General features: G+C 49.8%; 55 protein-coding genes (1 of these 55 running past the window's edge). 15 read left to right on the forward strand and 40 right to left on the reverse strand.

The features are described from left to right. Both pyk and KD147_RS03375 read left to right on the forward strand, forming a co-directional pair. Positions 1-317: the end of a pyruvate kinase gene (gene pyk / locus KD147_RS03370; protein ID WP_105254207.1), read on the forward strand. 1,120 nt of this gene lie to the left of the window's left edge; 317 of the gene's 1,437 nt are visible here — the last part of the coding sequence; its start codon lies off the left edge, out of view; it ends in the stop codon at positions 315-317. 38 nt (positions 318-355) lie between these two features. Then, a complete protein-coding gene (locus KD147_RS03375; RefSeq protein ID WP_212546888.1) occupies positions 356-1,345 on the forward strand; it encodes an ATP-dependent 6-phosphofructokinase in 990 nt (329 codons plus the stop codon). A gap of 37 nt (positions 1,346-1,382) precedes the next feature. Here KD147_RS03375 and KD147_RS03380 read toward each other — a convergent pair whose 3' ends face one another. The 5 genes from KD147_RS03380 to ggt form a co-directional block, all read right to left on the reverse strand. Then, the gene (locus tag KD147_RS03380; RefSeq protein ID WP_212546889.1) at positions 1,383-1,856 is read right to left on the reverse strand and encodes a helix-turn-helix domain-containing protein; all 474 of its coding nucleotides are present in this window, start codon (positions 1,854-1,856) and stop codon (positions 1,383-1,385) included. Positions 1,857-2,038: 182 nt separating this feature from the next. Continuing rightward, positions 2,039-2,866 carry a LytR/AlgR family response regulator transcription factor gene (locus tag KD147_RS03385; RefSeq protein WP_105254210.1) on the reverse strand — a complete coding sequence of 276 codons (828 nt, stop codon included), beginning with the start codon at positions 2,864-2,866 and terminating at the stop codon, positions 2,039-2,041. Then, entirely contained in the window at positions 2,863-3,936 is a 1,074-nt protein-coding gene (locus KD147_RS03390; RefSeq protein ID WP_105254211.1) for a sensor histidine kinase, read from the reverse strand. The genes KD147_RS03385 and KD147_RS03390 overlap by 4 nt, the downstream gene beginning before the upstream one ends. 171 nt (positions 3,937-4,107) lie before the next feature. Next, a complete protein-coding gene (locus tag KD147_RS03395; protein ID WP_212546890.1) occupies positions 4,108-5,826 on the reverse strand; it encodes an NAD-dependent malic enzyme in 1,719 nt (572 codons plus the stop codon). Positions 5,827-5,981: 155 nt separating this feature from the next. Further along, positions 5,982-7,745, reverse strand: a complete 1,764-nt coding sequence (gene ggt / locus KD147_RS03400) for a gamma-glutamyltransferase (RefSeq protein ID WP_212546891.1) — start codon at positions 7,743-7,745, stop codon at positions 5,982-5,984. 252 nt (positions 7,746-7,997) lie between these two features. Here ggt and rrtA point away from each other — a divergent pair, with 252 nt between their 5' ends. Next, positions 7,998-8,585 (forward strand): rhombosortase, encoded by a 588-nt coding sequence (gene rrtA / locus KD147_RS03405; RefSeq protein WP_212546892.1) that lies wholly within the window; start codon positions 7,998-8,000, stop codon positions 8,583-8,585. 69 nt (positions 8,586-8,654) lie between these two features. On the opposite strand, the gene KD147_RS03410 is transcribed toward rrtA, so the two are convergent. From KD147_RS03410 to KD147_RS03430, 5 genes are all read right to left on the reverse strand, one after another. Continuing rightward, positions 8,655-11,141, reverse strand: a complete 2,487-nt coding sequence (locus KD147_RS03410) for a S9 family peptidase (protein WP_105254214.1) — start codon at positions 11,139-11,141, stop codon at positions 8,655-8,657. 209 nt (positions 11,142-11,350) lie between these two features. After that, on the reverse strand, positions 11,351-12,571 hold the full coding sequence (locus KD147_RS03415) for an endonuclease/exonuclease/phosphatase family protein (RefSeq protein ID WP_212546893.1): 1,221 nt from the start codon (positions 12,569-12,571) through the stop codon (positions 11,351-11,353). A gap of 162 nt (positions 12,572-12,733) precedes the next feature. Continuing rightward, positions 12,734-13,873 (reverse strand): 5-(carboxyamino)imidazole ribonucleotide synthase, encoded by a 1,140-nt coding sequence (locus tag KD147_RS03420; protein ID WP_212546894.1) that lies wholly within the window; start codon positions 13,871-13,873, stop codon positions 12,734-12,736. 13 nt (positions 13,874-13,886) lie between these two features. Beyond that, a complete protein-coding gene (gene purE, locus KD147_RS03425) occupies positions 13,887-14,369 on the reverse strand; it encodes a 5-(carboxyamino)imidazole ribonucleotide mutase (RefSeq protein ID WP_105189681.1) in 483 nt (160 codons plus the stop codon). Between the two features lie 181 nt (positions 14,370-14,550). After that, entirely contained in the window at positions 14,551-14,763 is a 213-nt protein-coding gene (locus KD147_RS03430) for a hypothetical protein (RefSeq protein WP_212546895.1), read from the reverse strand. Between the two features lie 85 nt (positions 14,764-14,848). On the opposite strand from KD147_RS03430, the gene KD147_RS03435 reads away from it, so the two are divergent. Beyond that, positions 14,849-15,388 carry a TetR/AcrR family transcriptional regulator gene (locus KD147_RS03435; protein WP_349304663.1) on the forward strand — a complete coding sequence of 180 codons (540 nt, stop codon included), beginning with the start codon at positions 14,849-14,851 and terminating at the stop codon, positions 15,386-15,388. A gap of 22 nt (positions 15,389-15,410) precedes the next feature. Here the strand turns inward: KD147_RS03435 and KD147_RS03440 are convergent, their stop codons facing one another. Then, positions 15,411-15,887: a GNAT family N-acetyltransferase gene (locus tag KD147_RS03440; protein WP_212546896.1), complete on the reverse strand. Its 477-nt coding sequence runs from the start codon at positions 15,885-15,887 to the stop codon at positions 15,411-15,413. A 104-nt stretch (positions 15,888-15,991) separates the two neighbouring features. On the opposite strand from KD147_RS03440, the gene KD147_RS03445 reads away from it, so the two are divergent. Next, positions 15,992-16,198 (forward strand): hypothetical protein, encoded by a 207-nt coding sequence (locus KD147_RS03445; RefSeq protein ID WP_199883018.1) that lies wholly within the window; start codon positions 15,992-15,994, stop codon positions 16,196-16,198. A 43-nt stretch (positions 16,199-16,241) separates the two neighbouring features. Here the strand turns inward: KD147_RS03445 and htpX are convergent, their stop codons facing one another. The 5 genes from htpX to bioB all read right to left on the reverse strand — a co-directional run bounded on the left by htpX (position 16,242) and on the right by bioB (position 20,876). Next, entirely contained in the window at positions 16,242-17,102 is an 861-nt protein-coding gene (htpX, locus tag KD147_RS03450; protein ID WP_212546897.1) for a protease HtpX, read from the reverse strand. 185 nt (positions 17,103-17,287) lie between these two features. Continuing rightward, positions 17,288-17,968, reverse strand: coding sequence for a dethiobiotin synthase (gene bioD, locus KD147_RS03455; RefSeq protein ID WP_105254220.1), 681 nt, complete (start codon positions 17,966-17,968; stop codon positions 17,288-17,290). Further along, positions 17,965-18,708, reverse strand: a complete 744-nt coding sequence (locus KD147_RS03460) for a methyltransferase domain-containing protein (RefSeq protein ID WP_212546898.1) — start codon at positions 18,706-18,708, stop codon at positions 17,965-17,967. Before KD147_RS03460 ends, bioD begins: the two co-directional genes overlap by 4 nt. Next, positions 18,705-19,832: an aminotransferase class I/II-fold pyridoxal phosphate-dependent enzyme gene (locus KD147_RS03465; protein ID WP_212546899.1), complete on the reverse strand. Its 1,128-nt coding sequence runs from the start codon at positions 19,830-19,832 to the stop codon at positions 18,705-18,707. Before KD147_RS03465 ends, KD147_RS03460 begins: the two co-directional genes overlap by 4 nt. Further along, complete coding sequence (bioB, locus tag KD147_RS03470) at positions 19,833-20,876, reverse strand: biotin synthase BioB (protein WP_105254223.1); 1,044 nt, start codon at positions 20,874-20,876, stop codon at positions 19,833-19,835. It lies immediately after the preceding gene. A gap of 95 nt (positions 20,877-20,971) precedes the next feature. Between bioB and bioA the strand changes: the two genes are divergently transcribed. Both bioA and KD147_RS03480 read left to right on the forward strand, forming a co-directional pair. Continuing rightward, complete coding sequence (bioA, locus tag KD147_RS03475; RefSeq protein ID WP_212546900.1) at positions 20,972-22,273, forward strand: adenosylmethionine--8-amino-7-oxononanoate transaminase; 1,302 nt, start codon at positions 20,972-20,974, stop codon at positions 22,271-22,273. A 183-nt stretch (positions 22,274-22,456) separates the two neighbouring features. Beyond that, entirely contained in the window at positions 22,457-23,794 is a 1,338-nt protein-coding gene (locus tag KD147_RS03480; protein ID WP_212546901.1) for a KamA family radical SAM protein, read from the forward strand. Positions 23,795-23,849: 55 nt separating this feature from the next. Here the strand turns inward: KD147_RS03480 and KD147_RS03485 are convergent, their stop codons facing one another. Next, entirely contained in the window at positions 23,850-24,281 is a 432-nt protein-coding gene (locus KD147_RS03485; RefSeq protein WP_105254226.1) for an ATP-binding protein, read from the reverse strand. A gap of 537 nt (positions 24,282-24,818) precedes the next feature. Between KD147_RS03485 and asnS the strand changes: the two genes are divergently transcribed. Continuing rightward, positions 24,819-26,216, forward strand: coding sequence for an asparagine--tRNA ligase (gene asnS, locus KD147_RS03490; RefSeq protein ID WP_212546902.1), 1,398 nt, complete (start codon positions 24,819-24,821; stop codon positions 26,214-26,216). A 141-nt stretch (positions 26,217-26,357) separates the two neighbouring features. Here asnS and KD147_RS03495 read toward each other — a convergent pair whose 3' ends face one another. Next, entirely contained in the window at positions 26,358-27,284 is a 927-nt protein-coding gene (locus KD147_RS03495; RefSeq protein WP_105254229.1) for an electron transfer flavoprotein subunit alpha/FixB family protein, read from the reverse strand. Further along, positions 27,281-28,033, reverse strand: a complete 753-nt coding sequence (locus KD147_RS03500) for an electron transfer flavoprotein subunit beta/FixA family protein (protein ID WP_212546903.1) — start codon at positions 28,031-28,033, stop codon at positions 27,281-27,283. Before KD147_RS03500 ends, KD147_RS03495 begins: the two co-directional genes overlap by 4 nt. 232 nt (positions 28,034-28,265) lie before the next feature. On the opposite strand from KD147_RS03500, the gene KD147_RS03505 reads away from it, so the two are divergent. The 4 genes from KD147_RS03505 (at position 28,266) to KD147_RS03520 (ending at position 33,113) form a co-directional block, all read left to right on the forward strand. Next, the gene (locus tag KD147_RS03505; protein ID WP_105254231.1) at positions 28,266-29,912 is read left to right on the forward strand and encodes an electron transfer flavoprotein-ubiquinone oxidoreductase; all 1,647 of its coding nucleotides are present in this window, start codon (positions 28,266-28,268) and stop codon (positions 29,910-29,912) included. 109 nt (positions 29,913-30,021) lie between these two features. Beyond that, positions 30,022-30,498, forward strand: a complete 477-nt coding sequence (locus KD147_RS03510) for an acyl-CoA thioesterase (protein ID WP_212546904.1) — start codon at positions 30,022-30,024, stop codon at positions 30,496-30,498. Between the two features lie 113 nt (positions 30,499-30,611). Then, on the forward strand, positions 30,612-31,319 hold the full coding sequence (gene tsaA, locus KD147_RS03515) for a tRNA (N6-threonylcarbamoyladenosine(37)-N6)-methyltransferase TrmO (RefSeq protein ID WP_105254233.1): 708 nt from the start codon (positions 30,612-30,614) through the stop codon (positions 31,317-31,319). Positions 31,320-31,391: 72 nt separating this feature from the next. After that, on the forward strand, positions 31,392-33,113 hold the full coding sequence (locus tag KD147_RS03520) for a proline--tRNA ligase (protein ID WP_212546905.1): 1,722 nt from the start codon (positions 31,392-31,394) through the stop codon (positions 33,111-33,113). A gap of 57 nt (positions 33,114-33,170) precedes the next feature. Here the strand turns inward: KD147_RS03520 and KD147_RS03525 are convergent, their stop codons facing one another. After that, positions 33,171-33,398 (reverse strand): DUF333 domain-containing protein, encoded by a 228-nt coding sequence (locus tag KD147_RS03525; RefSeq protein WP_212546906.1) that lies wholly within the window; start codon positions 33,396-33,398, stop codon positions 33,171-33,173. A gap of 80 nt (positions 33,399-33,478) precedes the next feature. Further along, a complete protein-coding gene (locus KD147_RS03530) occupies positions 33,479-33,880 on the reverse strand; it encodes a hypothetical protein (protein ID WP_105254236.1) in 402 nt (133 codons plus the stop codon). A gap of 46 nt (positions 33,881-33,926) precedes the next feature. Between KD147_RS03530 and KD147_RS03535 the strand changes: the two genes are divergently transcribed. The 3 genes from KD147_RS03535 (at position 33,927) to KD147_RS03545 (ending at position 37,855) form a co-directional block, all read left to right on the forward strand. Further along, a complete protein-coding gene (locus tag KD147_RS03535; protein WP_105254266.1) occupies positions 33,927-34,727 on the forward strand; it encodes a UDP-2,3-diacylglucosamine diphosphatase in 801 nt (266 codons plus the stop codon). Between the two features lie 113 nt (positions 34,728-34,840). Continuing rightward, positions 34,841-36,415, forward strand: coding sequence for a peptide MFS transporter (locus KD147_RS03540; protein ID WP_212546907.1), 1,575 nt, complete (start codon positions 34,841-34,843; stop codon positions 36,413-36,415). Between the two features lie 183 nt (positions 36,416-36,598). Beyond that, on the forward strand, positions 36,599-37,855 hold the full coding sequence (locus KD147_RS03545) for an SLC5/6 family protein (RefSeq protein ID WP_212546908.1): 1,257 nt from the start codon (positions 36,599-36,601) through the stop codon (positions 37,853-37,855). 113 nt (positions 37,856-37,968) lie between these two features. On the opposite strand, the gene KD147_RS03550 is transcribed toward KD147_RS03545, so the two are convergent. The 19 genes from KD147_RS03550 to KD147_RS03640 form a co-directional block, all read right to left on the reverse strand. Continuing rightward, entirely contained in the window at positions 37,969-39,969 is a 2,001-nt protein-coding gene (locus KD147_RS03550; protein ID WP_212546909.1) for a S8 family serine peptidase, read from the reverse strand. Between the two features lie 435 nt (positions 39,970-40,404). After that, positions 40,405-41,100 (reverse strand): hypothetical protein, encoded by a 696-nt coding sequence (locus KD147_RS03555; protein ID WP_212546910.1) that lies wholly within the window; start codon positions 41,098-41,100, stop codon positions 40,405-40,407. 14 nt (positions 41,101-41,114) lie between these two features. Then, positions 41,115-41,570 (reverse strand): hypothetical protein, encoded by a 456-nt coding sequence (locus KD147_RS03560; RefSeq protein ID WP_212546911.1) that lies wholly within the window; start codon positions 41,568-41,570, stop codon positions 41,115-41,117. A gap of 49 nt (positions 41,571-41,619) precedes the next feature. Beyond that, complete coding sequence (locus KD147_RS03565) at positions 41,620-45,849, reverse strand: IPT/TIG domain-containing protein (protein ID WP_212546912.1); 4,230 nt, start codon at positions 45,847-45,849, stop codon at positions 41,620-41,622. A gap of 29 nt (positions 45,850-45,878) precedes the next feature. Next, the gene (locus tag KD147_RS03570; RefSeq protein WP_249318886.1) at positions 45,879-46,541 is read right to left on the reverse strand and encodes a pilus assembly protein; all 663 of its coding nucleotides are present in this window, start codon (positions 46,539-46,541) and stop codon (positions 45,879-45,881) included. A gap of 82 nt (positions 46,542-46,623) precedes the next feature. After that, on the reverse strand, positions 46,624-47,007 hold the full coding sequence (locus KD147_RS03575; protein ID WP_349304664.1) for a tetratricopeptide repeat protein: 384 nt from the start codon (positions 47,005-47,007) through the stop codon (positions 46,624-46,626). Between the two features lie 96 nt (positions 47,008-47,103). Beyond that, the gene (locus tag KD147_RS03580) at positions 47,104-47,442 is read right to left on the reverse strand and encodes a DUF192 domain-containing protein (protein ID WP_212546915.1); all 339 of its coding nucleotides are present in this window, start codon (positions 47,440-47,442) and stop codon (positions 47,104-47,106) included. Between the two features lie 2 nt (positions 47,443-47,444). Then, positions 47,445-48,308, reverse strand: a complete 864-nt coding sequence (locus tag KD147_RS03585; RefSeq protein WP_105189650.1) for a type II secretion system F family protein — start codon at positions 48,306-48,308, stop codon at positions 47,445-47,447. Positions 48,309-48,317: 9 nt separating this feature from the next. Then, positions 48,318-49,169: a type II secretion system F family protein gene (locus tag KD147_RS03590; RefSeq protein WP_212546916.1), complete on the reverse strand. Its 852-nt coding sequence runs from the start codon at positions 49,167-49,169 to the stop codon at positions 48,318-48,320. Continuing rightward, positions 49,162-50,898 (reverse strand): TadA family conjugal transfer-associated ATPase, encoded by a 1,737-nt coding sequence (locus tag KD147_RS03595; RefSeq protein ID WP_212546917.1) that lies wholly within the window; start codon positions 50,896-50,898, stop codon positions 49,162-49,164. Before KD147_RS03595 ends, KD147_RS03590 begins: the two co-directional genes overlap by 8 nt. 8 nt (positions 50,899-50,906) lie before the next feature. Next, positions 50,907-52,202, reverse strand: a complete 1,296-nt coding sequence (locus KD147_RS03600; RefSeq protein WP_212546918.1) for a type II and III secretion system protein family protein — start codon at positions 52,200-52,202, stop codon at positions 50,907-50,909. A gap of 25 nt (positions 52,203-52,227) precedes the next feature. Further along, positions 52,228-53,130 carry a Flp pilus assembly protein CpaB gene (cpaB, locus tag KD147_RS03605; protein WP_212546919.1) on the reverse strand — a complete coding sequence of 301 codons (903 nt, stop codon included), beginning with the start codon at positions 53,128-53,130 and terminating at the stop codon, positions 52,228-52,230. Between the two features lie 21 nt (positions 53,131-53,151). Continuing rightward, positions 53,152-53,388: a DUF4244 domain-containing protein gene (locus tag KD147_RS03610; RefSeq protein ID WP_105189645.1), complete on the reverse strand. Its 237-nt coding sequence runs from the start codon at positions 53,386-53,388 to the stop codon at positions 53,152-53,154. Continuing rightward, positions 53,375-54,049, reverse strand: coding sequence for a hypothetical protein (locus tag KD147_RS03615; protein ID WP_212546920.1), 675 nt, complete (start codon positions 54,047-54,049; stop codon positions 53,375-53,377). Before KD147_RS03615 ends, KD147_RS03610 begins: the two co-directional genes overlap by 14 nt. Continuing rightward, positions 54,039-54,941 (reverse strand): hypothetical protein, encoded by a 903-nt coding sequence (locus KD147_RS03620; RefSeq protein WP_212546921.1) that lies wholly within the window; start codon positions 54,939-54,941, stop codon positions 54,039-54,041. Before KD147_RS03620 ends, KD147_RS03615 begins: the two co-directional genes overlap by 11 nt. A gap of 2 nt (positions 54,942-54,943) precedes the next feature. Beyond that, positions 54,944-56,323, reverse strand: coding sequence for a Tad domain-containing protein (locus KD147_RS03625; protein WP_212546922.1), 1,380 nt, complete (start codon positions 56,321-56,323; stop codon positions 54,944-54,946). Positions 56,324-56,400: 77 nt separating this feature from the next. Next, positions 56,401-56,709, reverse strand: coding sequence for a Flp family type IVb pilin (locus KD147_RS03630; RefSeq protein WP_502710212.1), 309 nt, complete (start codon positions 56,707-56,709; stop codon positions 56,401-56,403). Positions 56,710-56,741: 32 nt separating this feature from the next. After that, entirely contained in the window at positions 56,742-57,017 is a 276-nt protein-coding gene (locus tag KD147_RS03635; protein WP_105189641.1) for a Flp family type IVb pilin, read from the reverse strand. A 108-nt stretch (positions 57,018-57,125) separates the two neighbouring features. After that, positions 57,126-57,641, reverse strand: a complete 516-nt coding sequence (locus tag KD147_RS03640) for a response regulator transcription factor (protein WP_212546923.1) — start codon at positions 57,639-57,641, stop codon at positions 57,126-57,128. Positions 57,642-57,671 lie beyond the last annotated feature (30 nt).

Raw genomic sequence — 57,671 nt, forward strand, 5'->3', positions numbered from 1 at the left:
GCACGGTTAAAGCCATCGTCGCCCTGACCGAGTCCGGTAACACGGCCAAGCTGATGTCGCGTATTTCGTCGGGTCTGCCCATCTATTCGCTATCACGTCACCAGCAAACCCTGGGACAGTCTGCGTTATATCGCGGTGTCTACCCGGTGCACTTTGATTCAAGCCAATATGAGAAGGAAGAGATTGCCAGTCAGGCGCTTGCTCGCTTGGTTGAACTGGGCGATCTGCAGCAAGGTGATACCGTGATCCTCACCCACGGCGACATGATGGAAACCGTTGGTGCCACAAATACCTTGAAAATTGTCACCGTTCAATAAATAGTTAACATAGGTTTTAGCAACACACGCAAAGACTTATGTCTAAACAAAAACGTATAGCAATGATCACTTCCGGGGGCGATGCCCCCGGAATGAACTCCGCCATCCGCGCCATCACTCTCAAAGCGCTCTCGTGCAATTACCAGGTAATTGGTTACCACGGAGGTTATAACGGCCTCATTGACGAAAATTACACCGAGCTCGGTGCCCATCAAGTCAACGATATAATTCATCGCGGTGGAACCATTATTAAGTCCGCCCGTTGTCCGGCGATGCACACGGAGTCAGGTATTCTCCAGGCGGCCAACAGTTTACGAAAATGCCATGTTGATGCCCTGATCGTGATCGGCGGAGACGGCAGCTTCAAGGGGGCCGAGGCACTTAGCGCACACTGGTCGGGACAAATTATTGGCATTCCCGGCACCATAGATAACGATATCAATGGCACCGACGCGACCATAGGCTTTTACACGGCCATAGACACCGCGCTCGGCTGCATCGATAAAATTCGCGATACGGCGCAAGCGTTCGAACGTACATTTGTGGTCGAAGTGATGGGACGCGATTGCGGCATTATTGCCATGGAAGCGGGTTTGGCCAGCGGTGCTGAACAGATCATCTGCAAAGAGCTCATTGACGATGAGCAGCAATTTATTGCCCAGTTGAAGCAAGATGTCGCGTTATCGCTAGCCCAGGATGCGGCGCACAGCTATGTGCTGGTGATGGCAGAGCATTCGTTAAGTATCAGCGCCCAAGAGCTGGCCGAGCAACTCAGTGACTTCACTGGAGTCGATAGTCGCAGCGCCATTTTAGGGTATGTTCAGCGTGGCGGTGCCCCCGTGGCCGGCGATAGAATACTGGCCACCCAATTGGGAGTCGAGGCGGTTAAGCAAATAGAGCTTGGAAATACCGGCATCATGGTCGGCATTGAAAACGCCCAAGTGACGACCACTGCACTTAGCGACACCTCGGATACCCAGGCCCGCAATGTGAACTTCGTAGCGCGACTCAAAGAATATCGCCTTTGAACTTAGCACAATAAAGGCCGTGTAAACGGCCCCTTTGTTATCCTTCGGCGTATGCCTTGTCGCTTCGCTCATACCAGATTTGGTATTTATCACCTTGGTATTTTAACAAGGTAAATAAATAGCCCGACGTCAGCATGATCAAACCACCAATCAACGCGGCTTCATTCATAACACCCAAGAAGCAAAAAAGGTAGCCACACACATGACTGAGTCGCTCAACATTATGAGCCGAGCGCCGTGTTGGCCTCAATTGCAAAAAATTAAAGACGAACCAAACCCTTAAAAACAAAGGCAGGTTTTTCCAGTTCTCTGAGCTTCTATCTATCATCACTTTCTCCTGATTCAATGTAGCTAAATCGACATTGAGTGCAGCAGCCAGGCACTTTTGAGACTCTAAACTCGCATTGGCACCACTTTCTATCCTTTGCACCGTTCTCACGTTGAGCCCGGACATCTGTGCCAATTGCTCTTGCGATAATTGTCGACTCAAACGTAATTGTTTCAAATTCATTGCCTGCCTCTTACTGCTTATCCATGTCAAAGTGAAGATTGGACGAATATTAACACTGTCAGGTACGAAAGCTTCCCGACATTTACCCGACAGCGACCATTTCACAGCCTTAGCACAACAAAAAAGCGAGCACTCAGGTCTCGCTTTTAATAAGGTCTAAAATTTTGACAAGGCGCTTGCTATTAATTAGCTAACGCCGCCTTCACCTTATCGCGGTAGCTACGACTCACCTTCAGCTCTTGGCCATTGCTCAACACCAAAAGGTATTCGCCACTGACCTGAGTCACCAGTTTGCTGATCTGTTTGGAGTTGACGATGGCACTGCGATGAACGCGCACAAATAAGCTGGGGTCGAGCTCGCGCTCCAACTCTTTCATGGTTTTACGCAGGATATGGGTTTGTCCATCACCACAATGAAGACACATATAATCGCCTGCGGCGTCTACCCATTGAATGCTGTTGGTGGGCACGCGGATGATCTCACCCTGCTCTTTCACCGCCAAAGATTCCGGATAACGCTTGGTTTCCAAGCTATCACCACTGGCGAGTTTCTTAAGAATTTCTTCGCAGTTATTACCGGTGATCCCGGCAACGAAACTGGCAAGCTTTTTCTTATGAAGGTTATCTTGTTGTGTTTTTAGATGTGATTGCACTTTTTCCACCGCCTGTTTTAGTCTTTCGTCATCCACAGGTTTGAGCACATAATCGAGCGCATGTACTTCAAAGGCCTGCACGGCATAGCGATCGAAGGCGGTAACGAACACCACTAGGGGTTGCTTCTCGGCGGGCAAGTGCGCAAGCGCATCCGCGACCTCGAAGCCGTTCATTCCTGGCATCTGAATATCCAAAAAGACCAAATCAATCGTTTGCGCCTGGCACAGGGCCACTGCATCGCTGCCTTGGGCACATTGTTCAACCACTTCGATGTTATCGAGTTGGGCCAAACGCACAGCCAGGCCCTTGCGAGCTAACGACTCATCGTCGACGATCAGGGTTTTAATGGTACTCACTCTGTTACTGCCTTCTCATAAGGGATACGAATGTTGACGGTTAAACCGGTCGGCGTATTCCCTGATAATACAAATGAATAATTGTTCTCGTAAAGTGTCTTTAATCTATCCTTGGTGTTGGCGATACCAACACCACCGGCATTAAGCAGCTGCCCGTCTTTAAGCTCGGTACCCGGTCCATTATCGCTGACCTCAAGCAACAACTCCTTGGCAAACACCTGAGCCTTAACGCTGATCACACCCCCTTGGGTCATATGAGCGATGGCATACTTCAACGAGTTTTCAATTAACGGCTGTAGGATAAGGCTTGGCACCAAGGCTTCTCTGGCCTCGTCGCTGATATCCATCTGTACAGCCAAGCGGTCGTCAAATCGCACCCGCTCAATATCTAAATATAGACTCAGGGCGTGCAGCTCTTGCTCTAACGCCACTTTTTTTATGGGGTCGGTGTTGAGTGTGTAGCGCAAAAAGTCACTCAAACGGGACACCATTTTGTTTGCATCCTTGTTTTCCTCAACCAAGATCAGGGTCGATATGGCATTAAGAGTATTAAACAAAAAATGCGGATTTAACTGGTAACGCAGCATTTTTAATTGCGCTTCATGGGCCATGGTATTGGCTTTGAGCGCCTTTTGCCGCTCTCCCTGAAGCAACTGATAGTATTTGATCCCGAAATACAAACCACTCCAACATAAAATGATATAAACCGAATCCAGGCCTTGCTGGAAGTAGTAAAACCATTCGTCGGGTCTATACCCGTGGCGATAAATTTCCCATAGGTTAAACTTTTGTACCACGGACCACAGGGTTCCGGTGATATAGGACACCCCAAACACCACCAGCACCAAAATCCAGGGTTTGGCATTCCACACCCGGCGGTACAAATAGCGCAGCGGCACCGTCATCAGGCACCCGGCATAGGCATTAAGCAAGATCACGAACACGTAAATATCACGCATTTCGAAGACCTTGGAGCCGATGTAATTAACCAGGGCGTAGCCTATCCATCCTGCGATTTGCAAAACCCAGAAAAAACGCTGGCGATTATCGACTAATTGCTGCCAATTCAAAATTCACTAAACTCCCTGCTAACGCCATCAATATCCATGCGCGCTGCATACTTATCTAACATCATTATTAATAAAGCCAACCCAAAAGGCACTGTATTTGGTCTTATCTAACCCTTCCTTCAACGCAAAAACGCCGCACAAGGGGTGCGGCGTTTGCTGGAAAGGCGTCGATTAAATACTCACACGCTTATAGTTGCGATACTCGGGATGCCAGTAGTTTTTGTCTATGGCCTTAATGATATCTTCATCACTGACCTCCAGCGCCTCACCCTGCTCGATGGCGACTTTGGCAACGGCAAAAGCGATACGTTTAGATAAGGCTTCAATTTGAGTCAAAGGCGGCAACAGGCTGCCCATCCCTGAGTTGGCTAACGGCGAACTCGACGCCAAGGTCTCGCTGGCGGCCATCAGCATTTCATCGCTAATGCGCTTGGCTTTAATGGCAATCACGCCAAGGCCGATGCCCGGGAAGATATAGCTGTTGTTACACTGGGGAATGGTGTAATCCTTACCCTCATGGTTAATAGTACCGAACGGGCTGCCGGTGGCAATAATGGCCTCGCCATTGGTCCAGTTAAGCACATCCTGTGGGTGCGCCTCTACCTGTTTCGATGGGTTAGACAGCGGGAAAATAATCGGCTGAGGATTATTCTCGGCCATGGTACTCACAACCTGCTCGGTAAAGAGGCCAGGCTGACCTGACACCCCGATTAAAATACCCGGCTCGGCGCAGTGCATCACATCCAATAAGGACGGATAATCGCCGCTGTATTTCCACTGTGCTAGATTATCCTGAGACTGCATTAGTGCCTGCTGGAAATCACGCAAGCCTTCCATGCCTTCACTGAGCAGACCAAAACGGTCAACCATAAAGATTTGACTACGCGCCTGGGCATCGCTAATGCCTTCTGACACCATTTGGCTGATCACCTGCTCGGCAATACCACAGCCTGCAGAGCCAGCGCCAACGAACACTACCTTTTGCTCGCTTAATTTCGTGCCCTTGACGCGACAAGCGGCCAATAAGGTACCTACGGTCACCGCGGCGGTACCCTGTATATCGTCATTAAAGCTACAGATCTCATCGCGATAGCGTTTTAACAATGGCATGGCATTAGGTTGCGCGAAGTCTTCAAACTGCAACATCACATTCGGCCAGCGGCGTTTAACCGCTTTGATGAAGAGATCAAGAAACTCGTCGTATTCCGCCTGGCTGATACGTGGATGGCGGGCACCCATGTACATGGGGTCGTTCAATAATTTCTCATTATTGGTGCCCACATCCAGCATCACTGGCAATGTATAGGCCGGGCTAATGCCACCACAGGCGGTATACAGGGAAAGTTTACCGATAGGAATACCCATACCCCCAATCCCCTGGTCGCCCAGACCCAAGATACGCTCACCGTCGGTCACTACTATGACCTTGACCTTGCCCTTGGTGGCATTACGGAGAATATCGTCGATATTGTGCCTGTCTTCATAGGCAATAAAAAGACCACGAGAACTGCGGTAAATATCGGAGAACTGCTCACAGGCATCACCCACGGTTGGCGTGTAGATGATGGGCATCATCTCTTCGATATGATCACGCACCAAACGGTAATACAGGGTCTCATTATTATCTTGAATGGCACGCAGATAGATATGCTTGTTTAGGTTGTCACGAAAGCTCGAATACTGCTGATAACAACGCTCGACTTGCTCTTCGATGGTTTCAAAGCGTGGCGGTAGTAAGCCAGCCAGGTTAAAGCTTTCACGCTCACGCTGGGTAAATGCACTGCCTTTGTTTAATAAAGGCGTTTCTAACAGAGTGGGGCCGGAATAAGGAATATAAAGATAATTTGGATCGCTGGATTGTGTTTGAGATGCGGATGATTTATCAGTCATGATGCCTACTTAGCGCAGAATACAATTGCCTGATATTATTGCCCCTTGGGCTCAAATTGCAAACCCAAATCGGTTAGATTACGTATTCATTCCCAGTTTTTGAGCTTGTTAGCAATTAACCAACAAGCCCATGAATTTATATTAACATTGACGCCCTACTGACCCAGAGCAATGCCTTCACGTCGAGGATCGGCGCTGCCGTAGAGTTTGCCGTCAATCACCTCCACCGCATGTAGGCCTGAGTTTAAGTCGCCGATGCGCACCTCATGGCCACGCAACTCAAATTGCGCCTTAAGCTTTGCCAATTCGGTGCCCTGCTCCAAGGTAGTCAGATCGTTGCGATTAGTCAGACGCGGCATATTAATGGCATGTTGTGCCGTTAGTCCCCAATCGAGCACGCCGATGATGCTGTGCGCCACATAATTTATAATACGGCTGCCGCCGGGAGAGCCTATCACCAGGCGCAGTGAGCCGTCGTCATTAAACACCATCACCGGTGCCATCGAGCTTCGGGGGCGCTTCTTGCCCTCAACACGGTTTTGCACGTAGTTACCATCACGTTTAGGCGAGAGCGCAAAATCGGTGAGTTGGTTGTTTAACAAGTACCCATTAACCATCACGGTCGAGCCGAAGGCCATTTCAATTGAGGTGGTCATGGACACGGCATTGCCCTTGGCATCAACAATGGAAATATGGCTGGTATTTGGGAGCTCAAAAGCGTCATCCTCGGCATAGCTTAGACCCACAACCGGGTTACCATGACGCTGCTTTTGGTCGCGCTCACCGATAAGCGTCGCACGCTTGTCCAAATAAGCGGTGTCCATCAGGGCCTGAGTGGGGACAGGCTGAAAATCCGGGTCCGCCATATAGACATTACGGTCTGCAAAGGCCAACCGCGAGGCCTGAGTGAAATAATGCAGCGCCTCAGGGTCGTTAGCCGGGTACTGACTTAGGTTTTTGTGCTCCAGCAATTTTAGAATTTGCAGTACCGCCATACCGCCACTGCTCGGCGGCGCCATGGAGCACACGCGGTAACCATGGTAGCCAACGCAAATAGGAGCCCGTTCTTTGGCTTGATAAGCTTGAATATCCGCGGTGGTTAACAGCCCTGGTGCCACTTCACTATGCTGCACGGCATTGGCGATGGCGGCGGCGTTATCACCCTGATAAAACGCCGCAACGCCCTGCTCGGCCATCTGTCTATATAAGGCCGCCAGTTGCGGGTTTTTGCGAATGGTGCCCGCTGCAAGGGGCTCACCGCCGGGGAAAAAGTACTCGCTCGCCGCAGGTAATTTCTCAACGCCCGGGTTTATGCGTCGGGACAGCAGGTTATGCAGTCGCGGAGACACTTCGAACCCCTGCTCGGCTAAGGCAATGGCATCACCGAACAGCTCTTCCCAGGCCAGGGTGCCATATCTTGCATGCGCGTCGGCCAGGGCTTTCATCACCCCAGGTACGCCCACAGAGCGACCACCGACAACCGCATCTATCCAGCGTACCGCCTTGCCCTCGGCGTCAAGGAATAACTCAGGGGTAGCCGCCTGTGGTGCGGTTTCTCGACCATCAAAGGTGGTTAACTGACGCCCTTGACCGTCATAGTGCATAATAAAGGCACCGCCGCCTATACCCGATGATTGTGGCTCAACCAAGGTCAAGACCAATTGCACGGCAATGGCCGCATCGATGGCACTACCGCCTTTGGCCAAGACCGCTTCGCCGGCCCTTACCGCATAGGGATTCGCGGCGGCGACCATGTACTTATCACCGACAACCTGGTGCTTAGTGACGATACTGGTGGTAGCTTCGGGTTCTCTATCAGCGAGTACCTGTTTGGTGGCACCGGGTTGTTCTGTGGTAACGCAGCCGATAGTAAGAAAAAGAGAGGCTGCAAGGATCAGCAGGGATTTAGAAAAAGTCATAAAAATGCCAGGGTCCATTGTCTTGTTTAAGATTGGCATCTTAAGGGAAATACCAATTCACTTAAATAGCTAATCATTCTAGCGGGCTAAATATCATGCTCACTGTGTTGGGATTTTTCTATGTAGAATAACTACATAAGAAAAAACTCCGCCTTGTGAGCATATCATTTATCCAGCGCTATATCTGATCACATACTTAACAGAATTGGTATAAACGGGCACAATACGCAAAAAATAATAGATTATCGCCCTATGTTTCAATCCTTGTTTAAAAAGTCGACCCTGTTTGCGCCTTTAGCCCTGATCATATTCTGCACCCTGATCATGGTATTCGACCTTAACCCCCTGTTACAGTTTGATCGCGCTGCCATTAATGAAGGGCAAATATACCGACTGCTCAGTGGCAATTTTAGTCACAGTAATGGTGCCCATTTATTAATGAATATGGCCGGGGTCGGTGCACTGTGGCTACTCCATGGTCACTTTTTTACGGTTCGCGGCTATTGGCTGGCGGTCGTGAGCATATCAGTGGGGTGCACCGGGCTTATTTATTTGTTTGCCGACAACATCGATATTTATGTGGGCCTAAGCGGCACCTTACACGGTTTATTAGTTTATGGCGCACTGAGGGATATTCGCAGCGGCGAGAAAACCGGTTACCTCTTGTTGTTAGGCGTATTGGTCAAGGTGGGCTATGAGCAGTTTATCGGCGCCAGTGCCGACTTAGAAACCCTCATCGCCTCCCGGGTGGCCATTGAAGCGCATTTATTTGGCGTTATAGGCGGTGTGGCGCTGGCCGCATTGCACTGGTTAAAGGCATCGCGCTCGCCAGTAAATTAGCTTATCTAGAGAAGCAAATAAAAAAGCCCGGGGAGACCCGGGCTTTTTTATGCTGTTAACACTCAACCACTATAGGTTTTCTTTAAACAGCTTATGGATACGACGGTATTCGTCTAACCAGCTTGAAGGTTGGATAAAGCCGTGCGGCTCCACAGGGAAGATGGCCGTCTCAAAGTTTTCTTTTTCCAGCTCGATAAAGCGCTGTACCAGACGCACTACGTCCTGGAAGAACACATTATCATCCACCATGGGCGCGTTGATCAGTAATGGCTTTTGTAGGCCCTCGGCGAAATAAATCGGCGAGCTACGCTCATAGGCGATGGGATCCACATCCGGATGGTTAAGGATGTTCGAGGTGTATGGCGCATTATAATGAGCCCAGTCGCTGACCGGACGCAGTGCAGCACCGGCTTGGAATGCATCTGGCGCGGTGAATAGAGCCATAAAGGTCATAAAGCCACCGTATGAGCCACCATAGGTGCCCACGGCGCCGGTATCAACGTTGGCATGCTCAGCCATCCATTGAATACCGTCAAGCAAATCCTGGGTCTCCGGTGTACCCATCTGACGATAAATGGCAGTACGCCAGTCACGGCCATAGCCTTTTGATGCCCGGTAATCCATATCCATGACCACATAGCCTTCACTGGCCAGTAATGAATGGAACATAAATTCACGGAAATAACCGGACCAACCAAAGTGTGAGTTTTGTAGATAACCGGCACCATGGTTGAAGATCACTGCCTTACGGGTCTTACCGCTTTCACCTTCTTGGTAGTCGCTTGGGTAATACACCTTGGCATACACAGGCTGCTCGCCGTGGCTTGATGGTACGGCAACAATTTGCGGCGCTACTAGTTTGGTGGCCTTAAACTGCTCGGATACCGTGTGAGTCAGTTGCGTTACCTCGGCCTTAGGGGCCGCGTCCATCACAAATAGCTCAGGTGGATTCATAATGGTCGAGTGCGTCAGCAACAGTTTGCTCTGATCCGGGCTAAGTACATAGTCCGTCATGCCGTTAAGGTCGGTCAGCGCTTCAACCTCACCGCCTTGTAACGCCAGGCGATAGATTTCATAGATACCCGGGTGCTTTTTGTTACCCTTAAAGTACAGGTAGGCATCATCGTCGCTGAGCGTCAGGTTAGACACCTCAAATGCACCGCTGGTGCGCTGAGTCGCCTTACCATCGAGCGCCTTGGTATAGATATGACTGTAACCCGATTGCTCGGATAGGTAGTACAAGGTGTCACTGTTGTTGAACCAACCAAAATCATTAAAGGTGTAGTTGACCCAGGCATCATCATGTAAACGGTGCTGATTAACCAGCTTTTTACCATTGAAATCAACGGTGGCAATCCAGCGGTCTTTGTTATCCCAGGCTTCCAGCATCACCGCGACCTGAGTACCGGCGTTGTTCCATTGGATAGCACTTTGATCCCAGCCCCAGTCCATCATCAAATTGATTTCACGGCGCTTCTTTTCAGATGTGTACTTTTTGCCTTCGCGGGCATAGTTTTCAGCCTTAACCTCGGCCAAAACATCTTCATCCCAACCTGGCAGGGTGTTATAGGTCAAGGTCGACTTTTGCTTGTTGTCCAGGTCGATATACACCAGTTCGGTTTCCTGCGGCTTGGCATCGGCCACTCGACGACGAGCCGGAACCGCATCGATACCGGCATCATCGGTGATGTAGTTAGGCATGATATCGCCTTCACCACGCCAGCTGCGGGTGTCGGTTAGGGCCACAATAAGCTTGGTGCCATCCGGTGATAGCTGGGCATCCACTAAGCGCTTGTTCTCGCCCAGGTAGATACTGGCATCGATGACCGAGTCATTTTCATCCATCAGCGCTTGTTGGCGTGCAGCGGCATCTTTTTTATTCTTTAACTGCAAGGCCACATAGTCGATCAGCTTATGCTGCTCTTTGGCAATGTAGCTGGTCGGCTCGCTCACCTTCACCGGCGTGTCTTCAAGCTTAAGGTTCACCAGCTCGCTGCGCTGACCTGTGCTTAAATCAACCTGCATAAACAGGTTGCCGACTCTGTATACCAAAGAGTTATCATTTAAAAACTGTGGCTTAGATTCAAAGGCAGAGGTCTTGGTAATTTGGATCAGGGTATTGTTAACCATGTCCTTAACAAAGATATCCCCTTCAAAAACATAAGCCTGAAGACGCTTATCTTTGCTCATGACCGCACCGTCAGCGCCCAGAGTATGAAGCTCTTTTAAAGGCACCACGACTGCATCGTCGCCAAGCACTTGAACATAATGATCTCTTAGTTCATTGCCCTGCTGTTTCTGCTTATAGATCACCGCACCTGAGTCGGCGCGCCAAAATGCACCTTCGGGCTGATTACCCAACCAATCGGGATGGGCCATCGCCTGCTCTAAGGTGATGGCAATAGAGCCTGGTTTAGCAGGAGTCGATACTTGTTGTTTTTCAATCGTGCTGGACTCAAGGCTAGTCGGAGCATCACTTTGTGACGCCGTACTTTGACAGCCCGCGAGGATAAAGCTAGAAGCAACGGTGGCCGCTAGCACAGTTTTATGAAACATAATTATTAGTATTGAAATTGCAGGTGCCAAGATTTAAGCAAAAACTCGACAATAAAGACAGGTGTTTTAGATTAAATACGCGCTTAACGAGGCGAATAACGGCACAAAAAAAGGTCAGCAAGTGTTGCTGACCAAAACTCTGCGCTAGCAATAAAACAAGCTATGAACCTGTTCCCTATAAATATAGACCATAATTTGAACAATTACGTTTATTCATTTGTAAGTATCTGCACATCCAGCCAAACCAGACGATGGTCCGAAGAGAGCCTCCTATCGCGCACCAATTCATAACCTGCTTCGCCTTTTGCCGGCCAGTAAACGCCGCCTTCGAGCGCACGTAATCCCTGCTTAGAAGGCAGCACATAGTCGGCGCGAGCCTGCCAACTGGCGGTATAATACTTGGCGTATGACTCGGTTGCCGACTCGGCACCGCCTTTGCTCTGAGGCGTTACACCGCTGTCTACCTTAGGATGCTCTAAGACCTGATTAATGGCCGCGGGACGCGCCTTTGGCCCTTGCGGCGCTGCATTTAAATCACCGAGGATCACAAAGCGCCCCGCTCCTTGTAAACCGCCGCGGCGACCCTTGTCATCAATAAGGTAATCGGGGACATCCGTAGCGATATAGTCCGCCAATAGCTTAATCTCAGCAAAATTACGCAGACCATTTCTGTCTTCAGGGCCGTCAAACACAGGCGGCGTTGGATGCGAAGCGAGAATATGCAAACGCTGGCCGTTAATCGTCAATGGAATATCCCAAAACGACTTGGAACTTAGGCGTGCGGCCTGCCAGGTTTGTTGATCATAGAAGGCTTGGCCGTTCAGTGTAGGGCCCACAGCCCCCGTTTGCGTATGCCAGGGCAGATGTTGGAAGGTTCGCACCGCTTCGTTATCGATGGGAAAGCGGCTCAACAACAGCATGCCGTATTGGCCGGGATAAAAGCCAAAACCATAGGCATCACCGGCTATGCCGCTTTTTTTGCCATCCCCATCGAAATCAAACTCACTGGCAACCCCGGTATTCACTGGTGCCGCATAGCTGTACTGGTAACTAATTCCCTGATACTCATCATGTGCCTGGCCGAGGAAATGTTGCTGAAATAACGCTGCATTTTTTTGCCAGTCAGCGGTGAAATCAAATTCATTGAGTAAAATCACATCCGGGCGCACGGCCTGAATAATGGTCGCAATATTATGGATTTGTGGGTGAGTGCCCTCGGCCAGTAACTGAGGCAATGGAGACTCGGTGAGTGAGGTAAAGTGTTTACTGTAATTAGAGCCGTCCATACTCACATTAAAGGTTGCGATGCGTATGCTCGGCGCTGACTGTGAGGCCAGAGATTGAAGCGCCGAAGAGGTGTTGGCGCTCACAGCGCCAACGCTGATCAATAACGTGCTGACAAGAGAAAAAGCCCGACATTGTACTTTCATACTGGGTTCCATATAAGCTGACGAAAGAAGGCTTGTACCCATGAAACTAATAAAATTGGTACAAGGCCATTATGGTAGCAGCTAAGGCTTTGACTTTGTAATTAAAAGAGGTAAAAAAACCGAGCTGTTGCTCGGTTTTTATGGATTCACCTAAATTATCGCTTAATTTAGAATAAGTCGCTGAGCCATGGCCGCGACGCCCGGGTATTGCTCCTCGGGAAGGTGCGCTGCTAACTCTGCCAGGCGCTGACCCAGAGCATGCAAGGTATCTGCACTGACATTAATATGACCCATCTTACGACCCGGCTTCACACCCTTGCCATACCAATGGCTACGGGTTTGTGCAACGCTTAGCACCTCGGCCGGAATAGCCGCCTGACCCAGCACATTGATCATCGCACTTGGGCGCGATAACTCGGTATCGCCTAAAGGAAGACCGGCTACGGCACGCACATGGTTTTCAAACTGACAGCTGTAGGCACCCTGTTGCGTCCAGTGCCCTGAGTTGTGCACGCGAGGGGCTATTTCGTTAACGAGAAGCTGGCCGTCGACGTCGAAGAACTCAATGGCCAATACCCCAACATAGTCAAGCTCATTAGCCAATTTGCGATAGGCATCAATGGCTTGCTGCTGCACACTGTCATTTACCAAACCGGCCACCGACAGAGTCAGTACACCATTGGTATGTTCGTTTTCGGTTACCGGATAGATGGCCAGGTTGCCTTGGTGATCACGGGCACCGATCACAGATACTTCGCGCTCAAACGGGATCATCTTTTCGCAAATAATGCTGTGCTGCGCATCCTTTTGTAAAAACTCGACCATTTCAGCCCAGATAGTGTCCGCATCCGCGGCGTCTTTTAGGCGCCATTGACCCTTACCATCGTATCCCGCTTGACAGGTTTTAATCACCAAAGGTAACGACAACTCGGTGATGGCTTTATCGAAGTGGCTGCGCTCGGTTACCAACACATAAGGTGCGCTCGGAACACCGGCACGCTCCAACAAGGCTTTCTCTTTTGCGCGGTCACCACCACAGGCAATGGCCTCTTTCCCTGGGAAGAACTTACCACTTTGCTCACACAGGGCTAATACATCAGCAGGAATGTGTTCGAATTCGGCGGTAATGCGTTCGCTCTCGGCAATCGCCTGCTCCAGTGTTAAGCCATAATTTTCACCTGTAACAGGGTGAACGACCTGCTTTGATCCTACATCATAGGCATAGATATGAATATCCAAGGGGGCACCAACCAGCGCCATCATTCGCGCTAACTGTCCGGCCCCAAGCACTAACATTTTCATTGAAGCCTACCCCTTATTCAGCTGGGTTAGGGTTGGCTAATACGGTATCGGTTTGCTCTTTGCGGAAAGCATCGATTTTTGCTAGTAGCTCTGGCTGCTGACAACCTAAGATTTGTGCCGCTAACAAACCGGCATTGGCGGCACCCGGATCACCAATGGCTAAGGTGCCCACGGCCACGCCTTTAGGCATTTGGCAAATAGATAGCAAGGAATCAACACCGTTTAAGGCTTTCGATTTTACTGGTACACCTAGTACGGGCAAAGACGTAAAGGCCGCGGCCATACCTGGAAGGTGAGCAGCACCGCCGGCACCGGCGATAATGACCTTGATGCCACGCTCGGCGGCTGATGAGGCATAGTCTGCCAATAATTGAGGAGTACGGTGTGCCGATACCACCTTGGTTTCATAGTCAATGCCAAATTTATCCAACATATCCGCTGCATGTTGCATAGTGGGCCAATCAGACTTGGAACCCATAATAATACCTACTTTCATTGTTACTCCTCGGGTCAATAACGATACTAGTTTAACTGCAGTTTACCCGTGCCGGCGCCAAGCACAATTGACTTGAGGGGTACGCCAGCACACCGCGGTTGGCCATTTGCCAACATAAGTTGCGGCGCATTATACAAAAAAGCCAGCTAAAAAGCATGCCAAGTTGGCGGATAAAATGGTGTTATCCGGACTTGCTATTTTGACCCGATGCGTTAGCGTCTCGCCATGCCCTTATCGTCTCTTTGGGGCCTAAAATAAGCGTCAAGAGGGTTAAGCCGCCAGGCAGTAAAATTGCTTTGAGTATAGGACCTAGGATATAACTATAAAAAATGATAAATGGCATAAATAAGATATAGCCAAAAGCCCAGGTGGCAAGGTTAGTAATTGATTTCATGCTGTTTTCCTTAACGATTTTAAAATTGAGCGCGCTCATTGTAATTATTGAGCGCGCTCATTTCCAGTTTTAAAACAGGTGTTTTGTGAGCGATAAAGAAGTAACAAGCAAAAAACAATTAACTCGCGAACGTATCATGAGTGCGGCCTGGCGATTATTTCAGGAGCGCGGTTTTGCAGCTACTTCTACACGCGATATTGCCAAAACTGCCCAGGTTGCCAACGGCACCCTATTCACCCACTTTGAAAATAAAGATGATTTGCTGCGCCAGCTGATGCTGATGCACATCGATGAGGTAATTGCCAAGGCCAAGCATGAGGATACGTTTGAACAGCCAAAGTTGAAAATGCGCCACTACGCACAACATCTCTATCGGTTTTATCTGCAGCACATCGAATTCAGTAAGTCTTTGTTGCAAGGCTTGGTATGGCAAGGCGCGTTTTTTAGTGCGCAAATGGAAGAGTTTAAAAAGCTGTTATTCGATGGTACTCGGCAATATGACGAGGTGCGGGCCGCTGCCATGATGGATTGCTACTTTATGACCTTGCTTGAAGGGCTTAACAGCGAGCGGCCGGATGTCTCCACCCTGGTTCGCCGTTTGAGTGCCAAAATAGCCTTGTTATAAAATGCGGCTCTGCGCTTTGGCGCTAACCCTTGGTCGTTCTGAGTTCCGCGCCGTGCCAAATTAGCTGGTAGCGGCTTTCTGTTACGAAGGAAAAACCAAGGCGTTGTAATAGCCTTATGCTGCGCAGGTTGTCCCTGTGAACCTGGGCTTCCACAGCCGTCACCCTCCCTCCCATATATTGCTCCCCATGCGATAGCAGCAAAGACAAGGCGTGATACATCAACCCTTTACCCCAAAACAAGGGGTGAAGTTCATAGCCTAGTTTTGCCACCTGGGTATGGGCGTCATAAATCCCACAACTGCCTATCAGTTGCCCTTGATGCATGATGGCCATACGCACGCCCTCGCCCGTTAGAAAGAGCTCAATATCCCCTTGAATAATGTCTCGCACCTGCTGTTTTGAGGGCATGGCATAATCGTTGTAACGCACTACCTCGGGGTGTGTGAGTAACGCATAGAGATCTGGCGCATCTTTGTGACATATAGGACGCAGTGTCACCGAGCCTTCTGGGCAATCAATCATTAAACTTGAGGAGCGGAGGTTGAGTTGTGGAATTATTGCCTTAAACTAGCGCTATCGGCAAGTTTAAAAATGACAACAGCATGAGCCAAGAACAATTTATCATGGTCCCTCCCACCACCACAGTGTACTGCCCACAGCGTGGCGAGGGATGGACGCTAACGGGGATCACAGGTATCGATGAATATACCTCGGTGATGTTCGATGGGGTGCGTTATACCCTGTCGGCCAGGGAAATCGTCGAGCAACTGCTGCCTAATCAGCAAGCGCGCGAACAAGCGGGCAGCTAAGATCAATAAAAAAGGGCCTGTCGGCCCTTTTTTATTATTACTTTTAATTTAATGCGTTGATACGCGCATCCAACGGCGGGTGCGACGCAAACAGTTCGCCGATTGAGCGCCCCGAGGCAATGCCAAAGGCCATCATTGATCCCTCCAATTGCGACTCGCGATTGCCTTTTAGGCGCTCCAGTGCAGCGCGCATCTTATTGGCGCCCACTAGCTCGGCAGCACCGCGGTCGGCGGCATATTCACGTTTACGACTAAAATAGGCAACAACCACGGATGCCAGTACGCCAAAGAGAATTTGAAACAGCATATCGAATAAGAAATACGTCCAGCTTGGGCCGCTCTCTTCTTCGTTGCCGCTTAGGAAGTTATCCACCACACCGGCTAGCACCTTGGCTAGGAAGATCACAAAGGTATTTACTACGCCTTGGATCAGTGTCAGGGTCACCATATCGCCATTAGCAACATGCGAAACCTCATGGGCCAGCACCGCCTGGGCTTCATCCTTGGTCATGTTATGGAGCAGACCGCTGCTCACCGCAACCAGGGCATTGTTTTTTGAAGGGCCGGTAGCAAAAGCGTTAATTTCCGGGCTATCGTAAATCGCCACCTCGGGCATTTTAATGCCACGTTGCTGGGCCTGCTCGGCCACGGTAGCCATCAACCATTGCTCTGTATCGGTGCGGGCATGTTCAATCACATAGGCGCCGGTTGAACGCTTGGCTATCCATTTAGACATGGCTAAAGATATAAACGCGCCACCAAAACCAAAGACCGCGGCAATCGTGAGGATCCCGCCCATGCTGCGTGAGGAAATACCAAATACGGCAAATATAATCGATAACACCACCCCGAGCACCAGCATTACCGCCAGGTTGGTCAATAAAAACAGCACAACACGTTTCATACTTCATTCTCCAATCGAGTAAGATTATTCATTAGGGGTCCTCCCTTAGGGTTGACCTTGACCCATAATGGATAGCATCACTCTGGCCATGAGTTCTATATATAGGCTAACTACGGCGGCATCAAGAGATAGTTTTATGAACATTTGTAAAGAGTTGTTACAGGGCGCGGGGTTGCATTGAGGCGCTAGCGCAGCGCCAACACATCCAACAAAGCACCATGAATGCGCAGTTTTGGCGTCCCTTCGCTGTATGGGCTCTCGGCCAACATGGGTACCGGCAAACGTGCCTTTAAAGTCGCCAGATTAGCATCGTACTGTGCCATTTCTGGGTCTACCTGATTGGCAATCCAACCCGCTACCTCAACGCCACTCTGTTGTAAAGAAGCCATGGTTAACAAGGCATGATTTAAACAGCCGAGTTTCATGCCCACCACCAGGATCACGGGCAGATTTACCGCTGCCACCCAGTCACTGAGTAATTCCTGGTCGTTAATCGGTAACAGCCAACCACCGGCCCCCTCGGTGAGCAAAAGATCTGTGTCCAAGGCACGGATCTCATCATAGGCCCGGTTTAGCTTAGCCATGGTGATCTGCTCTCCCTGCTGGGCCGCGGCAATATGGGGAGCTATGGGCGGCTCATAAATAAAGGGGTTCACCTGCTCATACAAAGCCTGAGTATTGCCGCTTTCGATTAACGTTAGGGCATCGGTGTTTACCAGACGACCAAAGGCCTGCTCGGCACCGGCGGCGATAGGTTTAAAGCCTAAGGCCTTGCGTTTATGTTGTACCGCCAGTTTAAGCAACAGGCTGGTCACATGGGTTTTCCCGGCATCCGTGTCCGTGGCGGTAATAAAAAATTGCTTCATTTGATAAGTTCCAAAAAGACCACGTTATAACTGAGGGCAACCTCTGAGTTATCGCCCCCTAAGCACTGCAATATTTGCGCATACTCGCCTTTACTCAGTGCCCTGTGACCCTGCTCTGCACTGTTTGCACCTATGGCAGACAGGCTTTTTAGGGCTTCCTTGGCACTTGCATAGGTGTCAAACAAGGACAACTCCTGCTGCCAATTGACCTGGAAGCCGGCATTGTGCGCTGAACCTAGTATGTCTTCAAAGCTAGCGAAGTGATTAATCGCCGCTCTCCCTATACTGGCAAACGCCGTTTTTACCTCACCCAAAGAGCCGGCGGCAACAATGGCCAAGTAGGCACGCCCCTTGGGTTTAAGCACGCGATAAAGCTCGCCCAGAGCGATGTTTAAATCACTGGACCACTGCATGGCAAAATTGCTGAACACAGTGTCCAAGCTGTTCCCATGCAGAGGAAGCGCATCCATATCGGCGCAGAGCTTAACGCTAGGTGTGTGTATTTGCGCGAGCATCGAGGGTGATAAATCAAGGGCTAGCAAAGTATCGCTTTGTGCCGCAAGGGCCGCACTGTTAACGCCGGGCCCCGCCCCTAAATCCAAACACAGCCCTAATGGCCGTAGTGCTAGATGTGCCAACAGCACCTCGCTGGCACTGGCCTGTACGCGGGCGTGATGCTGATAACGACACGCCGCCTTAGAAAAGTGCGATTGGGTTTGTTGCTTTAACGCCACGCTCATCGACAGGACTCCAGGGCCTTGACCAGGGTGTCTATGTCCCTCTCTTGATGGGCCGCGGTCAAGGTGATACGTAAACGCGCGGTATTATGAGCAACCGTAGGCGGGCGAATGGCACTGAGCCAGATCCCCTGCTCACGTAAATCGGTTTGCATCTGCAAAGCGCTTTCGCTGTCACCCACTATCAGCGGCTGTATCGGCGTTTGCGACTCCATTAGTGCCAAAGACGACTGCGCGCACCGCTCTCTAAAATACGTGATATTTCGTTGCAATTGCTGACGCTGCACATTCGCATCAAGCAATTGCGTCAAACGCTGCTCGGTAATGGCACACTGCATGGGCGAGATAGAGGTGGAATAAATGTAGTCTCTATTGCCCTGCAGCAGTAGCTCTATCACGGACGTAGATGCCAACACCACGGCGCCATTGCTGGCCAGAGCCTTACCGAAGGTGATCACCAGAATATCCGGACGGGTTTTGCGCTCGAGTGCCGAGCCTAAGCCGTCACCGAGTACACCAAAACCATGGGCGTCATCAAGCATAAACCAGGCATCATGGGCACGACATAGGGCATCAATCTCACCGACCGGCGCACAATCCCCGTCCATCGAAAATACCCCTTCACTGACCACCAGCTTATTTCGAGCTTTAGACTTAGTGAGACGAGCCTGTAAGTGGCTCATATTGTTGTGATTAAAACGCTGCATGGCGGCGTTGGCCTGCAGGCCGCCGTCGATCAAGCTGGCATGATTAAGCTTATCCTGCACTATCAGGCCATCATTACTCTCGGCAAACAGGGCTTTTAACACACTGATATTGGCGCTAAAGCCACTGGGAAAAAGCATGGCGCTTTGGTAGCCAAGCAGATCGCAAAACCGCTTTTCCAACGCTTGATGACAGCGCTGATAGCCGGTCACCAAGGGCGAACTGTGAGAACCGGAACGGGCCTCTAGCTCATTCAGGGGCAGATCCCCTAGGGCAAGGTAGTCGTTCGAAGCAAAGTTAAGGTAGTCGCTCCCCTGCACCCGAATGCTGCGGGCACTGACTTCTTCTACCAGTACACGACGGCGCAACAAATGTTGCTGCCGCCTTGCATTTAATGCGTCTTGTATGTAGTCAAACGCCATTTATTTTGCTTCGTAGAACAACTCGGACTCGGCCTTATCGGCAATCGCCGAGCTCAGTGATGCCTCATAGGCTTCATCTGAATAGTCTTCGCCCTGAGCCGGACGCATGCCTAACTTGCGAATTAGGTTCATATCCGTATCCGCTTCCGGGTTGTCCGTGGTCAGTAACTTGTCACCATAGAAAATCGAGTTCGCACCGGCGAAGAAACACATGCTTTGCATCTGCTCGTTCATGGCCGTACGACCGGCAGATAAACGAACATAACTCTTCGGCATCATGATACGCGCCACGGCAATGGTACGAACAAATTCAAAGTGATCCAGGTCGTCAACATTTTCCAGTGGCGTTCCTTTCACCTTTACCAACATATTGATCGGCACACTTTCCGGCTGTTTTGGCAGGTTAGCAAGCTGGATCAGTAGGCCGTATCTGTCCTTAGCCTGCTCGCCCATGCCAACGATACCGCCCGAACACACCTTCATGCCGGCATCGCGAACATGGTCTAAGGTGTCTAAACGGTCTTGGTAGGTACGTGTAGTGATGATCTGCTGGTAATACTCCGGTGAGGTATCCAGGTTGTGGTTGTAGTAATCCAAACCCGCGTCACGCAATTGGTGAGCTTTGTCGTTATCCAGCATGCCCAGAGTCATGCAAGTTTCAAGGCCAAGCTCCTTAACCTCACGAACCATTTTCTCGATGTAAGGCATATCGCGGTCTTTAGGATCGGACCAGGCGGCACCCATACAAAAACGGGTCGCGCCCTTTTGTTTTGCTAAACGGGCCTGCTCAACCACCTTTTCCACTTCCATCAAGCGTTCACGCTCTAAGTCGGTTTTATAATGGCCGGATTGAGGACAATATTTGCAGTCTTCTGGACACGCACCGGTTTTAATCGATAGCAGGGTCGAGATCTGAACCTCATTGGGGTTAAAGTGCTGCCTATGAATACTCGCCGCTTTAAACAGTAGATCGTTAAACGGCATTTCAAAAAGGGCTTTTACTTGTTCATGAGTCCAGTTATGGCGAATTTCGGCCTGTTGCATGGGGTTCTCTTTATTATCGACGGTAAACTTATTTTGTATCAGTCTACGAGTTGCCTTAGTATTGTCAACGCCAGTGCAATGTTTAAAGTTTACCTATGAACAATAATTATACAGAAACAAATCCCATTGATGTCGAATTTGACCGTGACCATATTTGGCACCCCTATACCTCCATGCTCAAACCCCTGCCCAACTATCCGGTCAGCCATGCCCGCGGTACTCGCTTACACTTAGCCAGCGGCGAGAGTTTGGTCGATGGCATGGCCTCATGGTGGAGCGCATTGCATGGCTACAATCACCCAAGCTTAAATCGCGCACTGCAAGAGCAAAGCGAAAAAATGAGCCATGTGATGTTTGGTGGTATTACCCATGCGCCGGCCGTGGATCTGTGTAAAAAGCTGATCGCTATGACCCCAGCGCCTCTGGATAAGGTGTTTCTGGCAGACGGTGGCTCGGTCAGTGTTGAAGTGGCGATCAAAATGGCGCTGCAGTATTGGTTCAGTCAGGGTCATAAACAAAAGCATAAAATTATGACTCCCCGAAAGGGCTATCATGGCGATACCTTTGCGGCAATGAGCGTCTGCGATCCGGTTAATTCCATGCACAGCATGTATCGCGGCTTCCTACCCGAGCAAATCTTTGTTCCGCAGCCGGTCAGTGCCTTTAATGGCGACTTTGACGAGCAAGAAGCCGAGCAATTGGCGCATTACTTTGCCGAGCATCATCAAGACGTTGCCGCCTTTATCATCGAGCCCATAGTGCAAAATGCCGGCGGCATGAACTTTTACCACCCGCACTATCTAAAAACCGTACGCGCCCTGTGCGACCAATACGATGTACTGTTGATCTGTGACGAAATCGCCACAGGATTTGGCCGTACCGGCAAGCTTTTCGCCGTAGAACATGCGGATATCTGCCCGGATATCATGTGTGTGGGCAAGGCCTTGACCGGTGGCTATATGACCTTAGCCGCCACCCTAACCAGCCATAAAGTCGCGCGCGGTATTTGTAGTGGTGAAGCCGGTGTCTTAATGCATGGCCCCACCTTTATGGGCAACCCCCTCGCCTGCGCAGTGGCGAACGCCAGCCTAAGCTTATTGCTAGAGAACGATTGGCAGCAACAAGTCGGCAATATCAATCTCTGGTTACAACAACTCACGCGCTGCACGGAGCTAGACGCCGTGGCTTCGGTGCGCACTTTGGGCGCTATTGGTGTGGTAGAGCTGGATACCAACGTCGATGTGGCTAAAATTCAGCGCTTTTTCGTAGCGCAAGGGGTGTGGATCCGACCCTTCGGTAAACTCATCTATCTTATGCCGCCGTTTGTCAGTTCGAAGCAGGATATCGACACCCTGTGCCAGGCCATCTACCAGGCTATTGCCGAAAAACATTACTAGTTCAAAGGGCTAATAACCTAGCGGCCACTTTATTAGTTTGCGCACAAAGCAATCAAATCACCGTAAAAGTGAATAAAAGACGCTTTTACGGTGAAATTTGCCGCATACTTCCCGGATTACACTAGGAATCCCCCCTTGCTTTTTGTTAGAGTACCAAACTTTTCAATAAGCAAGTGACTTTCTATGCAGCAACACGTTCAGATCCAGCCAGCGGAGGCCTTTGTACCACCGAGGTTTACCGTGTATCAACATCGCCAAATCGATAAAATTGAGGCTTTGCACCAACTGCCGGAGCATATGCGCTTTGAAATGAAGGTGGTCGCAAGCGTATTCCCTTTCCGCGTCAATAATTTTGTCATTGAAGAATTAATTGATTGGGATAAGGTCCCCAATGATCCCGTCTTTCAATTGACCTTCCCTCAACGCGGTATGCTTGATGACGAGTCATACGAAAAAATGGCGGCGCTGCATAGAACCAACCCCAGTGCCGAAGAAGTGATGACTCTGGCCCAGGAAATTCGCTTAAAGCTGAACCCGCATCCCGCCGGCCAAATGGAAAAAAACGTGCCCGAACTGGATGGCGAGCGCGTCGAGGGTATCCAGCATAAATACAAAGAAACCGTCCTGTTCTTTCCATCTCAGGGCCAGTATTGCCACTCTTACTGCACCTTTTGCTTCCGCTGGGCACAGTTTGTAGGTAAAGCGACACGCTTTAACAACAACGATACCGAACTGCTGCACGGTTATTTGCGCGAGCATACCGAAGTAACCGATCTACTGATGACCGGCGGCGACCCCATGGTTATGCGTACGGTCAAACTGCGTGGTTATCTTGAAAAGTTAAAAGAGCCCGAGTTTGATCATATTCGTACTATTCGTATCGGCACCAAGTCATTGACCTTTTGGCCATACCGATATCTGACCGACCCAGACGCGCAGGACTTACTTGCCCTAATAAAAGAATTGGTCAATGCCGGAAAACATGTGTCCATTATGGCTCATATAAATCATAAGCAAGAGCTGCGCAGTCCGGCCACCCGCGAAGCCATCGCCTTAATCCGTAAAACCGGGGCACAAATTCGTACCCAGGCGCCACTGCTCAATAACATCAACACCGATCCCAATATGTGGGCCGAGATGTGGAAAGAGCAAACCCAGCTTGGCATGATCCCCTACTATATGTTTATTGAGCGCGACACGGGTGCAAAACGCTACTTTGAGTTGCCCCTGTATAGGACCTGGGAAACCTTCCGCGAAGCCTATAAGCAGATCTCCGGAGTAAGTCGCACCGTTCGTGGCCCGTCTATGAGTGCTGGCCCAGGTAAGGTCGAAGTATCGGGTGTGAGCGAAATAGCCGGGGAAAAGGTGTTCGTGCTGCGCTTCATCCAGGCTCGTAATCCGGACTGGGTACAACGTCCTTTCTTTGCCAAATACGATGAAACGGCGACCTGGCTTGATGATCTTAAACCGGCCTTCGGCGAAGAGAAGTTCTTCTGGGAAGACGAATACAACGCCATGTAAGGCCATTAAAAAAAATCCCGCATTAAGCGGGATTTTTTATTTGCCGAAGCAATAACTACCATTCAAACTGATAGGCCATTTTTGCTATGGTGCGCAGCGCCACATTATGGGTATTACGCTGGGCATATAAATGTTGCATGGCCTTGTCTTTGACCTCACCAACAATCACCTCTTTGACCTGATAACCCAAGGCATGAGCGGCTTCCATATAGGCTACGAATTCCCATTTCTTAATATTGGTGTTATCGGCGATCACCAGGGGGATCCCCTCGCTCAGGGCTTTGATAAAACGTGCCAAGTTTAGGTTGTGATATTCGGGCAGTTTATGTTTATCAAACTGATACCCTTCGGCGCCGACAAAGTAGTCGTCGGTACTACAAATTACATATTGACTGGTATCGCCGGCAACCAGGTCGTCGGCGAGATTGAGCGCGTAATGGGTTTTACCACTGCCGGGCAAACCGCGCAAAATAAACACTTGTTTCATTAACTACTCACTAAGGCTAGCGTGAAGCTGATGCATAAAAACGCCAAGGCGATTAAAGATAGAGGCGCTAGATGCATCATTTTATTTATCTTTCTGGCTCTTATAATGCCACAAACTGCGCACAGACTGCACAGCCCAAGTAGTAATAAAGCGGAATTTTTTGCATTTATAAGCCAAAAATCCCGAGTTTGCACTCCCAGGTAACGCCACAAGCCAAAATCCTGCTCGGGACGACCGTAATGGATCAGTATCAAAACCAGCACAAATACGCTCCATCCCAGCGTCGCACACCAGCCGACCAACACAAATGGACCCACCCTATCGCCTCGTAACATATGCGTTTGCCTTTTATAATCAACGTCAATTTGAGTTTAGGTTAATTTTCACCCAATTTTCAGCAATTAACCGGCTAAGAGCGTAATTGAGAGTTTTTTTCTCACCCGAACACGGTTAAGATAGGCCTCTTAACTTACATCATAATAAAGCTGCTTAGTAAGAGGCTAAGCACTTTGGGCAATAGTAATCATTGGAGTGAAAATGAGCCATACAGCAATCGCCGAGCTATTAAAAGGCGCCGTTGCCGTGGACAGCCAGGTCACCATTAAAGGCTGGGTGCGTACACGTCGCGATTCAAAAGCAGGTATTTCGTTTTTAGCCGTTCATGACGGTTCGAGTTTTGATCCTATTCAAGCGGTCGTGCCCAATTCGCTTAATAATTATGATGAAATCACTCGCTTAACCGCTGGTTGCTCTGTCTCTGTCACAGGTAAGCTGGTTGCCTCAGCTGGCCAGGGCCAGGCTTATGAAATCCAAGCAGAAACCGTAGAGGTAATTGGCTGGGTTGAAAACCCGGACACCTACCCAATGGCGGCCAAGCGTCACAGCATCGAATATTTGCGCGAGCATGCTCACCTGCGTCCGCGTACCAATGTGATTGGCGCCGTAACGCGCGTGCGTAACTGTTTATCGCAAGCGATTCACCGCTTCTTCCATGAGCGTGGTTATATGTGGATCAGTACGCCTATCATCACCGCCAGCGACTGTGAAGGCGCCGGTGAAATGTTCCGCGTGTCGACCCTTGATATGCAGAACTTACCGCTAACCGATAAAGGCGATATTGATTACAGCCAGGATTTCTTCGGTAAAGAAGCCTTTCTAACCGTATCGGGCCAGTTGAATGGCGAAACTTACGCCAGCGCGCTATCTAAAATCTACACCTTTGGTCCTACCTTCCGTGCCGAAAACTCGAACACCTCGCGCCACCTGGCGGAGTTCTGGATGGTTGAGCCGGAAGTGGCGTTTGCCGACCTTAACGATATCGCCAAGCTGGCCGAAGACATGCTGAAGTATGTATTTGCCGCCGTGCTTGAAGAGCGTCGTGATGATATGGAATTCTTTGCCCAGCGCATTGAGAAAACCGCCATTACACGTTTAGAAGAATTCGTGAGCAAGGATTTCGCCCAGGTGGACTACACAGACGCCATCGAAATCCTTAAACAATGCGGCAAGAAGTTCGAATTCCCTGTTGAGTGGGGTGTTGATCTACAATCAGAGCACGAGCGTTACCTGGCCGAAGAGCACTTTAAAGCACCGGTAGTTATCAAAAACTACCCTCGCGATATCAAGGCCTTCTATATGCGTCAAAACGAAGACGGCAAAACCGTGGCGGCCATGGACGTGGTAGCTCCAGGTATCGGTGAGATCATCGGTGGTTCACAGCGTGAAGAGCGTTTGGATGTACTTGATGCCCGTCTTGAAGAAATGGGTCTAAATAAAGAAGACTACAGCTGGTATCGTGACCTGCGCCGTTATGGCACAGTGCCGCACTCAGGTTTCGGTCTGGGCTTTGAGCGTCTGGTTGCCTATGTAACCGGTATGGGCAACGTCCGTGACGTTATCGCCTTCCCGCGCACTAAGGGCAGCGCCGCTTACTAAGTTTAAGTGCCTAGCCAGATAGCAAACACAGAAAAACCGCTCATTGAGCGGTTTTTTTATTGCCGTTCTATTGAACGCGCATGAATTAACGAGCCAAAAAAAGCCGCTATTAAAGCGGCTTTTCTTCACTAAGCTAGTCTATTACAGAGCGGCTTCCAGCTCAGGCAGCACATCGAATAGATCCGCAACCAAACCATAATCGGCTACCTGGAAGATTGGTGCTTCGGGGTCCTTATTGATGGCAACGATCACTTTCGAGTCTTTCATGCCTGCAAGGTGCTGAATGGCACCGCTAATACCCACGGCAATGTAGAGGTTAGGGGCAACGATTTTACCCGTTTGACCTACCTGCATATCGTTAGGCACAAAACCGGCGTCTACCGCGGCACGTGACGCACCGATGGCGGCACCGAGTTTATCGGCAATGCCTTCAAGCAGCTTAAAGTTTTCACCATTTTGCATACCACGACCACCTGAGATGATCACATCGGCAGCGGTAAGCTCTGGACGCTCAGATTCGGTCTGCTCTTTAGAGACGAACTCACTGTTGCTAGAAGCAATCACATCGGCAATGGCTTCAATCGGTGCAGCACCGCCCTGCTCGGCAATATCAAACGCACTGGCACGTACGGTAATGATGTGTTGGGATTCCAGAGATTTTACTGTGGCAATGGCGTTACCAGCATAAATCGGACGCTTAAAAGTTTCGGCGTCGATTACATCAATAATGTCCGATACCTGTGCTTTATCCAGTAGCGCAGCAACACGTGGCATCATGTTTTTGCCCGTGGTGGTGGCGCTGGCGAAGATATGGCTGTAATCGGCGCTTAGCTTAACTACTAGGTCGGCACAGTTTTCTGCTAGCTGATGTGCATATTCGGCGCTATCGGCTACCAAAACGCGGCTTACGCCACTGATGGTGCTCGCTTCCTGCGCCGCGCCCTCTAGGCCTTCACCGATAAGCAGCAGATCGATATCGGCGCCCACTTTGGCAGCCGCATGCACTGTTTTCGCCGTTTCAGGCTTAAGATGACCGTATTCGTGTTCAGCAATTACTAATGATTTCATGACACCACCTTCGCTTCATTCTTCAATTTACTGACTAAGGTTGCTACGTCTTCAACGATCACACCACCTTGACGTTGGCTTGGCTCTTCTACGCTCACCAACTGCACGCGAGGAGTAAGGTCAACGCCCATGTCTGCGGCATTTTTAACGTCCAACGGCTTACGTTTTGCCTTCATGATGTTCGGCAATGAAGCATAACGAGGCTCATTCAAACGTAGATCGGTTGTCACGATTGCCGGCAGTGTGAGTGCCACTGTTTGCAAACCACCATCGACTTCACGGGTCACATTAACCTTGCCATCATTCAATTCTACTTTTGAGGCGAAGGTGCCTTGCGGCCAACCGCGTAACGCGGCCAGCATTTGACCTGTTTGGTTATTATCGGCATCAATACTTTGCTTACCTAAAATCACCAAATCTGGCTGCTGTTCATCAATCACCTTATCAAGCAACTTGGCCACATGCAGTGAGTCCAGCTTATCTTCACTTTCGATATGAATAGCGCTATCGGCACCCAGTGCTAATGCCGTACGCAGCTGCTCCTGCGCCGATTTGTCACCTATGGTTACCGCAACGACTTCCGTCGCCTTGCCCGCTTCTTTTAAACGTATCGCTTCTTCAATGGCAATTTCACAAAATGGGTTCATCGCCATTTTCACATTGGCCAAATCCACATCACTGTTATCGGCCTTAACGCGTACTTTTACGTTGTAATCGATTACACGTTTAATGGGCACTAATACTTTCATATATGCTCCTAGTAGAGACGCAGGAAAGTGGGTTTAGGAGGCTAAAGCCTGCATGTTCACTATTTTGACACCACAACCTGACGTTAACGTAAACTTATTTATTTTGATGAAATCAGCGTACTTCCTGTTGACGTAAACGTCAACCTAAAATAACCTTGGAGCACTATCTTTTGTGTAACGATTAATTTGCATTTCGTAACACTTTGACCGTCATCAATAGCAGGGGATTATTATGGTAGAACGTGAGACCATGGAATTTGACGTGGTGATCGTAGGCGCAGGGCCTAGCGGCCTTGCCAGCGCCATTAAACTTGCGCAGCTTGCACAAGAACAACAACAAGAACTAATGATATGCGTGGTGGAGAAAGGCTCGGAAGTCGGTGCTCATATCCTCTCCGGCGCGGTATTTGAAACCAAGGCCCTCGATGAACTACTTCCGAATTGGAAAGAACTCGGCGCCCCAGTCAACACAGCAGTGACCGAGGATGAGATCTTGTGGTTTAGCGACGAGAAAAGCGCCAAAACCCTACCCCACTTTATGGTTCCTAAAACCTTCCATAATAACGGCAACTATATTGTCTCAATGGGTAATGTCTGTCGCTTCTTGGCCGAACAGGCAGAGCAGCTTGGGGTGGAAATCTTCCCAGGCTTCAGCGCCCATGAGCTGATCATCGAAGACGATACGGTCAAAGGCATTATTACCGGCGATATGGGTCTGGACAAAGACGGTAATGAAAAGCCGGGCTATATGCCGGGCATGGAACTGCGCGCCAAGTACACCGTATTTGCCGAAGGCTGTCGTGGTCACTTGGGTAAGCAACTAATCAATCAATTTGCCCTGGATGCAAACAGCTCGGTGCAACATTACGGTATCGGCTTTAAGGAAATTTGGCAGATCGATGCGGAGAAACACCAGCAAGGTAAAGTCGTCCATGGTACAGGTTGGCCTTTATCCGGTGATACCAGCGGCGGTGCCTTTATGTATCACAGTGAGGACAATCAGGTGGTGGTCGGTTTAATCGTGGATTTGAACTACTCAAACCCACACCTAAGCCCGTTCGATGAATTCCAACGCATGAAGCACCATCCAGTGTTTGCCGATGTGCTTAGCGGCGGAAAGCGCCTCGCTTACGGTGCCCGCGCCATTGCCAAAGGCGGCCTGCACTCTTTACCTAAGATGCACTTCCCGGGTGGTTTGTTGGTAGGCTGTGACGCCGGCACCTTGAACTTCGCCAAGATCAAGGGTAACCACACGGCGATGAAATCAGGTATGTTAGCCGCAGAAAGTATTTTTGCTGCGCTTAAAGCAGACCAACAACATACGGATCTGGCTGACTTTGCAGAGCGCTTTGAAGCGTCTTGGCTGTATGATGAACTGTACCGCTCACGTAACTTTGGCCCGGCCATGCACAAGCTAGGTAAGTTCTTCGGTGGCGCCTATAACACCCTAGATCAAAATCTGTTTGCTGGTAAATTGCCCTTCACCTTTAAGGACAATACGCCGGATTATGCCACCTTGCTACCGGCTTCTCAGGCACCAAAAATCGACTATCCAAAACCGGATGGTCAGCTCAGCTTCGATAAATTGTCGTCGGTATTTTTGTCTAATACCAACCATGAAGAGTCGCAGCCTTGTCACCTTAAACTCAAAGATGCCAGCATTCCCATTAAGGTGAACCTAGCGCGCTTTGATGAGCCGGCCCAGCGTTATTGCCCGGCGGGTGTTTATGAGGTGGATAACACCGAAGGCGAGCCTAAGTTTGTGATCAATGCGCAAAACTGCGTGCACTGTAAAACCTGTGATATTAAAGACCCCAGCCAGAACATCACCTGGGTGACACCGGAAGGTGCCGGCGGTCCAAACTATCCAAATATGTAATATTATCTCTATATCCTAAGTTGCAACTGGGGCGTCAGCCCCTTTTTTGTGCGTAAATTCAGACGATTACTATACTAGTAGTAACTATGCACGCAGCCGGGGAAGACCAATGCCACAACAATCAGTGACCTTTCGCTTTTTAGCCGAACCTACCGACGTCAACTTCGGTGGTAAGGTGCATGGCGGTGTAGTAATGAAATGGATAGATCAGGCCGGGTACGCCTGTGCCGCCGGTTGGAGCGGCCATTATTGCGTCACCGTGTCTGTGGCTGGCGTAAAGTTCCGCCGCCCCGTGCTGGTCGGCCAACTGGTCGAGGTTCAGGCCAGCATAGCCCACACCGGTAAAACCAGTATGCAAATCTTTATCCAGGTGCGCTGCGGCGACCCGAAAACCCAGCATATGGTGGAAACCAATCATTGCGTGATCAGCTTCGTGGCCATGGATCAAGCCGGCTACCCGGTAGAAGTGCCAGAGTTTGTGGCCAAAACCGATGAACAAAAGCGACTCGAAGCCTATGCCATACGTATGAAAGAAATCGCCATAGAAACGGAAAACCTGTTGCACCAAACCACGGATAAGGGATAAAGATTAGCCGTAACCCGTTCGCAAGGGGCGGGATTAGTCTTTGCTAGCCCTTGAATTTAGCCGGCACCGCCGATACACTGGCGCGCTAATCTTATACCTAAGCCAGTACCGCTGTGACCACATCCTTTGCCATTGACGCCATCGGCCATATCCGCTCACCCTATAAACAAAAGTTTGCCATTCCCAGGCAACCACGCTTGGTGGATAGCGCCCGGGCGCAGCTGGTGCTGGCGGGCGAGTTTAATCACGAAGAGTTTGTCCGTGGCATCGAAGAGTTTAGCCACATCTGGGTGCTGTTTCGCTTTCATGAAACCGCCGATAAAGGCTATTCCGCCTTGGTGCGTCCTCCGCGTCTAGGCGGCAACGCACGTAAAGGGGTATTTGCCACCCGCGCCACGTTTCGCCCCAATGCCATCGGCATGAGTGCGGTGGAATTGCTTGGGGTGGAGTATGCAAACGGCCAAGTCTCGTTACAACTCGGTGGCGTCGACCTGCTCGATGGCACCCCGGTGCTCGATATCAAGCCCTATCTGCCCTATTCCGATGCCTTGCCCGATGCCAGCGCCGGTTTTGCCGACACCCGACCGCAAACTCAGATGACGGTGAGCTTTTCCGAGCAGGCCCTGACCTTTATCGCCTCGGTTGATCCGGCGTTGCAACTGCAAACCTTTATTACCCAGGTGCTGCAACAAGACCCGCGCCCGGCCTATAAGAAAAACAAAGAAGGGACGCAGAGTTACGGCATGACCCTGTATGATTTTAATATTCGTTGGCAGGTTGACGGCGAGCATAATCATGTCGAGCAAATATCGCCACTTTAGCGCTTTGCCCACGGGCGCAGCACTGCTAAACTAGCGCCCATACCTATTTACTAATAACAAAACGGAACCTTCATGCGTACCAGTCAGTATTTACTTGCGACCTTGAAAGAGACGCCTTCAGATGCCGAGGTGGTAAGCCACCAGCTTATGCTTCGCGCCGGGATGATCCGCAAATTGGCCTCGGGCCTGTACACTTGGCTTCCGAGCGGTGTAAAAGTACTTAAGAAAGTAGAAAACATTGTTCGTGAAGAAATGAACAAGGCCGGCGCCATCGAAATGTTGATGCCCATTATCCAACCCGCCGAGCTATGGCAGGAGTCTGGACGTTGGGAGCAGTATGGCCCCGAACTACTGCGCATTGAAGACCGTCATAATCGTCCGTTTGCCTTGGGTCCTACGCACGAAGAAGTGATCACCGATTGCATTCGCCGTGAGATAAGCAGCTATAAGCAGTTGCCTATTACCCTGTACCAGATCCAAACCAAGGTGCGCGATGAAATTCGCCCGCGCTTCGGTATCATGCGCTCACGCGAGTTTATGATGAAGGACGCCTATTCATTCCACTTAAGCGATGAATGTTTAGCGCAAACCTATGAAAAACTGCACCAGGCCTACTGTAATATCTTTGATCGTTTAGGCCTGGATTATCGTCCTGTATTGGCCGATACCGGCTCTATTGGCGGCAGCTTCTCGCATGAGTTCCACGTTCTAGCCGAATCCGGTGAAGACGCCATCGCCTTCAGCGACGGCAGCGATTATGCTGCCAATATCGAAAAGGCTGAGGCTCTAGCACCTCTCGATGCACGCCCTGAGCCAAGCAAAGAGCTGCAAAAATTCGATACGCCGAAAGCCAAAACCATCGCCGAACTAAAAGAGCACTATGGTGTGAAACCTCACCGTGGCGTCAAAACCCTGTTCGTATATGGCGAAGAAAACGAGCAAGGCGAGCGCGGCCTAGTTGCCCTGGTATTGCGTGGCGACCACGAGCTAAACGAACTAAAGGCAGAAAAGCTAGCCGGTGTGTTCTCACCGCTTGAAATGGCCAAAGAAGAAGATATTGTTAACCTAATTGGCGCCCGCCCTGGCTCACTAGGCCCGGTTGGCCTGACTGTGCCAATCATTGTTGACCGCAGCGCGGCGGTAATGGCCGATTTTGTTGCCGGTGCCAACAGCGATGACATGCACTACAGCGGTATCAACTGGGATCGAGATGTGAGTGACTATGAAGTTGCCGACATTCGTAACGTGGTTGAAGGCGATCCTAGCCCCTGTGGTCAGGGTACACTGAGCATTAAGCGCGGTATCGAAGTGGGTCATATCTTCCAGCTTGGAACCAAATACTCAGAAGCCATGAACGCCGGTGTATTGGGTGAAGACGGTAAAAACCAAACCATGACCATGGGTTGTTACGGTATTGGTGTTAGCCGAGTGGTTGCCGCTGCCATCGAGCAGAACAACGATCAATACGGCATTATTTGGCCCAAGAATATCGCCCCGTTCGAGGTCGCGATTGTGCCTATGAATATGCACAAATCACACCGTATCCCGGATATTGCCGAGCGTTTTTACAGCGAACTGCAAGCAGCGGGTGTCGATGTACTATTTGACGACCGTAAAGAGCGTCCGGGCGTGATGTTTAACGACATGGAGCTGCTAGGTGTGCCTTATACCCTAGTCATTGGTGAGCGTAACCTGGATAACGACGAAGTTGAGCTGAAAAACCGCCGTACCGGTGAGAAAACCATGCTTAAAATCGACGAGGCCGTGGCCGCCATTGTGGCGCAACTGCAATAAGGCTGGTTTAGCCCGAGCCAATATAAAAAAGCCAGTCTCAGACTGGCTTTTTTAATGTCATTGATAGTCGCGATAAAACTCCCACATATCAACCTTAGTGCCATCATCCAAGACACAATATTGTTGCCGGTTCGCCGCTCTGCCCTCACTTAGGTAATGACCGCCTTGTTCAAGGCAAAAGCGTATCGCCGGATTGCGCATATCACCGGGCTGCAACTCGGTGGCTTGTTGTTGTTCACAAGCACAAACAACACAAAGTGACACGAGAATTATTACTGCACGCATCTGTGCCTCCTTAATCCTTGGTTTTACCACATCAAATTTTGCAGCTAACGCAAGTAGAGTAACACCTGTTATTTATTGGCTTATTGTTTTATCACCGAGACATCGGGTGTCGTTGCCGTGACACGAATTTGTACCCGGTAAAGCTGGGCTCCCTCTTCGGGCACCTTGATATTAAAAACATGGCTTTTAAAGTCCTTACCCTGATAATAGCTCAATCGTAACTGTTCGGCATTATAGCTGTGCGCCGGGAATCCGGTACCACACTGGCCGCTGCTGTCGATATGAGTGCAACTCACGTGGGCCATGTCCTCAATAACGGCTAATTTAACATCCCTCAACACCATCCCGGTGCGGTTGATAAAATCGACCCCGACAAACGCATCACCTGAGCTCGTGGTACTTTTACATCCCCCTAGTAATAACAACAATGACAGCAACAACATTGTCATGGATTGTTCTTTTTTTAGACTTCTTATTGTCATTCGTGCCTCCTAGGCTGGATTCTATTACTCTGGGATGAACCTGATTATGGATAAGAATAAGCGCACATACTACCGAGCAGTTTTTATATCAGATGTACACTTGGGCTATAAAGACTGTAAAGCTCAATATCTATTGGACTTCTTAAACAGCATAAAGTGCGACCGACTTTATCTGGTCGGCGATATTGTCGATCTGTGGTCGATGAAACGCCGATTTTTCTGGCATCCCAGCCATTATCATGTCCTCGAATCCCTTAAGGCCAAGGTGGATGAAGGAACCCGCGTTATCTATGTGCCGGGCAACCACGATGAAACCTTCCGCCGTTACGATCAGGATACCCTGATGGGGGTGGAAGTACATCGCCAGTTTGTCCACACCACGGAAAATGATAAGCGCTTTTTGATCCTTCATGGCGATGATTTCGACTCGGCCACCCGCTACAACAGGCTGATCCGGGTGGCAGGCGATGCCGCCTATGATTTTTTACTGTTTTTGAATCGCTGGCATAACCGTATTCGCCGTCTTTATGGCGGTCGTTACTGGTCTCTTGCGTCTTGGATTAAGGCCCGTGTGCATAAGGCGCAAGCGGCGATCACCGCATTTGAAAATGCCGCTATCCATGAAGCCAAGCGCCAGGGGTACGACGGTATCGTGTGTGGTCATATCCATCAGCCGCAACTGCGTATCAGCGATGGCATCATTTATTGTAACGATGGCGATTGGATAGAAAACTGCACTGCCCTAGTCGAAAACGAGCACGGTCGCATGGAGCTGCTACACTGGTCTGATACACAACATGTGGTGGCAACCAACACCCTTGCCGAAGTGAACAGTAAGGCGGCTTAAATTAACCTTACCTTGGCCTCATTTGCTCCGTCAAAAACGGCCAAGGTTGCATCTCACGGCTAATTAACGTACTAATAATTGTTCACTATAACGACAATAATGGAAGTGAATCTATGTCTGACGAGCAATTATCCACGCAAAACAGCGTGGCCGGAGACGCCAAGCTGGACACCGCGTTTTTCGGTCACCCCAAAGGTCTGCAAACTCTGTTCTTTACCGAGATGTGGGAGCGCATGAGTTATTACGGCATGCGCGCCATGCTGGTACTCTTTATGACCGCCTCCTTGCAACAAGAAGGCCTGGCCTTTACCGTCGCCTCCGCCGCTGCCATTTATGGCTTATACACGGGCGCGGTGTACTTTTTAGGCCTGCCCGGCGGCTGGATCTCCGACCGCCTCCTCGGCGGACAAAAAACCGTCTGGTATGGCGGCATTATTATTATGTGCGGCCATATTATTCTCGCCATTCCCCACCCCAGCTCCTTCTTTATCGGCTTGATTTTTGTGGCCACAGGTACGGGGCTCTTAAAACCGAATATCAGCGCCATGGTCGGCCAGCTTTATCAAACCGAAGATGAGCGCCGCGATAGCGGCTACGCCATTTACTACATGGGCATCAATATCGGTTCCATGATAGGGTACGGCGTATGCGGTTACTTTATGGAAAATGTCGGCTGGCACTGGGCCTTTGGTGCGGCGGCCGTGGGCATGGCCTTAGGTCTGGTACAATACCGAATGAGCCAGGGTTATATTGCCGGTATTAACGACAAGCCCGCCAATCCACTGTCGGCCAAAGGCGCGTCCTTGGCCTGGACCGTCATCGGCGCCTTTATCACTATTGTCGCACTCACGGTTGTCGCAGGTTATCAGGGCTGGCTGGTGATCAATCCGGTTGCCTTAGCCGGCTCCGTGGCCATCGTCTTTACCATCACCTTCTTTATTTATTTTGGCCACATCTATTTTATGGGCGAGCTCAGCAACAGTGAAAAGCAGCGGATGTGGGCGCTGTTTTTGGTCTGTGTGGCCTCCGCCTGTTTCTGGTCTGGCTTTGAGCAAGCAGGCTCATCGCTTAACTTATTCGCCCGTGACTACACAGACAGAATGTTAGGCACGTTTGAAATCCCTACCGCCTGGTTCCAATCCGCCAACTCGATTTTCATTATTATTTTGTCGCCATTTTTCGCCGCCCTGTGGATTAATATGGCCAAGCGCATGATCACCCCTTCCTACAGTGTTAAATGCGCCGTAGGCTTGATTATCATGGCGTCGGGTTTCTTAGTGATGTTTTTTGCCGCTCAGTACGCCGCAGATGGCTTAAAGGTGGCCCCTTACTGGCTGATCACTACCTATTTCCTGCATACCGTGGGGGAGCTCTGTTTAAGCCCGGTGGCATTGAGTGCCGTGAGTCGTCTCTCTCCCGCTCGTTATGTCGGGCAGATGATGGGGGTCTTTGTTCTGACCTACTCCATCGGAAATATTATCTCGGGTTTGTTGGCCGGTTCTTTCGACCCGGAAAATGTCCAGCAAATCCCGGGCTTATACATGCAGATCGCCCTATTTAGCATAGGCGTGGGTATCGTCCTGGTGCTGCTTAACTTTAAAGCCAAGTTTTGGGAGCGCGCCAACGGCAGCAACGAGCCCATGCTTGATGCCAACCCCAGTGAGCAACCCGCAGAGCAAAAAGTGTAATTAATAACCAATCTAAATAGGCCTCTGAATTCAGAGGCCTTTTTTATTGAAAAGGCCAGTAACGCGCGGCTTAGAGGCCCAACCAGTCACATAAAAATACACTCTGTTACGCATAAGTATGAATTGTTTTGGCATATTAGGTATCATTGCCCCGAATTTTTATGCAGTATCAGGTAGTAGTATATGAACTCCTCTCACCAAGTCCTTGGCGCCAGCGCCTCGGCAACAGCAAGTTCATGGAATCGTCATGACACCCATTGGCTGCTCAGCCTTTTTGGCACCGCCGTTGGCGCCGGTATTTTATTTTTACCCATCAATGTAGGTTTAGGAGGGTTTTGGCCCTTAGTAATTATGGCCTTGGCCGCCTTCCCCATGACCTATTTAGCTCACCGCGGCTTGGCCCGCTTCGTGCTCTCATCAAAAAAGGATGACAGTGATTTTACCGATGTGGTGCAGGAACACTTTGGTGCCACCGCAGGGCGTCTGATCTCCCTGCTCTATTTTCTATCCATCTTCCCGATTCTGTTGATCTATGGCGTTGGCCTGACCAACACGGTGGATGACTTTATCGTCAACCAGCTGTCAATGAGCTCACCGCCACGGGCTGTGCTCTCTGGCGTACTGGTGGCGGCCATGGTGGCAGTCATGCTAGGCGGCGAAAAACTGATGTTGCGCGCTTTCGCATTTTTGGTCTACCCCTTGGTGGCGGTGTTGTTTGGCCTATCTCTGTATCTTATTCCACACTGGCAAATCCCCTCCATGGACATTAGCAGTGCGCCAGAGCTGGCGACCAATCTCTGGCTAGCGGTGCCGGTAATCGTTTTTTCATTTAGCCACGCCGCTGCAATTTCCAGCTTTGCCAATGCCCAGCGCCGCCACTATGGTCAGCAAGCCCGCGCCAAATCTGACAACATCCTAAAGTACACCGCCATTATGCTGATTAGCTTTGTACTGCTGTTTGTGTTCTCTTGCGTGTTTGCCTTATCAAGCGAGCAGCTGTTAGCGGCGAAGGACGCCAATATCTCGGTGCTTTCTTATTTGGCCAACACCTATAACAACCCACTGCTTGCCTATGTTGGCCCCTTGGTTGCCTTTGTTGCCATTACCTCTTCTTTCTTCGGCCACTTTTTAGGGGCTCGTGAAAGCTTTAACGGCCTGGTGGTAAAGCATTCGTCATTAAGCTATCGCGGCGCCGATAAACTCGGTGTGGCCTTGATGTTTGTGGCGATCTGGATTTGTGCCATTTATAACCCCAGTATCCTGGGTATGATGGAAGCGATTTCCGGTCCAATTATCGCCATGATCCTCTTTATTATGCCCATGATTGCCGTTTACAAGGTACCTGCGCTGGAGCAATACCGAGGTAAACTCAGTACCCTGTTTGTACTGCTGGTTGGTGCCTTAGCGGTGTCGGCGCTGGTATACAGCCTACTGAGCTAACTTAGCTCTGCGCTTGGTTCTATAAGCCAAAGCAAGCTTGAGCCCACCAGCCTGGGCAAAAAAAATCCACCTGATGTACAGGTGGATTTTTACGTTTTGACTGCTGGGTTTAATTAGAAATTAACCGTAACTTCTGGCGAACAAATTGACGTGCCAGACTCACACACTTTATAAACGAAGGAGCCGCCGCCACCGAATGAGTCGGTATGGGCACCATCGTTAGCCGTGGAAAAGGTCACGGTGTCACGGTTTTTGGTGCGATATACATCGACATTACTGCCGTTTGCATTGCTCCAGGTTAAATCCACGTAGCGGGTGCCTCTGGAGGCATAACCGGATGCCTGCAGGGTAATATCGCTGCTTGCGCCGCCTGTAACGGTGACAACCTGGCTGCTACTATCCGATGCGCCGTCGTTGTCGGTGACGGTCAAGGTGACGTTGTAGCTGCCATCGGCACTGTAGCTGTGCGAGGCAACCTGGCCACTGGCCGACGTGCCATCGCCAAAGCTCCAGCTATAGCTGCTGATGCTGCCGTCACTGTCAGCGCTGAGGCTAGCGTCAAAATCACAGCTTAGATCCGTGCAGGTGTAGCTGAAATCACTGGTTGGCGGCGTATTGGGCGTGCCCCCGCCATCATAGTTACCGACCAGAGAGACGCCGGAGAAGCTACTATAACCGAGCACCGTGACGTAATAGGTGCCGGTCTGTGGCGAGGCGAAGCTACAGCTTTCGTCGTTACCCCCTGAATACGGACGACAATCGTAACTGCTGGCCGTTGGTTTTGAACCGAACTTAACATAGAGGTCAGCATCGCCGCTGCCACCGGACATATCAAACACTAGGTTAGATGCGCCTGAGGGCACAGCCATCTTATAGTCAAAGGCATCGCCGCTGGCCCCGGCCAGGTTCTCGACCGGCACACTGTTAACTAAATCTTCCGGCTCTGGAGGCGGTGGCAATTCACCGACATCACAGCCATCGGCAAATAGATCAAACATGGCCTTGGCTTTGACTATACCCCAGCCATAGCTGTTATCTCTTCCAGCACTGCCACGGTCTTCTGCTGACAGCGCCATTGCTGTGCGGACCTGGTCATTGCTACAACTTGGATAATGGCTCCATACCAGAGCTGCAACGCCCGCTACATGTGGAGTCGCCATGGAAGTACCACTCCAGGCGGCATAGCTGTTATTGGGCAAGGTTGAATTAACCGCCACGCCCGGAGCTGCAATTTCAACCTGGCTATTGTACTGAGAGAAGCTGGCTTTAGTGCCATTAGAGTCAACCGCCGCAACCGACATCACGGAATCGTAGGACGCCGGATAAGACATGCTGCTGTTACCGTCGTTTCCCGCCGCGGCGATAGAAAGCAGACCATTAGCATGGGCATTATCGAACGCCGCTTGCTCGGCGCTACTTGAACCACCGCCGCCCAGGCTCATGCTGATCACCTTGGCGCCGGCGGCCATACACTGATCAACCGCGGCAATTAAATCTGAACCGTATGCCCAGTTGCCGCTGCTATTGAATACCTTGACCATATGCAGGCTTAAGTTACCACTGGGGTTCACACCCACCACACCCGTGCCATTACCGCCTAGTGCGGCAATAGTGCCGGAGACATGAGTGCCGTGGCCATGACCATCTTCATACCAGTTGCCGGAGTTGTAGTTATCGTATCCATCATCGCCGGTCACACCGGTAGTGGGCAGGTCCTCATGACCGAGATCATAACCGGTATCCATGATACATACCTTCATATTACCGGTTAGGGCATCGCTCACTTGATCCGCTTGTACCATAGAGATGCCATAAGGCGTACTTTCAGCCATTAGGTAGCGCTTTTGATCCACTTCGACAAATTCAATGTCTTTTCTATTTTTGAATTGTTTGGCCGCTTGCGCTGAGAGTGTAACGGCAACGAGGCGATGTTTGTCGAGCTCCCGCTCAACCTTGCCCCGGCTATTGCTCACCGCCGTCATCACCGAGGCTTTGTGACCTGGTTTGAATTTGACTATATAGCGTTGATCTTCGTTGGCCGCCTGTGCGGTGCCTGCAAGTGCTAACGCAGACAGTACTGCAGACACAACCAGGGGTCGTTTTATTTTCAGCATAGATAGATTCCTAAGATAGATTTATAAATTTTCCTTCATCGGGGCGGGTTTGCTGGAACCTCTTGCGCTCACTCGTCCCTGCTATTCGCCACTTTTGTTTACGGCTTTTTGTTAATAGAAAGTGAACAAATATCGAACAGAGTATAGCAGGCGATTTTAGAGTCGAAAGAAATCGGCGAAGAAATGGGCATTTTTTAGGAACTACGAAGGAAATATAAAAGATTAGCGCTGTAACTACCCTTATTAAATAAGAAATATCTGACCAGCTCCGAGGCGAAAAGTACTACCCTGGTAAGGGAAAATGCCTGCCAAGCAGTAAACAACTCAGCAAGCAAAAAGCGCGAGAAATTAAATCATAGATACAAGGTTGAAGCGGGGTTTCTAAGGGGTCTTAGTGGCATATTCACATCCTTGTAAATATATAATGATGCCTAGCTAAAATACGCTTTTTAACGCAAATAGCGTCTGCCCCAGTGCCGGGACGTTGGCACAGATGGGGATTAGCCGTAAAACGAGAGGCCACAGGTGCCCTGGTACATGGGCTATTGACTGCTTAATAAACTCCAAAGGATAGTCAAAATAAACCAATAAATAGAGTACATTAGCCAGACCGATGCGGTAGCCGTCTAAGACATACTCACTTTGATCCTCAAGCACTAAGGCTAGCTGATTCACCGAGGACCTCGCCCCAGAGCTGCCCACATCATGGTCGTGAGTCAAGGTGTAGTAAACCTTTACCTTGGCAATCTGCTGACGAGATAGCACGGCTTTTTCACTTAACTGCGCACATGCCAATGGGCTTATCTCAATTTGCTCGGCACTCAAAGTCATCAGCTTTTTCTTATCGGCGCCAAAGGTGCGCCAAAAGACAATGTGCTTAAGTATCAAGACGCCAACTAAGGCCGGAAAATAGATAAATACAAATGCCCTAGGGCCAAAATAGGGCTCAAGGATAAAAGGCAGCGGCGCTAACGCCAGTACCATAAGGGCAAACAGCCATTCCTTTTTTGGCGACAGCGTTGCCAGCAGCCTAAGTAATGGCAGCTTAATAACACTGTGCGGGGAAAGCCCCTTTTGCCCTTTAAAATGGACGTAGGAAAACCACACAGGATCGGTGAGTTCAAGCTTCATAATTGAATTAACAGTTAATTTAAAACATTCATCATGACCCAGCGGCCACCGATTTGCGCAAACTTACACTGCCCGCTTTTTACAGCATCCTTCTTATCGACGCGGCTGGTATCGAACGAATAATTGACCCAAATCTCTTTGTCGTAATTATATTTTTCTGCATTTTCGCGCGTATCTTGATAGATGCTGGTTTTCGCATTTTCGATCACTTGTACGTCTTTGGTACGAAAATTTCTAATACCCTGATAGCTACCCTTGGTGTAATAGGTGTGGATTTTTGCCAGATACGGCGTCATGGCCTTTTCTTCTTCTGGATTCAAATCTCTCACCAGTGGTTTTAACAAGGCTGAATCATTATTCTTAACAGCCTCGGCTGCTTTTACGCAGTTTTCGATTGGCACACTGTAGTCTGCTGCGCTGGCATTATATGAGAGGACGGCTGTGGCGATTAGCAAAGGTGATAGCTTCATATTTTATCCTTAAAAAGGCCCTGTAGTCAGGGCCATCTAGTGTTTGTAGTTATTGCCCAGCACACTCACTGGGTGCGGAACTACTTTCATCCTGTAAAATAGACAGGGGATCAATAACATAGCTACGCTGACTTGGCACTGAATTAGCGACAGTTGGGCCGACTGTGATAGTAAATGTTTTGACCACTTCTGGGCAAAGATCCCTACCCGATTGCGCATCACCGCTGACATTTACAACATCCCCGGCAAACTCAATATAATATGTGCCTATACCATCGTCGGCACGAATACCGGTCAACTCCACCGTGTGCTCACCCTCATCCAAGGCAATGGCCAAGGGGCCCACCTTTCGTTTTGGCGTACCATTTTCATAAATAACCTTGCCATTTACGGCCAATTTATAAACGTCATCATTAAAGTTACCGTTATCACCAAAGGTAATGCTCACTTGCCCAGGGCCAAAGAATGGCAGCTGGTTACTCACCTCTCCCCCGACTTCCACGGTGACATAGCCGGCACCGGGCGAGTCCGGCACGGTGACAGTAAGAGACTCTGTGGTCGCTGCGGTGACACTCGCCCGCTTCACTTCACCGGACTCACTGACAAAGCGCACGATATTGCCCACTAGCGGTTCACTAAAGCCTATTCCACTGATTGTTACCTGTTCACCGGCTTTTGCCCTATTTGGAGTAATAGCTGAAATCATCAAGTCGGTTCCGACCAGTATTTGATAGGGTAACTTCGCCTTATCATCACGGTGCTCTACATAGACATCCAGTGGCCCTTTAGCCGCATCTATTTGGCTAATGTTAGCGAGCATAAATTCCAGCTCAGTACCTTGCTTGTTAACGCCTAGGAAGGTGACATCGAGCTCCACCTTGGTTTGCGAATCAATCACTATGACTTTAGGTTTATCATCACTGAAGACACCTTTTTGAATGGCCATGCCACTGCCAACCAGAGTAAAGGTTTTGGTTTGGCCATTTTGCTGGATACTTCTTGGGGTGATATCGGCCAGTTGTAATCCCCAGGAAACGACATAATCCAGTTTGCTCGGTACCGTGGCTAGATCTTTAATGGTTTTACCCATATCCACCATGGCCGTGGCCAATTGACTTGCTTCATAGGCCGTCTCTACGGCACCAAAGCCTGGAATTAACTTTTTCGCGAGTTTTTGACCCAGTGCTTGGATAAAGTCTGCCTGGTCATACGCGAAGACCTTTAGTAATGCGGTTGTTGCAGGACCGAGTTTGATGTTCGGGAAATTACTCAGATCCGTCATAATGGGTTTAATTTCTTTGTTATAGATTTCCAGACCTATCGCCTGGCTTAGGTCGATCCATTCTTGTTCGGTGACCTTTTCTTTACTCGCCAGTTTCTCCACTTCCGAGGTGAGCGCCGGCATGTACTCATACACCGCCTTAATCACAGCACGCGCTTGCTCCGGCTTTTTTAGCGCACCCTTATCTATATTTAGGCCTGCGGCATCAAATAAGATTGAATAAAATCGAATGATGATATTATCGATAATGGTGCGAATGGTCAGCATGCGTCTTGCTTTTTGCGCAATTTGGTTATGGCTTTCAGCACCAGTTAGATTAAACGGCGTCGGACCAAAAATACCGTCCACACCGGGGGTTAGGATCTGATAGGCACAGTCTTTGTAGACGCATGTGTCGATCAATTTATCGCTAGACCAAAACTCAAACACCAGGAAAGTACCCGACGTGGGTGATGCCATGGCGGTGTGATATGGCGTATCTATGTGTTCCGCTAAGGGTGAGCTGATGGCGTCAGCGGGGATCTCGCCCGTTGCTGGATCCACCTCATAAACTCTATAACTGAGGTATAATTGACTGCGGTTCTCTAAGCGAACGCAACCATCATAGCCCAGTACCTCATACCATTTTGGGTCAACACCTTCGCCACATTTATTGCCAAGCTCAACAGAGTTATCTAAAAATGTGGACGCTTCCATACTCATGTCGAACAGGTTCCAGGTCCCATTGGTCTCAGGATAAGACACAATACTTGGCTCTATATCGGTATCTACTGCTTCTGTGGTTGACGCGTTTAACGTTGCACCACGTAACACATGCGCCCGTGAATAATTGGCAGCGTTAAATTGGTCTGCACTGAGGCTACTTTGACTCTTGGCATTGACGAGATAGTTTTTGAAATGTTCGCTGTATTTATTCAATAACTCAGCGCTACCTGGACGCGCATTTGCGAATGAGAAAAAACCCTTATCGGCCTCAAGTGCCTCTGTCACCTCTTGCAAGTAATTGGTAAACTCGGGGCTTTGGGCAATAATCTCTGAGGCCTCATCAAGGCTCATACCCTTGCTTTCAATGAAAAAAATCAGGTGTGAAGCCATGTTCGCCAGAGCGGTAGAACGATAGCTAAACTCTACCTCCTGCACGCCGGCCTCCAAGATAGCGCTGAGATACATTTCAGGCTGGCCATTAACATTTAGCGCGAATGAGTAGAGAACCTCGGCGCTGTTGCCTAGCTTTTTAAACTGCACTGTATTTCCTGAAACTTCAGTCGCATGACTAGGCACTATGCCGCCAATCGAGTAAATGGGGCTTGCTCCGGCAACAGCGACACTATAGGCAATGTTTTGCTCTAGGAAGTAGCTCATTTCATTACTGCTACCTTGAGCATTGGACACCCAATACCGCCCTGCGGCTATGCCCTCAGGAACTTCTACCACTATCTCACTGCCATTATTTACCGAGGGCATCACGGGTGTGCCTTGGAAAACGACGGCGGTATCGTCTAGGTCAAAATTATCTCCCTTGAGGGTGATGGTGTCACCGACTTGGAAGCTCGATGGACCGCTATGGATTAAGGGTCTTTCTGGTGCCACTATCTCGAAAGGCAACTCGTCTGAGATTTTTTCACCAAAAGCCAGCTTAATCGACCCTGTGCCAACCAGATTTGGTAATGCCAATGACAGACGCGTTTCATTGTCGACTACCTCTGTTATCGCAGGGAGACTGTTGAACACCTGACCATTAATGGTGTAAACAACAACCAGGTTTTGCTCTTGTGGTAGATTGCGTACCACTAGCTCGGCGGGGTCGCCGGCGCGCACAAAGGAACGAACGGTAAACGCGGCATTATGCAGGTTGTATAACCACTCAATAGAGAAATCATCAGGGCTACTTGGAACAACGCGTTGTGCCTGCTTTAGGCGATTCATATCATTGATATCAAAGATACCATCGCCATCATCATCTAAGTCCAGGTGATCGATAATATTGTCATTATCAAAATCGTTTGGAGCCAAAGGGTCACCACTTTCTATCTTGTCATCTATGGTATTGCCATCGGCGTCGCGGTCGAGATAATTGGCAAAGCCATCACCATTTAGGTCTTCAATCCCTTCGATCTTATCCGAAAAAGAGTCGCCGTCGGAGTCCGTATCTTGCCAGTTAGCCAAGCCGTCTTCGTCAAAGTCAATGTGCTCTGTGGTGTAGAGTAAGGTGAACTCCAGACCATCCAAGATACCGTCTTCATCTTGGTCGTTTTTTATCACGTCACTGGCAAAGGCACGCTCTTTAGCATCATCAAAGGCATCCACATCTTGATCATGAAAAACCACGACCTCATAAGTGAGATCCGTTCCACCGGCATAGTTATTATCCATCACGCTCAGTTGATAGCGACCAGGCTCAAACAGTTGGAAATTAACAATATGTTTGCCACCCTTGGTAAATTCGTTGAGCACAAAACTGTCTATTACCTGCCCTTCGGAGTTCGACATATAGACCTGAGGACTAAAGCGCTCAGCCGGACTCTCAAATACCGCCGTTATCAGAGTGACCTCATCAACATCAAAGCCGAACAAATCCCCTTTATCCGTGCGCGAAGAGATTGTGCCCTTTACCCTAAAACCCTGCTCAAGTTCTACTGGCGTCGCCACCGAGGGATTATCGTTTGGCTCTTCTTCCTCATAGACGGGATACGCACTTTTGCTTGGATCAAAAGGATAATCATCATCGGCATCTAACACACCATCGTTATCCTCATCTTGGTTCTCCCAAGTGCCCACCGGTGGTTCGTCGTCTCCGGAGCCATCGCCCGAGCCATCGCCCGAGCCATCACCCGAGCCATCACCCGAGCCATCACCCGAGCCATCACCCGAGCCATCGCCCGAGCCGGAATCTGGTTGTTCTGTAGGAGTCGATTCATCGAGTGATTCATTACACCCTGCGAGCGTTATGCTCAGTGTTCCTGCCAAGAGCATGGCGAGAAGTTGTTTTGCGTTCATTGTCCTTACCCTTTTAAAATTGAATTCCATTACATTCGAAACGGCGATTGCATTCGAATTAACGCATAGGATTTAAGAGTTATGTAATAATCTGTTTGGCCGTTTTGTGTATTCCCGGCGGCGGCTGCCAATGCATTGCACTTTAATTGCTCCTGCCCAGGAATATAATTGACGTAATTATCCGACAGCGGATTTGGGTCGACGTTTTTCAATGTCAGTATTTCGCCAATAACCCAGTTGGCAATGGGCACTTCCAAGCGCTTACACCAGTTAACCTCTATCTGTAATAAATTCGCATCCTGAATATTAATTTTCACATCATCGTATACCCTAACCGCAGCGCTGCTGCGATACATCAGGTTGTCGTTAGGTATCTCATAGAGTGTGCCAACCCCCTTGTATTTACGCTGTTGCTTGAATTTATTAAAAACAGCGGGCGTGGGGTTTAAAATAATAATGTCCGAGCCAACTGCCACGTACGCCCTCGCTTTTGCATAGGCCGTCGCGACATCGGCTACGTCCGGCGCATCGGTGTCAGCTTCCATAAACAAAGGCATCATGCCCTGGGCGAGCGCATCTTTCATTGCCTCAGGGCTACCATGGTTTAGGGCACCCGCTCGCACGGCTTCAAACACCGCGCCATTTAAGGTCACTTTTTCTTTGTAGATGAAAAGCCACTGCACCAACAACATAATGAGCACCAAGATAAAAGGCGCTAAGAAAGGCAAAGATATCGAAAACTCCGCCATGGCCTGCCCCTTGACGGCCCCGATACTAGGTATCCGCGTGCGCCTTTGCATTGTTAGCCTTCCCTGTCTGCAATTTCATTAGTTGTATAAAAAGCTCATCCATTTGCGCTTTTATCTGGGTATCGCTGCTTACATGTTCTTGCGCTTGGATAATCACATTGGTGGATTGACGCATTCGCGTAACGGCCAAATTGAACCAGGCCTTTTCATGCTCATTATCAATTTGAATACAGCGCTGATAAGCACTTACGGCGGCATTTAGGCGGTTTGTTCGGGCATAGATATTACCGAGGCGAAACCATGCCGGTGCATACCCTTCTTTGGCAGAAAGTAGTTGTCTGTACATGCCCTCGGCCATATCCAAATGACCAGCAACGTACGCCGCCTCGGCTTGATTCTCCAACTGCACTAGGTTTAGCTTCTCGGTGTCACCCTTGCTCTGAGAACTTGCGCAACCAGTCAGAAGCAAACAGGCACATAGTAAAACCAAATAGATCCTCATTATTTACCCCGATATCTCAATTGTATTTCCTTCCTTAAAGCCCCAGAATTCTGCCTGCCCTGCCAATAACTCAATAAGGTTATAAGCCTCGGAACAGGCACTCAATTTCCAGGGTTTTAAATCTCTTTTTATTGCTACGATTCTATTTTCTTTATCTAAATAGACGACATCTATGCTGTAGCTCATCCACATGGTGTGCACCGAACGACAGGGGGTAATGAGCATCCCCTGACTTGGGCTGATAACGCGCCCAAGTAAACCCCTTAAGCGCGACCACCAGCTATTGGCCATCAGCAGCTCTAATTCACCTTTTCCTTCAATGGATATAAACACTGACTTCATCGCTATAACTCGTAGATAAACTTCATCACGATCGGGAAGAACAAGATGATAAAGGTCACGGGAAATATAAAAGCCACTAACGGAAAGATAAGCTTGATGGGCGCTTCCAACGCTTTTTTCTCTGCACGCTGAAAACGCTCTACTCGTCTTTGGTCGGCCTGGATCCTCAATGCGCCGCCTAGGCTGGCACCGGTGCGCTCTGCTTGCGCTAAGGCACTGACCAGGTTGTTGATATCCGATGTTTGCACCCGTTCGGCCATGGCCCTAAAGGCATCGATTTTTGTTACCCCGGCGCGCAGGTCGCGGATCACCTTTTCAAACTCTACCTTAAGCGGCCCCTCGGGGCCTTTATCAACCGCCTGCGCCAATCCCCCGGTCAGGTTCAAACCGGCTTCCACCGCCATGGTGATAAAATCCAGATACACGGGAAGTGCTTTGGAGATCTGCATATGCCGTTTCTTTTTTAGGTCATTGAGGGTAATAAGCGGCAGAAAAGAGCCAAATACGGCTGCAAGCAACAGGTTTAACGGGTCAATGGGTCCAAGCAGCGCCATCCCCGCATAGGCAAGTAAGGTAAAGAACAGCGCTGAAACCACTCGTACACCCACGTATTCTTCCGGCGTTAAAATATAGGATACGCCGGACACCTGCAGTTTTTTGGCGACCTTTTCCAGATAATCTATCGGCAGGCGCTCACCAATATAATAGGCGGCGATACGCACCAAGGGCCAGATGGTGCGAAGTGATGAGGGCAGCGGATCCATAAAGTCCCGATTTTCGTCGGGAATGGATTTCTTAATTGCATAAACGCTATAACAGCCCATCATAATAGCGAGGCCAAATAAGGCGATTATCCCTATAAACATGTACTGTCCTTATACATCTATTGTGACTATTTTCTTGATGAACTTGTAACCGATGAACAACATCACCGCGACCACAAAACACACCAGCCAGCCTATGGGCTCACTAAATAATCGCGCCATATGGGTGGGCTCCATTTGATAGAGCACAAAGCCCACAAACAAAGGCAAGCCGGTCATCACCACCCCTTGCATTTTCCCCTGCGCCGTTAAGGAGTCGATTTTCCCTTCCATTTCCAATTTCTTGCGCAAGGTATCCGCTAAACGCTCCAGAGTTTCGGAAAGGTTACCGCCTATCTCTTTAGAAATTTGCATGCCCGCCACCACCAGCTTAAAGTCCTGCTCGGGCATACGCGCCAGCATATTATTGAGGCCATCGTTAAAGTCGACGCCCAGGCGCTGCTCACGTAAAAACAACGAGAATTCTTGGCTTATCGGGGCATCTTGCTCCTTAACCATGGCTTCAATTGAGTTGATCAGGCTTGAGCCAGAGCGCATTGACGCACAGATCATATTCAGCGCATCCGGCAGTTGAGAGATAAACTTTTTACGTCGGCGTCGTTGTAAAAACTTATACAAATACGGTGGCACAAACGACAGCAACACCACCATCAAGAAAGCGACAAAAATCGTGCCCGTGTACGCCCAGATAAATAAAAACAGCACCGCCATGCCCACCAAGTTCATGGCGAACAACTTCTGCGGTTCGATAAACAAGAACATATCCGACAGATTGTGCCGTGCCGAGTGAGTAAAGGTTTCTCGGTATTTAACCGCAAGGTCGCGGGAGATGTAGTTGCCGCCATAAACCAAGAGCGCCACCGACACCCCGACCAAGGTCATCAATATCAGTGAACTAGTCATTGCCGCTAACCTTGAATATGCCCAGATCCACATCCATTCCCTGCTCCCGCAGCTTTTCGTAAAACTCAGGGATCATTCCAGTCGCCACATAGTCGCCCAGCACCTTGCCCGATTCACTGTACCCCGTTTGTTTAAACTTAAAGATTTCAGACAACTGAATAGTATTGGACTCAACGCCGGTAATTTCGCAAATGGAAGTGACCCGGCGCGAACCATCGCTAAAGCGAGACTGCTGCACTATCATGTTCACCGCCGAGCCGATTTGCTCGCGAATGGCCTGAATGGGTAAGTCCATCCCCGCCATCATCACCATGACTTCCAAACGAGAAATACAATCGCGCGGCGTATTGGCATGCGCGGTTGTTAACGAGCCATCGTGACCCGTGTTCATGGCTTGAAGCATATCCAGGGCTTCACCACCACGACACTCACCCACCACGATGCGGTCGGGGCGCATACGCAGACAGTTTTTAACCAGATCACGTATTTCGATGGCGCCTTTACCCTCCTGGTTTGGGGGCCTGGCTTCAAGGGATACCAGGTTAGGTTGATAGAGCTTAAGCTCGGCCGCATCCTCGACCGTGATGATACGCTCATCATCGGGTATAAAATTGGACAAAACGTTAAGCAAAGTCGTCTTACCCGAGCCGGTACCGCCGGAGATCACCACATTGCGCTTATTCACCACGGCCATTTCTAAAAAGCGCACCATATCCGGCGACAGTGAACCAAAGCGCACCAGATCTTCCGCCTCAAGCTTATTAGACATAAACTTACGAATGGTGATGCAGGGTCCTTTTAGGGCCAACGGAGGAATAATGGCATTCACCCGGGAGCCGTCCTTGAGACGCGCATCGACCATGGGCTGGCCTTCGTCGATACGCCGTCCAAGGGGCGTAACAATACGCTCAATGGCGCCAAGTACAGCCTGATCGTCGGTAAAGGCGATGTCTGATAGGTAGAGTTTACCCGCCTTTTCAAAGAAGATTTCATCATGGGAGTTGACCATGATCTCCGACACATCCGGATCGGCCACCAGACGCTCTAAAGGCCCAAGGCCAATGGTCTCATCAAGCACCTCTTTGCTGAGTGATTCTTTGGAAATGGTCGCTGGCAAGTCAAACTTATCTATGATGGCGTCAATTAACCCCTTACTTTGCGTGCGCAGCTCATCATCGGACATTTCCGACACATTCACGCGGCGCAAGTCGATTTGCTTGATCAACTCCTTATGAACCTGCTTACGCCAGGTGTTGCGCAGCTTTATTTCTTCGCGCTTTTGCTCGGTATCATTGGCGGCCAGCGCCGCTTTAGGCGCCTGGGTAGTGGCACCGTCAGATACACTTGGCACCTCAAAGGCAGGTGCCTGGGCGGGCACGCCCCCTCGGTTTGTCTCGGCACTTTGTCGCTGCTCTTGCTGCGTCTTCTTCATGCTTTCCGAGGCGACCACGCTCAGGTGATAACCCCCAATTTCAATCACATCATCGCCATTAAGTGGCCCCGCAGATTCAACGCTTTTGCCATTGACCAGGGTGCCGGTTCGACTCGCTCTGTCTTCTAAATAAATGCCATCGTCGCGCAAATACAATTTTGCGTGTTCGCGGGACACCTTAAAGCCATGCAACACCACGGGGTGGCGCTTGTCTTTACCGATAACACAGGTGGTTTCATTGCATTTTATAGTGCCGACTTTAGTGCCTTTGGCCGTGTTTACTTTCACTTCAAACATAGCGGCTCCTAGTCAAGAATATAAAAAGCTTCGAGATTGTCAGCTTCGGAAATCATTTCCTGAGCACGCTTAAGGCGGTTTTGGTGGTCCTGACTTTCGATAGGCACGATTTTGGGCGTCACCAGAATGACCAACTCGGTTTTGTTGTCGGTAAAGTCGCGAGATTTAAACAGCTCGCCAAGAATTGGGATAGAACCAAGGAAGGGCACCTTGTTCACGGCCTTCGCCATTTCACTGGATACCAGACCGGAAATCACTATGGTATCGCCGCTGCTGACATTGACCACAGATTCCGTTTCTCGGGTTTTAAACCCAGGGACACCGTCGACCTGCACCGATTGGTCTACTGAGCTCACCTCGGCGCTGACAAATGACACAATATTGCCTTTTTCATCGGCGACCGGTTCAATTTCTAACTTAATACCATATTCTTTGAATTCGACATTCGCTGCGCCATTGGCCGCAAGCAAGGGAATGGGCACCTCACCACCGGCCAAGAAGCGTGCCTTTTCACCACTTCGGGTGCTCAAAGTAGGCTGGGCCAACATGCGCGCATCGCCCTGCTCAGAGAGCAGCTGGATTTGCGAGGTTAAGCCGGAAACAATGCCAAAATGGGCAAAGCTGGTTGAACCGACCAAAGTGTCACCCAGTTGGTCAACGATGGAGTTACTGACCACGGAGGGCGATGAAACAGAAAACAGATCGTTGCTGGTCCAGTTGCTAATGGCGCCAAAGGCCGGCCCTGCAGCACTGCTGTCCCAACGCACGCCAAGATTTTTTAAGTTACGTTTTCTCAATTCAACAATATCCACATCCATGCGGATCATCTGTTGCATCGACAACACCTTGGTAGAGACCAATGAAGTCACATTAGGAATGCTCGACGCTATGGTATTGATTTTACCGAGTTGTTGCTCGTCTACCTCGCCATTAAGCACTATCAGAGAGCCAACCTGGCGCACTTGGATCCCCTCAATGCCTTTAAGCAAGGCGCGCACCTTGGTCTCAAGCTCGTCGCCATTGAACTCAGACACCCTGATTTGAATCTTGATAATGTTGCCTTCGCCATCCCAGGCCTGGAGCTCGGTGTTACCCTGCCCCTCGGCAATCACTAACACGTGCTCGTCATCAATCACTTTGGCGCTAATAACGCCCGGATTAGCAATGGCCAAACGGTTTACTTTTTCGATTGGCAGCAAGTCCATGGTGCCAACTTGCATGTCAATGGTTTGCACGGTAGCGAAAACTACACCTTGATATAAGCACAATATCAAGACCGCAAGTGTCTTCAGTGACGCCTTCATAAATATTCCCTTATCTGTACTTCAATTATAAGTTCTTGTTCTTAGATGCATAATCTTTGTTCAAAGGCGGATCTGCCGGATCTTTGACAAAGGTTTGTACGCCACTTGCAAGCCCGCCTTGACCACCGAGAATCATTTCAACCTCACGTTCTGACTCACCGTGTTTAAACAGCGCGCCGGAGTCGATCGATTGGTGTTGGACTTGCAACGCATCACGGCGGTTTCTCAATAACGCCACAAACTCACCATGCTCTTTGGCCAGCGTTACGCGCGCCGCATCGAAGGCACTTAAATCCAGCGTTACCGTACTGTAATTGGATGGATCGGAGTAGATCTCATCAACCAACTCACGGTGTTTATCTACCGTCACCTTGCCGGTCGCGAGCACGGTCACGCGCTCGATTAACAGATCAAAGCGGCTGGCCTCACGGCTAGCCTCATCCTTTTTTTCTCGCATTAAAAACAGGTCTACCTTGTCGCCAGCAACGAGCATACCGGCATTGGAGTTACGCTCATCGATACTGATGGTCACCGCCCGGCGGCCATCGGCTATGATGTCGGAAAACTGCTCCACCCCTTTCCCGGGTAAAAACGAACGTAGGATGGGCTGGCCCTTTGCCACGTGATCGAGCAACATTTGCCCATCGGCTTCGGCAAATGCGCTCGGGTGCATGGCGCCCGGCGCCAGATAATCTTGCGGCACTTCACGCACGGCGACGGCAGACTGGTCAATGATATCGCCCTTATTCAGCTCCCTGGTTGCCACTATCACCGGCACTTTTACTATGTTGTTACGGCTATAGCGCTCCTGCATTTCCGTCTCTTTTGCTTTCATATAGTTGCCCACGGACCAGGCGGCTACGCCGCCTAGGAGAATGGAAATGAGCAGGATCACCCAGTTTTTATCTAGAAACTTAAGCTTCTTCATCGATTACTTCCTTGTTATTTTCTACCGACTTGTTTTTGGCAATGGTGGCAAAGACTTCGCATAGCTGTAGGCGTTGTATGCGCGCTTGAGCCTGTCATTGAGAATGGTCATCACGTTTTTGCCCTGATAATCTTTGAGCCAGGTGTTCTCTATCAGCTCCGAACGCGGAACCGGGGTCAATAACGCGCCGGCTAGCGCCGCTGTGACTATGGCATATTCGACCGTTGACTGGCCTTTGACCCGTTTAAAGTTGTACATCGACTCGTACCGCGGTAATGATTGAATATTGGCGCTCTCTATCAAAGGTGATGTTAATATTCTCCGGCCCTTTACGGGCCATAAACACGCCACTTTGTTGGTCTTGGGTGTAGGCCGACGTGTCTATATCCCAACCGTACTTTTTAAAATAGCTGTCATAAAAGTTCAGGTTTTCGGCAATAGACAAGCTATTGCGCATCAACAGGGTATTGGACAGCTTGACTCCGTCCTTGGCTTTAACATCGGTCACCACATAGGTGCCCAAGGGCTTGGGAAAATTCTCCAGGGCTCTGTCCAACTTGATGAGTTCAGAGTCCGGCTCTTCCATCGAACTGATATAAGTCAGATTGTCCTCGGCATTCAACTCGGGGATCTTGGCGCTATAGTGAATATCGTCTATGAGGGCGTTAATGATCCGCCAGCCACTAAGCGTCTGGTCATCGAATTTATCGCTGCGCCCTTGCCATAACTGGGTGTAATAGGCGGCAATCTCAGTGCTCGATAACTGCGCCGAGAACGTCCAGGCTTTGACCTTCTTACCATTGACCAGCATGCCATCGGAGACGGTCGTGACCGTCGCCTGCTCGGGAAAGTCTATCTTTGCAACGGCGCTGGCACTGCAAAATAACAGCGCTGATATAAGTAGCAATTTATTCATCATTAGCATCCGTGTTACTTCCTGTTCTGTGCGCTGGCAGTTTTTCAACGTCCGTGTGCCCGAGTTTCAAGCTGCTTGGGCGAATAGGCCGAGCAATGGGAATATTCGACAAGAGTCTTCGTAAGTTATTTAACAGGGACATGTTCAACAGGTTTGCAGGCACCAGGGATTTCACCCGTCTTCTGTTGTGCCTTTGGCTACCGGCATTCCAGCCATCGGCAACTATGTAGTTTTTGGACTCCATTTCTAATTCAAACTGGCCCAGGCGTTTATTCTCTTGCGCGTTGCTGGCGAGCAGATCGCCGTTGACATTTTCCAACAACTTATGACTGTTTACCTTAATTTTGCTGGTGCCCGAATACATACCACGTGTCTCTAACGACAGCCCGCCTATTTTCAATACCGACATAGCCGAATTCAGTAACGAGGTGACTCTGCCTGGCACGCGCTCGTTATTAAGCGTATGCAGCATGTATTGCTTGTTGTTTTGGTCTTTGCCGTCGTTGTAGTCGGCTAACAGAAACTGGCTGTCATCCTGGCCGGCTTGATTAAAGCGGTAATGCTGCGCCGCCTTGTCTTCATGCCATTTCTTTGTTTGCGCACTGGCGTCAGAAAAGATCAAGGATTCATGGCCATTGATAATGCGATGCGGTACCTGAGCAACCACCTCTGGAGTGCTTTTAATGGCCAGATGACCGCTGCTGCGCGACCAATTGCCTGGTGCGCGTTCAAACCACACGGTACGCTCCCAGGCAACATAACGGGCGGCCATATCATTATAATGACGGGCCTCGATTAACTTGGAGAAATACGGAACCAGTAACATTAAAGGGGCGACAATAAAGGCCACAAAGATACCCATTTCTACTAAGGATTGACCGGCTTGCTTGTTCATGACTATTTCTCCTGCGCCGCAAAGGCGAGCGCGGCCACCATGCCCCGCTCACCATTGGTGGTGTCGTCCAGGGTGACCTGCCAGTATGGGTTGTAGAGGTTGCCATACTCCCATTTAGAGTCGGAGCGTCCCCACAGAGCACGGTCACGGAAGTAGTATATTTTCGCCTTACTGAGCACTAACAACTCACCGTCCGGGGTGGCGGTGTGCTCTTCTAAGTTGACGTTGGTCTGCGCCGGACCGCCGGTGCCGATATTAAGCTGCTCCGAGGTGCGAATATTTTTACGCTTTTGCGACACGGCAATGGTGAATTTCGGCGCCACGTTTCTGTTTTGACTCTGTTTGATGTCATAAAAAGGCTGCAAACCGGAGTAAGCATTATTCATCTCACTCTCATTGGTATAGGCGTAACGCGATGCCTTGCGGTTAATCGCCCGAGAGCGGCCATAATAATGGCGCGCGGTATAATTCGTTGTATCCTGGTCATCGCCCGCATGCCCAGCGCCCCAGCCTACCGGTATTTCACCGCCACGCCACTTACAGCGAAATCGTTTACAACTGAATCTATAAAAGTGAAAGCCGAAGGTATCCATACCACTCCAGGTTTCCGCATCACGCTCACCATTGTTAAATAGCTCGGTCCCTCCCGCCTGCTTTGATTTATATTTCACCGGGAATAAATGAGCGGAAAACGGAAAAGACCAATTAAACGAACGTTTTTTACTGAAGGGATCGCGAGAGTCGACAATCAAATTAAAATGGTCATCGTAACGGCCGGTGTTATCGCGTCTGTCAAAACGCCCCTGGAAATTCACCCAGTCCCTTGCCACGTAATTGGCGACACCGAGCGCTGAGATAGTATCGATATCGGCGTTTTGATTGTTTTCTTTTAGCACCTTATTGGTGGTATCGACCGCCGCAACCATGGTCGCCGAGCTCATCAGCTGTTGCGATCTTGAAAGCAGGCGATTGACGCCATCGGTAAACATCACCGCATATTCAAGCACCGGCTGCATATATTGATTGATTTGGGTCACGGCGGATTCAATCGCCGAAGCGATGGCCGCCGCCGGCGGGATAAAATACATGATACGGGAAATATTGCGCGTTGTTTCTTCGGTCATATTGCCCCAGGACGCTAGACCGACGTACTGGGCTACCGACACATGATTGGCCACCATGGCGCGGTTGGTGTAGGCCTTGTAGTTCAAATCACGGGCCAATAGCTGAGCCCCGCTTAAGGCCGCGGCATCGGAGAAGTTTTGCAGTCGGGTTTTATGCAAGTTCTGCTGTGAGACATTAAATAAATACAGCAAAGATAAGACGATTATCGATAAAAATATAAGACCCAACACCAGGGACTGACCCTTTTCCTTGTGCATTATCTAATTCCTTTAAAGAAAGAAATAGGGAGCCAGGCCCCCTATTCTTTTAATTGCCTAGCGCTAATAAAACGAGGTTAATCTACGGTGCCTGAACCACCCGAGCTACCACCCGAGCCACCCTCTTGTGCGGCTCCTTCGTTATAGTTACCCAGGTTATATTCTTTATCGGCATTAGTAGTTGCCTTATCAGCGGAGCTCTGTGCCGCTTCAATTTGCGCCGACGAGTTCTGACCACCCACTTCCGTAGCCAGGCCAGACACCTGATTACGTATGGTTTGCCCGAAGAGACTGTAAACACCAATCGCAGAAACGGCGATCAAAGCAACGATGATAATGTACTCAACCATGCCCTGACCCAGCTGTTTTCGGAGTTGTAGCATCATGACAGCGTCCTTCTGTTTAGCGTTAGCAGCAATTAGTTACCTGAGCCGCCACTCTCTTGAGCCGCACCTTCATTGTAATTGCCCAGGTTGTACTCTTGATCGGCGTTATCCTGCGCATCTTTCGCAGAGTCCTGCGCCGCTTGAATTTGTGCAGATGAGTTTTGACCACCCACTTCGGTCGCCAAGCCCGACACCTGGTTACGAATAGTTTGACCAAACAAACTGTATACACCGATAGCAGATACAGCGATAAGAGCAACAATAATAATGTACTCGACCATACCCTGGCCTAATTGACGTTGTTTCATTTTCTCTCCATGCATAATTAATAAAACATGAACATTCTAGATTAATAAAAACAAACGACCAATCATCCGATTGGATTATTAACTCAAAATTAATATTTTAATTAATAGCTATAAATTAAAATCAGATAGATAACCCACAAGTTGAGTGCGGTTTTTAACCCCTAATTTTCGCAATAAGTTTTGCACATGAGTTTTGGCGGTTGTCTCGGCTATCCTCTTCTCTAGCGCAATTTCTTTATTCGATAAACCTTGAATTATCAACTGTGCTATCTCGCGCTCACGGCGGGTTAACTGCGACTGCAACTGGCATTTTTCTGCCTGGCTTTTTAGTACCCGGTCGATAAAGGTCGACATAGCCGCACGGGAAAACCAGCGGATATTGTTGTTGAGCGCCTTAATGGCCTCCTCCAGCTCTTGAGCACCTATATCCTTATAAATCACTCCCCTGGCGCCTTTACCCAGCGCCTCGAGCTCAAGTGTCAATGGACAATCACAGCCACGACTATGAACGACCACGACGCCCGTCACCGCCCCTTCATCAAGGCGGGAGGTCATTTCATCAAGGTCGACGAAGTTGATATTTTCTCGGCGCAGTGTTTGCCGCCAGTCTGTATCGCTATGCAATCTAAAGTCCCTCTTAATATCGCTATTTAC

This window comes from Pseudoalteromonas sp. BDTF-M6, from assembly GCF_018334135.1.
Lineage (GTDB): Bacteria > Pseudomonadota > Gammaproteobacteria > Enterobacterales > Alteromonadaceae > Pseudoalteromonas.

Bases quoted from the DNA above. Each gene is read 5' to 3' on its own strand.
- KD147_RS03540 (WP_212546907.1), top strand. From the start codon at position 34,841: ATGTCTGACGAGCAATTATCCACGCAAAACAGCGTGGCCGGAGACGCC.
- KD147_RS03415 (WP_212546893.1), bottom strand. From the start codon at position 12,571: ATGAAAGTACAATGTCGGGCTTTTTCTCTTGTCAGCACGTTATTGATC.
- KD147_RS03395 (WP_212546890.1), bottom strand. From the start codon at position 5,826: ATGACTGATAAATCATCCGCATCTCAAACACAATCCAGCGATCCAAAT.
- KD147_RS03545 (WP_212546908.1), top strand. From the start codon at position 36,599: ATGAACTCCTCTCACCAAGTCCTTGGCGCCAGCGCCTCGGCAACAGCA.
- KD147_RS03495 (WP_105254229.1), bottom strand. From the start codon at position 27,284: ATGAAATCATTAGTAATTGCTGAACACGAATACGGTCATCTTAAGCCT.
- ggt (WP_212546891.1), bottom strand. From the start codon at position 7,745: ATGACTTTTTCTAAATCCCTGCTGATCCTTGCAGCCTCTCTTTTTCTT.
- KD147_RS03530 (WP_105254236.1), bottom strand. From the start codon at position 33,880: ATGACAATAAGAAGTCTAAAAAAAGAACAATCCATGACAATGTTGTTG.
- KD147_RS03445 (WP_199883018.1), top strand. From the start codon at position 15,992: ATGAGCCAAGAACAATTTATCATGGTCCCTCCCACCACCACAGTGTAC.
- KD147_RS03630 (WP_502710212.1), bottom strand. From the start codon at position 56,709: ATGATGCTACAACTCCGAAAACAGCTGGGTCAGGGCATGGTTGAGTAC.
- KD147_RS03585 (WP_105189650.1), bottom strand. From the start codon at position 48,308: ATGTTTATAGGGATAATCGCCTTATTTGGCCTCGCTATTATGATGGGC.
- KD147_RS03595 (WP_212546917.1), bottom strand. From the start codon at position 50,898: ATGTTTGAAGTGAAAGTAAACACGGCCAAAGGCACTAAAGTCGGCACT.
- KD147_RS03555 (WP_212546910.1), bottom strand. From the start codon at position 41,100: ATGAAGCTTGAACTCACCGATCCTGTGTGGTTTTCCTACGTCCATTTT.
- KD147_RS03600 (WP_212546918.1), bottom strand. From the start codon at position 52,202: ATGAAGGCGTCACTGAAGACACTTGCGGTCTTGATATTGTGCTTATAT.
- purE (WP_105189681.1), bottom strand. From the start codon at position 14,369: ATGAAAGTAGGTATTATTATGGGTTCCAAGTCTGATTGGCCCACTATG.
- KD147_RS03570 (WP_249318886.1), bottom strand. From the start codon at position 46,541: ATGTTGTTGGTGCAGTGGCTTTTCATCTACAAAGAAAAAGTGACCTTA.
- KD147_RS03535 (WP_105254266.1), top strand. From the start codon at position 33,927: ATGGATAAGAATAAGCGCACATACTACCGAGCAGTTTTTATATCAGAT.
- KD147_RS03550 (WP_212546909.1), bottom strand. From the start codon at position 39,969: ATGCTGAAAATAAAACGACCCCTGGTTGTGTCTGCAGTACTGTCTGCG.
- KD147_RS03465 (WP_212546899.1), bottom strand. From the start codon at position 19,832: ATGGCGTTTGACTACATACAAGACGCATTAAATGCAAGGCGGCAGCAA.
- KD147_RS03560 (WP_212546911.1), bottom strand. From the start codon at position 41,570: ATGAAGCTATCACCTTTGCTAATCGCCACAGCCGTCCTCTCATATAAT.
- KD147_RS03610 (WP_105189645.1), bottom strand. From the start codon at position 53,388: ATGTACAACTTTAAACGGGTCAAAGGCCAGTCAACGGTCGAATATGCC.
- bioD (WP_105254220.1), bottom strand. From the start codon at position 17,968: ATGAAGCAATTTTTTATTACCGCCACGGACACGGATGCCGGGAAAACC.
- htpX (WP_212546897.1), bottom strand. From the start codon at position 17,102: ATGAAACGTGTTGTGCTGTTTTTATTGACCAACCTGGCGGTAATGCTG.
- bioB (WP_105254223.1), bottom strand. From the start codon at position 20,876: ATGCAACAGGCCGAAATTCGCCATAACTGGACTCATGAACAAGTAAAA.
- KD147_RS03505 (WP_105254231.1), top strand. From the start codon at position 28,266: ATGGTAGAACGTGAGACCATGGAATTTGACGTGGTGATCGTAGGCGCA.
- bioA (WP_212546900.1), top strand. From the start codon at position 20,972: ATGAACAATAATTATACAGAAACAAATCCCATTGATGTCGAATTTGAC.
- KD147_RS03620 (WP_212546921.1), bottom strand. From the start codon at position 54,941: ATGAACAAGCAAGCCGGTCAATCCTTAGTAGAAATGGGTATCTTTGTG.
- KD147_RS03460 (WP_212546898.1), bottom strand. From the start codon at position 18,708: ATGAGCGTGGCGTTAAAGCAACAAACCCAATCGCACTTTTCTAAGGCG.
- KD147_RS03510 (WP_212546904.1), top strand. From the start codon at position 30,022: ATGCCACAACAATCAGTGACCTTTCGCTTTTTAGCCGAACCTACCGAC.
- rrtA (WP_212546892.1), top strand. From the start codon at position 7,998: ATGTTTCAATCCTTGTTTAAAAAGTCGACCCTGTTTGCGCCTTTAGCC.
- KD147_RS03430 (WP_212546895.1), bottom strand. From the start codon at position 14,763: ATGAAATCAATTACTAACCTTGCCACCTGGGCTTTTGGCTATATCTTA.
- KD147_RS03635 (WP_105189641.1), bottom strand. From the start codon at position 57,017: ATGAAACAACGTCAATTAGGCCAGGGTATGGTCGAGTACATTATTATT.
- KD147_RS03525 (WP_212546906.1), bottom strand. From the start codon at position 33,398: ATGCGTGCAGTAATAATTCTCGTGTCACTTTGTGTTGTTTGTGCTTGT.
- KD147_RS03565 (WP_212546912.1), bottom strand. From the start codon at position 45,849: ATGAACGCAAAACAACTTCTCGCCATGCTCTTGGCAGGAACACTGAGC.
- KD147_RS03500 (WP_212546903.1), bottom strand. From the start codon at position 28,033: ATGAAAGTATTAGTGCCCATTAAACGTGTAATCGATTACAACGTAAAA.
- KD147_RS03590 (WP_212546916.1), bottom strand. From the start codon at position 49,169: ATGACTAGTTCACTGATATTGATGACCTTGGTCGGGGTGTCGGTGGCG.
- KD147_RS03625 (WP_212546922.1), bottom strand. From the start codon at position 56,323: ATGCACAAGGAAAAGGGTCAGTCCCTGGTGTTGGGTCTTATATTTTTA.
- KD147_RS03375 (WP_212546888.1), top strand. From the start codon at position 356: ATGTCTAAACAAAAACGTATAGCAATGATCACTTCCGGGGGCGATGCC.
- KD147_RS03520 (WP_212546905.1), top strand. From the start codon at position 31,392: ATGCGTACCAGTCAGTATTTACTTGCGACCTTGAAAGAGACGCCTTCA.
- KD147_RS03410 (WP_105254214.1), bottom strand. From the start codon at position 11,141: ATGTTTCATAAAACTGTGCTAGCGGCCACCGTTGCTTCTAGCTTTATC.
- KD147_RS03380 (WP_212546889.1), bottom strand. From the start codon at position 1,856: ATGAATTTGAAACAATTACGTTTGAGTCGACAATTATCGCAAGAGCAA.
- cpaB (WP_212546919.1), bottom strand. From the start codon at position 53,130: ATGAAGAAGCTTAAGTTTCTAGATAAAAACTGGGTGATCCTGCTCATT.
- KD147_RS03580 (WP_212546915.1), bottom strand. From the start codon at position 47,442: ATGAAGTCAGTGTTTATATCCATTGAAGGAAAAGGTGAATTAGAGCTG.
- asnS (WP_212546902.1), top strand. From the start codon at position 24,819: ATGAGCCATACAGCAATCGCCGAGCTATTAAAAGGCGCCGTTGCCGTG.
- KD147_RS03615 (WP_212546920.1), bottom strand. From the start codon at position 54,049: ATGATGAATAAATTGCTACTTATATCAGCGCTGTTATTTTGCAGTGCC.
- KD147_RS03420 (WP_212546894.1), bottom strand. From the start codon at position 13,873: ATGAAAATGTTAGTGCTTGGGGCCGGACAGTTAGCGCGAATGATGGCG.
- KD147_RS03485 (WP_105254226.1), bottom strand. From the start codon at position 24,281: ATGAAACAAGTGTTTATTTTGCGCGGTTTGCCCGGCAGTGGTAAAACC.
- KD147_RS03480 (WP_212546901.1), top strand. From the start codon at position 22,457: ATGCAGCAACACGTTCAGATCCAGCCAGCGGAGGCCTTTGTACCACCG.